The organism is Defluviimonas aquaemixtae (assembly GCF_900302475.1).
GTDB classification, from domain to species: domain Bacteria; phylum Pseudomonadota; class Alphaproteobacteria; order Rhodobacterales; family Rhodobacteraceae; genus Albidovulum; species Albidovulum aquaemixtae.
Genome location: NZ_OMOQ01000002.1, coordinates 562501 through 619323, shown reverse-complemented (window position 1 = coordinate 619323; position 56823 = coordinate 562501). Strand labels below are relative to the sequence as shown.

Sequence of the window (56823 nt, the reverse complement as noted above, 5' to 3'; positions counted from 1 at the left end):
CCGCCTGTGCTCCGTATCTGGACGGATTTCATCGGCCTGGCCGAGACGCTCGCGGGGGCCGAGTCTCCCCCGAGCGCGGCCGAGCTCGCCCCGATCCTGGCGCGCCACATCCACCCGCGAATCCCGGCCGAGACGCCCGAGGACCGGCTGCGCCTTGGCGTACTGCAACACGCCCTCGTGGTCTTCGAAGGATACCCACAGGGCTGAAGCCAGCACTTTTTTGACCCAACCCGGCAAACCGGACCGGTCACCGGCTGATCTCCAGGCACAGGGGACGCAATCCCCTGGCGTCCAGAACAGGAGATCGAAACGGACCACAGCCCCCGCCACACCCGCCGCGGCCCCAAGCCTGCCCATGCCCGCCGGTCACAGCCCGAGCGGCACACTATCGAAGCTTTGGTGGCCCTCGATCCCGGCAATCACCAGATCACCCGGATCACCGGGGTCCTGAAGACCCTGGCCCGGATCGATCGTCTGCCCTGCGACCCCTTCTAAGGGTCGCAAACTCCGGGCCAGCGCCTCACAGCCGGCCCGGTTTTTTCCCTTGTCCCTCAAAAAAACTTCACCCAGCCCGGCAAACCACCTGCTTGCCCGGCTGATCCCAAACTGCAGGGGCGATGGTCGCCCCGGCAAAGAAGACCTGAGGAGATCCAGCATGAAATCCAAGACACCGAAGTCCATCCCCGCCCGTAACGCCGCCTCGCTCCGCGCCCTCGACCTAGATCTGGTCCTGCGGTTCGGGGCCGAGATCGCCGACGGGCTGCACGTCATCACCGGTGAGACGGCCCGCCGGGAGGCCGCGCGGCTCAGGAAGGAGATCGCGGCTCTCGAGCGGCTTGCGAAGAGTTCCATCCCTGTTCGGGTCGACGACGCCGCGACAGAGCCCGCGATAGAACCATCGCCAAACTCCACGTCCAGGAACAATTCCCAAAGGGCCCAGCCAAGCAAGCTTGATCGTGCGACCCGTGTATCCCGGATCGAATCCAAGGTCGGGCTGGTCGAAGTCTGGCGGGAGACGGAGGCGCGTTTCTGCGTGGTGGTCGATGGCGAGAGCGTGGCGACCTGCGACACGATCTTCGGCGCCGAGGCCGCAGCGCTCGCTTGGTGTCGCGGCAAGCGCCTCCCGATCGCTGCGGAGTAATTCGTCCTAGGAAGGCACCAGACCCGGCTGGACCCCCACGGGCCCGGCCGGGGCCTCTGGCACGAGGCTCGAAACAGAGCGTCGACCATGCCCTCGGTCCATTCATACGAAAAAATCTCGCCCACAGCGGCAAACCGGTGAGCACGGCGGCTGATCCATCAATAGCGGTGCGTGTCGCGCCGTATCACCCCCGGGGCTGTGGCCCCACATTCCAAGAGAGAGGATCTCACATGAGAACCCAAGCGACGAGAAAGACCTCGGGCGTGGCCCCGATCACCGGCAGCGCCTTGCTGTTGGCAATGACCTTGGCCAGCACCCCGGCGGCCGTCATGGCGCAGCAGGACGACGTGGTGATCGACCCCGTCGAGGCACCGGCTGCGTCCGCAACCCCGACTTTGCTGGAAACCACTTCCCTGGTGAGCGGCATTTTCAGCGACCTCAATCGCCAGCTGCAGGGCGCCCTCGATGCTTTCGCCGAGTGCAGGGCGGCCGGGGTCATCGATGCCGGTCGGCCTGACGGCGACCTTCAGGAGCGCACGTGCCAGGTCCGCTTCTACGGGGCCCTGCAAGACGCCTACATGGCATCCCACGAAGGCTTCCGGCAGGCCGGACAGCATCTCTTCGTGCAGCGCGAGCTGCTGCAAAGGGACCAAGATGCACTCCAGCAAGCCATCGTTGCCCTGGAGAGCGATGTATCCGACGCCGAAGCGGGCATGGCGGTGGTCGCCGAAGAGATGAGGGCTTTCCTCGAAACGATGGGGGGCATCCCAACCGAGGATGACCGCGAGGCGCAGCTGCGCTTCAGGACCCTCGACGAACAGTACCGTCGGTCGGAGATCCTCGTCGCGCAGCTCAGCCGCGAGGTCAGTGCCAATCGCCGGGCGATCGCAGACATCGAGCAACAGCGTGAGCTCTTTGCCGAGTTCGGATACGGCTTCTACGAATGGTCCGAGACCCAGCACACGCAGTCGATGGAGGTCGGCTATCGCCTCGCTGCAGCAAGGGACGACATCGAGTGGATGCGCAATGGCGCCGGCGGTATCCCGCCCGGGATGATCGATGTGGCGGACAGCCTAGCCATGCTGCGGGACACGCTCGGCCGGGCAACCCTGCCGGCAGTTGCGCCCATCGATCCCGACGACGTGCCCGTGACGGAATTGCCCGATATCGGACCCGGTGCGGATGCCGCGGCGGCAGAGCGGTGGTCGACCATCCTTGGCAAGGACATCCAGGACCTCGCTGCGACCAACCCGAATACGGAGGCGACCCAATGAGCCCCGCAACCGCCCAGCGGCTGGGCACGGCCATCGTCGTGATCGCCGTGGTCGGCGTCAGCGCCATCATCTTCATGGACAGGCAATTGGCCCGTGAAGGTGCCCGGGAGGATGTCCTGGAGGAACATCCTGAGATCCAGGCGCAGTTGGAGCTTCTCGATGAACTCGAGCGCTACTTCGCGGGGGCGTCTCGCGCCTGTCAGCAAGCCGCAGATCCGAGCACCTGTGGCTTGCCCGCCCCAATCACCCGGGAAGGAGAAACGCCATGATCGGCATCGATACCTCCACTATGGCTGGCGCGCGACCCGCGGTTCGCTCGTTGGCCCTCGCCATGATCGTATGGCCGGTGTCCCCGGCCCTCGCCCAGGACGGGGTGCTCGACCTCGAGGCCCTGCAGCAGCGGCATGAGGCCCAGACAGCAATCACCTCACCTGCACCGCCCGCGCCGGTGGTCGTGGCGCCCCAGCCCACCGACAACGCCCCGGCGCCGGTCAGCGTGGCTGCTTCTATCGACGGGTTTGCCGCGGCGCACGCTTTTCCGGACGACCTAGACGGGCTCCTCGCCCTGGTCGAGATGGAGATCGCGGCGCGTCCGGCCGTGTCCAATGGTCTGGCGTCCTCCTGCGCGGTCGTCGCCGAGTTGGGAGGCTCTGGGCCGCTATGGCAGGAGCACTGCGGGCGCGGCGATGCTGCGGAAGAGGAGGCGGGCCAGTGATCGAGATCCTTGCCCCGCTCACCGCTTCCTGGCCGGGTCGTATATGCCTTTTGGTGATGGTCATGCTCGCCGCCGAGGCGACAGCGATCAGCATCACGGCGCTGCGGCATGTTCGGCGCCTGCGTCAGCTCCAACGCTGGGCTGCGCCCTCAGAGAGAGGAGCCCGGGTCATTCAGGCCCGGGATTCCGCCAAGATCGAGTTCTACCTCGAGCAGGACGTCGGGCGCACCGCCCATCAACTGCACCAGGTCGAGGTTCTCGGGCCGCGCCTTGGCGGGCTCTTTACCTTCATTGGGCTGGCCCTGGCCATCCCCGTGATGGCGGAGGCCTTGTCCCAGGATGTGGATGCGATCTTCGCCCCCTTCGCCACGGCCGTCGCCTCCTCGATCGCCGGCCTTGCGATCGCGGTGATGGCCGGTTTCCTGCTGCGTCAGCTCCACGCGGAGGCCGCGCGCCTGCAACGTCTGCTGCCCGTGAGCGGACTGGGCATAGGAGAGGGGACATGAAGCGTCTGACTTCTTCCTGGATGAATCGGTCGTGGGCGGATGAGATGCCGCCCACGGCGACCTCCTACATCGACATGACAACCTCGCTGGCGCTCTTCCTTCTCGTCACGATGATGGTCCTGTTTGTCCGGTTCCCGGAGACCATCCTCGCAGCCCTGGAGCAATCGGATCCCGAAGCCGCGGCGGAGGGCGACCCGGATCGCCCGGCACTTTGGGTGGAGATCCGGGAGACCGGCTTCCGGCTGTGGGCCGGACCCGGGGCGGAGGGCCAGACCCCGGACGAGATCGCGGGGGCCGACTTGCCGTCGGCCTTGTCGGCCTATGCCGAGACGACAGGCCCGATCGCCATCTGCGTCGCCCCGGGGGTGGAGCATGCCAAGATGCGCCCCCTGCACAGCGCCAATACCGCGGTGCTGGGCACGCGCCTTCTCATCGAAGATATAACCTGTGGAGACAGCCTGCAATGACTGACATGACGATCCCCCGCCTGACCGCCGACCGGCGGTATCCCCCCTTGCCGACCTCTGCGATCCCCAAGCCCTATCGCTTTGGCCGGGCTTCGCTCGCTGTCTCCGCCCTCGCGCTGGGGGTCTACCTGGCATCTATGGCTGTGCCCTCGGCGCCCCCCGCCGAGGTCGAAGACGCGGCGGCCGAGCAGGCTGCCGAAGAGCTGGCCGCCGCCGAGGAAGCCCCAGTCGCCACCGACACGGAACCGGCAGAGCAGGTTCAGTTCGCCTATGTCGTGGCTCCGGACCTGGTCGAGGCCGCGCAAGAAGCCGGCGCCACGGCCGAAGAGGCACGGGAGGAGCCGATCAACATGGATGCGCCACCTGCCGCAACAGACCCCGCAATTTCCGAGGCGGTACAGGAGATGATTGAGCAGGCCCTCCAGGAAGAAGCCCCGACCTTACAGGACCCGGTGCCCGGTGAAATAGCTGAGGCTTCTTCATTCGTTGACGAGTCCGTTCCAAGCGAGGGCGGCAGCGAGCGACCGGCCATCGGACTGCCCGATCTCGCGCGTCCCGGTGTTGCCGATGCCTGGCTGGCCAGGGGTGTCATTGTCCTGACGCTGGAGACCTCCCGCGGTGACTTCGTCGCAACCCGCCCTGCTGGTGACGGTGCCGTCGGATCGGCCTACACCGACTTGGTCATTCTCCGACCCGAGGACCTGTTGACGCGGCCTGACCTGGTTCAACGCAGCAACATGCGACTTCGCAGCACCCTGTCCGCCATTCCACTAGCCCGCCTGGAGACCGAACTGGCCCTCCAGCACGAGGCGCTCGACATTACGGCCCCCCCTGCCGTTCACTTCAGCGACAGGGCTGCCGATCAGATCATGGCGCTCATCCGCGACATCCAGGCAAGCCTGCCGATGACGACCGACGGTGGGCCCTCGCAACCTGGCGACATCCGCATTGACATCTGCTTCGGCGGCCTAACCCCGAGGGCGCAGAGAGTTGTGGACCGCGCCACGGGTCAGGCGATCTTGCAGAGTGAGGGGTGTGAGTGACCCGCGACAGCCAAGGCTGGTCGACTAAGACATTCGCATGGTCGACGTTCAACCCATCGGAGAAGGTGCTACCGTCGGCGAAGTCCGCCAGGCGGAGTTTATTCGATCCATACAGCTCGACCAGTATGTAGGCCACGGTGCCTGTTTGCTATGTCAAGCGACGCCTCGCGCGACGCTTTCGCCAAGTTGCGCCACGCAGCGCGATACTGCGCGATCCATATATAAACATATGCTACACACGAGGCCTTACAACTGATTGAAATAAAATCGAAATCTCCACCATCCATCACCAGACCGATGTCCATGCCGTTCAGCTGCGCCGGCTCTGTTCTGAAGGGAACCGGAACCTTGGATCATGGTCCTTGTTTCGCCACCTCGCGTTTCGGAAGCGATCGTCGCGCCTTCGCAAACCCGCGATCCGTCGCAACGAATCGTTCCAGCATGGGAACAATCAACTTCTTCGGTTCGATCGGCCCCTTTCCAGCTTCCCGGCCGAGGATGTCTCCATAGACGATCAGGTCGCGATGCAGTTCCGCGGGCAGTTCCACGGTGAGTTTCACAGGTTTGCCGTCCGGGATCGGTCCGAGTTTCAGCTTGGTCATGTCAGCCTCCGGACGGCGCAAAGACGAGATCGCGCGTGACGATCACACGGACGGGAAAGCCCGGGCGAATGGTGAGGGTCGGCGGGACCTCCAGCTGACGTTCAACGATGCGCTGACCGGCCTCGTTGATCGTGTCGAGGACTCCGTCGCGGAGGGCACGTGCGAGGCGGTCTTCCTCATCGAGGGAAAGCTCCGCGCCGACGGCGAGCAAGGTCGAAAGCCCTGCTGCACGCAGGATGCTGCCCCAGTGATTGTCGACACGGTCCTCGAGACCGGCATAGCCCTCCGCATCCGTGCCAGACTGCCGTTCGAGCACGAGAGATCGTCCATCGGGGAAGATCAGACGTGTCCAGACCAAGAGCACGCGGCGCTGGCCGACGGTCACGCTGTCGTCGTAGGCGCCGATCAGGCGGGTGCCCTGCGGGATCAGAAGCAGGCTGCCGGTGGGGCTGTCATAGACGTTCTGGGTGACCTGCGCGGTGATCTGACCTGGCAGGTCGGAGCGAATGCCGGTTATCAGCGCGGCCGGGATGACGGAACCTGCCTGCAGGAGGTAAGGAGACGCTGGCGGCTGGACGCGGTCGGGTGCGACCGTTCGGCGGTCGGTCGGCCCGGTCAGAAAGTCCTGGCGCGGATCGGTCTCCGGAGTGGCCGCCATCCCGCCTCCTGGCGCTGCAGGCGGCATCTGGAACCCTGTGGATGTCGGCGCATCGGGCCGCGTCTGGAAGAAGAGATCACTGACCCGGGCGGCCTCCAGTTCCGCAAGACGCTGCTGCTCCGCCGGGTCCATGGTCGGGGGCGCGAGACTTGGAGCCGCGATGGGCTGGCCCCGTTGCTGCGCGTCGAGGATACCGCCGCCCAGATCGCCCGGCAGCGGCGGTCCGAGCCGCGGGATCGCATCATAGCTGCCCGGCAGATCGCGGAGACCATCGGCAGGTTGGCGGCGGTCCGTGGTGATCAGTTCTTCCGGGGTCGCAGTCCGGTCCGGACGTTGCAGGCCGTAGATCAGTGCAGCACCGATGCCGAGGCCTGCGGCGACGCCAAGCCCAATGATCACCTTGCGGGATATTCGCGTCACTCGGGGCGGATCGGCGCGCAGGCGCATGGCGGCGGTGGTATCGGTCGATGCCTCACTCATGTCCCCCGCTCCGCGTCCTGCCGCACCACGGTTGCTTCGGTCTGGGGTTCGATCCGCAGGATCCGGACCACTTGCTGCCGGGGCCCGCGTCCGAGGCGCAGCTCGGCCGCGCCGAAAAGCCTGTCGACAATCAGCACGTTGCCCAGGATGCGAGAATTCACAATCTCCACCTCCCCATCGGAGCCGAGCACGAAGAGCGGCGGCATCTCCCCCTGGGCGATGCCGCGCGGGAAGACGACATAGACCCGACGCCCGTCATCGAAGACGGAAACCGGACGCCAGGGCGGGCTGTCGCCCTGCAGTCCGTAGCGGTGGTTGCGGGCATGCGCTGGCGGGACGCGCGGCGTGGCTTGCACGACGCGCGGGGCGTCGGGCGCGCGCGGATAGGCCCAGGAGATTGCTGGCATCCACGTTTCTTCGCTGGCGTTGAGCTCGATCAGGTAGATGCGCCGGTCGGTCGAGATCACGAGGTTGGTGCTGATGTCGGGCCGGGTGGGTTTGACGAGCACGAGGACGCGGGTGTCCCGGCCCGTGCCGCTTTCAGTGTCGCCGATGATCCAGCGCGCGGTGTCGCCCGCTGCAATGGGACCGGTCCCTGCCAGGCGTTCACCTGGTTCGAGGGCGATGGTCGTAATCTGGCCTGGTGCAGCGTAGACCTGATAGAGCGCACCGTCCGAAAAAGGGTATACTTGGATGGAATTGTGGTAGCCAGCACGGCGCGGCTCGACGCGGGCGGCTCGATTGGCATTGCCGACCTGGGCGACGGGTGTGGCGGCGGCCTCCCCACCCCGGCTCGGGGTCCAGGCGGGCGGGACATGGAGCGGGCGAGGACGGTCGTCGGGTGCCGTGGCGGGCGGTGACGGCAGAGGTGGCACCGCGTCGTCATAGGCGAGTGCGGGCGGACGGTCGCTGGCGCAGCCTGCAAGAAGCGTGGTTGCCAGGAGAACGGTGGGCAGGATCGGTCGGGTCATTGGCTCATCTCCCGCGACCAGTTGATCGCGTTCACATAGATTCCGAGGGGGTTGGCACGCAGGCGCTCCGCCGTGCGCGGCGGGTCGATCACGATGGTCAGGATCGCGGTCCAGCGTTCGGTGCGAGCGAGCTGGCCGTTCTCGTAGTGCCGCTCGGACCAGGCCACCCGGAAACTATCCGGCGACGCGCGGATGATGCTCGAGACCTCGACCGAGACCTGGTCCTCGCCCACCCGCGTGAAGGGATCGTTGGCCCGGGCATGGTCGTTCAGCGCCAGCGCGCCGCGGTCGGTGGTGAATTCATAGGCGCGGAGCCAGTTCTGCCGAATGACGATGGGATCGGCGGGCAGGCCCCGGACCTCCTCGATAAAACGGGCGAGATGCCAGGCGATCTGCGGATCGCTCGGGCGATACCCGGCGCTGGCCGCCTCGACGGCGCGCGCCTCGCCATGCCGGTCGATTTCGACGACGTAAGGCACGACGGTGCCGCGCGCCGATTGCCAGACCAGCGCGGTCGCGAAGCCGCCCGCGAGGAGCAGGCAGCTGAAGGCCATGAGGCGCCAGTTCTTCGCCTGCACCCGGGCGGAGCCGATGCGCTCGTCCCAGACCTGGGCGGCCTTCTGGTAGGGGGTCTCGGGTGCGGGGGTCTTGCCGTAATGCACGGCGGCGCGTTTGAAGAGGCTCATGATCGGTCGCTTTCAGAGAGGGAAACGGAGGCACCGGAGCCGGGGCTGTCTCCGGCGCGCAGCGCGTGGGTGGCGGCGGAAACACCATGGCTCATGGCCTGGCTGCGGCGCATCGAGCGCGCCCAGGCCGGTGGACTGCCTGCGGGGGCGGACATGGCGGTCGACGCGCCTGCCACGCTGCCGAGCGACGAGGTGCCGCCGGTGGCGGCGAAGCCCGAGCGGGCACCGTCGGCATGGCTTGCCTTGACGGCGTCGGAAGCCGAGGCGGCGGCGCGGCGCAGGGGCGATGCAGCTGCGGAGCCTGCGGCACTTGCCACGCCGCCGAGGCCGGAGGCCACACCGGCGGCCCCGGTCTGGCCCATCGATCCGAGACTGTAGGCGGTGGACGCGGCCCCGGTGGCGGAGGCAGCTCCGCGCGTGACGGCGGCCCCGCCCGAGGCGAGTGCCCCGGCCCCGCGGGCGCCGAGCAGGGCCCCGCCGCCCGCCGCGACCGCGGCACCGCCCACCGCCAGCCCGGTGCCGACGGCAGCGCCTGCGCCCAGTTGTGGGCCGCCGGAGACGAGGCCCGTGGCGATGCCCGGGCCGAAGATGCCGAGACCGAGGAGCGAGAGCGCGGCCAGCACGATCGCCATGGCCTCATCGATGGTTGGCGTCACGCCGCCGAAGCTGGCGGTGAACTGGCCGAAGAGCGTCGAGCCGATGCCGATGATCACCGCGAGCACCAGCACCTTGATGCCGGAGGAGACGATGTTGCCCAGCACCCGCTCGGCCATGAAGGCGGTCTTGCCGAAGAGACCGAAGGGGATCAGCACGAAGCCCGCGAGCGTCGTCAGCTTGAACTCGATCAGCGTCACGAAAAGCTGCACGGCAAGCAGGAAGAAGGCCAGGAGCACCAGCGCCCAGGCGAAGAGCAGGCAGGCGATCTGGATGAAGTTCTCGAAGAAGGCGACGAAGCCCATGAGATCGGCGGTGGATTCCAGAAGCGGTCGACCGGCATCGAGCCCGGTCTGCGCCACCCGTCCCGGGCGCAGGAGGTCGGCGGGCGAGAAGCCGGTGCCGGAGGCCAAGAGACCCAGCCCGGCGAAACTGTCGAAGACGATGGCGGCGAGGCTGTTCCAGTTGGAGATGAGCCAGGCGAAGACGCCGACGAAGAGGGTTTTTTTCACGAGGCGCGCGATGATGTCGTCATCGGCGCCCCAGGCCCAAAAGAGCGCGGCCAGAGTCACGTCGATCACGATCAGCGTGCTGGCTATGAAAGCGACCTCGCCGCCCAGCAGCCCGAAACCGCTGTCGATATAGGAGGTGAAGACCCCGAGGAAGGTGTCGATGACGCCGGTGCCGCCCATGGCTCATTCGCCCCCGGTCCGGTTGCGGCCGAGAAAGCGGTCGCGGGTTTCGGCCCAGACGGCGAGGCAGTCGGGATCGGAGGCCGCGGCCTCGCCCAATTCCTGGCAGCGCCGTTGTTCAGCCCGCAAGGGATCGGCCTCCGGCATGAGGGGAGCCGCCGGACGCACCGCCTGCCCTTCCTCGTCCCGGCCCATCTCCGCCACCGCCGCGGTGATCGCGATGGCGACGAAGACGATGGCGGCGATGCGCGCGAGGACCGATCCCTCCATGGGCCTGGCCCCTTCAGTTGTTGAACATCCGGGCATTGCCGGGCTGGTAGCCCGCGCCCGGGGTGAGGAAGCGCTCGCGCTGGACGCGGCCCTGTTCGGCGGCGGCAGACCGCTCGGCCTCGACGAGCGCCGAGGCGCGGCCATTGGCAGCGACGACGGCTATCAGGTCGGCGATCTGCTGGGACTGCAACGCGAGGAGCTGGTTACCGGCCTGGGTCGCCTGCAGGGCGCCGACGGCGGACTGGCTTTCACCGACAAGGGCGGAGAGCTCGGCGCGCTGGCCGTCGAGATTGCCGACGACGCCCGCCTGCACGCGCAGCGCGTCCTGCAACCCGCCGACGGTGTTTTCCCAGCGGGAACGCGCATCGGCCAGAAGCTGCGCCTCGGGCGCGGCCATGGGGATGTTGGCATAGTCCTGCTGGAAGATCTGGTCGATCTGGGCGACGTCGAAGGCGATGTTCTGCGCCTCGGACAGAAGCTGCCGGGTCCGGTCAACGTTCTGCTGCAGCGCCTGCAGCGAGGAATAGGGCAGGCTCGCGAGGTTGCGGGCCTGGTTCATCAGCATCTGCGCTTCGTTCTGCAGCTGGGTGATCTGGTTGTTGATCTGCTCGAGCGCCCGGGCGGCGGAGAGGATGTTCTCGGCGTGATTGCGCGGGTCGTAGACGATGCGCCCGCCCCCGCCGAAGAGGAAGGCCTGGGCGGGCGTCGCGAAGATCGGCGCGAGGCCGAGCGGCGCCGCAAGGGTCAGGGCGAGCGCGGAGGCGCTGGCGAGACGGGACAGGCGATGGGCGGCTTGGATCATGCGGTGGTCTCCTTTGCTGGTTCGGGGGCTTGGGGGATCGGGGCGTCTGGTGCCGCGGGCTCCGGCGCGAGATTGGTGAGCTCGGGAATCAGCTCGGCGGCCCAGCCGACGCCGCGGGCCTCGAGCCACGCCGCGAGGAAGCCCTCGTGCCCGTGCTCGGCGAGGATCTCCGAGATCAGGGTCTGATCGGACTTGGCGGAGGCGGCGCAAAGCGCGAGGCCCACCTCGGAGAGGCCCAGTTCGAAAAGCCGGTTCCCGTGCCGCGACTGGCAATAGTAGTCGCGCTTGGGCGTGGCCCGGGCGAGGATCTCGATCTGCCGGTCATTGAGGCCGAAGCGGCGATAGATCGCGGTGATCTGAGGCTCGATGGCTCGTTCGTTGGGCAGAAGCAGCCGGGTCGGGCAGCTCTCGATGATGGCGGGCGCGATGGTGGAGGCGTCGATATCCGAGAGCGACTGGGTCGCGAAGATCACCGAGGCGTTTTTCTTGCGCAGCGTCTTCAGCCATTCGCGGAGCTGGCCCGCGAAACCCTCGTCATCGAGCGCGAGCCAGCCCTCATCAATGATCAGGAGCGTCGGTCGCCCGTCGAGCCGGTCGCCGATGCGGTGGAAGAGATAGGAGAGGACCGCGGGCGCCGCGGCGGTGCCAACCAGCCCCTCGATCTCGAAGGCCTGGACCGAGGCCGCGCCGAGCGCTTCGCGCTCGGCATCGAGCAACCGCCCATGGGTGCCGCCCAGGCAATAGGGGCGCAGGGCCTGCTTCAGATCGGTGGATTGCAGCAGGACGGCGAGACCTGTGATCGTCCGTTCGCCCACCGGGGCCGAGGCCAGTGACGTGAGCGCGGACCAAAGATGCTCCTTCACCTCCGGCGTGATCGCGATGCCCTCGCGGGCGAGGATGGCACCGATCCAGCCCGCGGCCCAGCTTCGTTCGGCGGGATCGTCGATGCGGGCCAGCGGCTGGAGGAAAACCGTCGCTTCCTCCCCTTCGGTCAACTCGCCCCCCAGATCATGCCAGTCGCCGCCCATGGCGAGGGTCGCGGCGCGGATCGAGCCCCCGAAATCGAAGGCGAAGACCTTTGCGTTCGGGTAGCGGCGGAACTGCAGCGCCATGAGCGCCAGCAACACGGATTTGCCGGCCCCGGTCGGCCCGACGACCAGCGTATGACCGACATCCCCGACATGGAGCGAGAGCCGGAACGGCGTCGCGCCCTCGGTCTTGCCATAAAGCAAGGGCGGTCCATCGAAATGCGCATCCCGCTCCTCTCCCGCCCAGACGGCGGAGAGGGGGATCATATGGGCGAGGTTCAGGGTGGAGATCGGCGGCTGGCGGATATTGGCGTAGGCCTGCCCTGGCAGCGAGCCGAGCCAGGCGTCGACGGCATTGACTGTCTCGACCATGGCGGTGAAGTCCCGACCCTGCACAACCTTCTCGACGAGGCGCAGCTTCTCGTCGGCGCGGCGCGCGTCCTCGTCCCAGACGATGAGGGTTGCCGTGACATAGGCCTCGCCCGCGATATCGGCGCCGAGCTCCTGCAGGGCCATGTCGGCATCGGCGGCCTTGTTGGCGGCATCGGTGTCGACCAGCGCCGATTGCTCGTTTGTCATCACCTCCTTCAGGATCGCGGCGATGGATTTGCGCTTGGCGAACCATTGGCGGCGGATGCGGGCGACCATCCGCGCGGCCTCCGTCTTGTCCATCAGGATCGCGCGGGTCGCCCAGCGATAGGGAAAGGCCAGCCGGTTGAGATCATCGAGGATGCCGGGCGTGGTGGCGGTCGGAAACCCCGAGAGGGTCAACACGCGCAGATGGGCGTTCCCCAACCGCGGCTCGAGACCGCCGGTCAGCGGCTGGTCGGCGAGGAGCGCATCGAGATAGGCCGGGGTTTCCGGCACGCGGACCCGGTGGGCCTGCGTCGAGATGGTGGAGTGCAGATAGGTCAGCGTCTCGCTGTCACCCATCCAGCGGCATTCGGGCATGATGCCGTCGAAGAGCGCCAGCACCCGGTCGGTGCGGTCGATGAAGCCACGGAGCACCTCGCCCGCATCGATGCCGGTCTTGTCGCGGCCTTCGTAGAGCCAGGTCTCGGCCCGCGCAGCCTCCTCGGCGGGCGGCAGGTAGAGGAAGGTCAGAAGATAGTCCGACTGGAAATGCGCCCCCTGCTCGGCAAACCCCGCACGGCGCTCGGCATCGAGGAGCGCCGAGGCCGGATCGGGAAAGCGGCTGTCGGGATAGTCGGCCGCGACCACCCGCTGCGCCTCGACGAAGATCGCCCAGCCGGACCCGAGGCGGCGAAAGGCGTTGTTGATGCGCCCCGCCACGGCCACGAGTTCCGCCGCGACCGCGCTGTCGAGATCGGGGCCCCGGAACCGGGCCGAGCGCTGCAGGCTGCCATCCTTGTTCAGCACAATGCCGGGGGCCACCAGCGCGGCCCAGGGCAGGTAATCCGCCAGCCGCGTCCCTTTCCGGCGATATTCCGCCAGGTTCATCATGAGACTGCCTCAAACCTCCAGATGACCGGGAAGGCGCAGATGCCGACGCCCGACCTCGACGAAGAGCGGATCGCGCTGTGCGGCCCAGACCGCCACGACGTGGCCGAGGAGGCCGATGACGATCCCGGCGATCCAGAGCTGCAACCCGAGCCCGATGGCCCCGGCCAGCGTCCCGTTCAGGATCGCGAAGGCCCGCGGGGCGCCCGCCAGCAGAATCGGCTCGGTCAGCGCGCGGTGCACCGGGACGGTGAAGCCTGACACGTCCGCCAGCTGCTCGAATGTGCTGTCCATCAGATCAGCGCCCCGCCGCCGAAGCTGAAGAAGCTCAGGAAGAAGGAACTGGCCGCGAAGGCGATGGAGATGCCGAAGACGATCTGGATGAGGCGGCGGAAACCCCCGGAGGTGTCGCCGAAGGCCAGCGTCAGGCCGGTGACGATGATGATGATCACCGCGATGATCTTGGCGACCGGCCCCTCGATCGACTCGAGGATCGACTGCAGCGGCGCCTCCCAGGGCATGGAGGATCCCGCCGCGCGGGCGGGTCCGGCCAGCATCAGGGTGACGGTGGCGTAGGTGACGGCGAGGGCGGCCTGTGCGCGCAGCCGGTAAAGGCGTCGTATCATGAAGGGTCTCCTGTGTCGGTTTCCGTCCCGGTCGGCAGCGCCGCCGGGGTGATGCGGTAGTCACCGTCCAATCCCAGCCCGTCGACGCGGGCCAGCTCGGCGAGATGCCGGTTGGCGCCGCGCCCGGAGAGGACGGCGATGAGATCGATGGTCTCGGCGATGAGGGCGCGCGGCACGGTGACCACCGCCTCCTGGATGAGCTGCTCCATGCGGCGCAGGGCTCCCAAGGCCGAGCCCGCATGGATCGTGCCGATGCCGCCGGGATGGCCGGTGCCCCAGGCCTTCAACAGGTCCAGCGCCTCGGCCCCGCGCACCTCGCCGATGGGAATGCGGTCGGGGCGCAGACGAAGCGAGGAGCGGACAAGATCGGAGAGCGAGGCAACGCCGTCCTTGGTGCGCAAAGCGACCAGGTTTGGTGCTGTGCATTGAAGCTCGCGCGTGTCCTCGATGATGACCACGCGATCCGACGATCCGGCCACCTCGGCCAGAAGCGCATTGGTCAGGGTCGTCTTGCCGGTGGAGGTGCCGCCCGCGACGAGGATATTGGCCCGCGCGGCAACGCCTCCCCGCAAAAGGGCAGACTGGGTCTCGGTCATGATCCCGGCCGCGACGTAATCAGCGAGCGTGAAGACCGCGACGGCGGGTTTGCGGATCGCGAAACAGGGCGCGGTGACCACGGGCGGGAGGAGCCCTTCGAAGCGCTCGCCGGTCTCGGGCAGTTCGGCCGAGACGCGCGGCCGCGCGGCATGCACCTCGGCCCCGACGTGATGGGCGACGAGCCGCACGATCCGCTCGCCATCGGCGGCCGACAGCGTGGCGCCGGTATCGGAGAGCCCCTCGGAGAGCCGGTCGATCCAGAGCCGCCCGTCGGGATTGAGCAGGACCTCGACAATCATCGGGTCTTCCAGAAACCGGGCGATGGCGGGCCCAAGCGCCGTGCGCAGCATCCGCGCGCCGCGGGCCATCGCTTCCGGTTTCCGAGCTGCCTCTGCCATGCTGTCCCCGTTCCGTGAGTGGCCACCGACGGGCGGCCCTGGATCGGGTCCATCAAGAAAACCGGAAACCGGCTGGGCTCAACAGGTCTTCAAGGGGCGTAGGGCTGTGGGGTGCAAAGACAGGAAAAAGGCTGGAGGCGATCAAACCGGCACCGTATGACTCGTCTTGCCTTTTGGCACATATTTCCTATATTGATGCCAAAGGAGACAGCCATGCAGTTCGCCACGGTCCAGCCCGTCCTCGCCCGCACCGATCTTCCCGTCATCACCGACGAGGAGGCCGCGGCGCTGGCACGCACAACGGTCAACCTGTTTCGCGCGTGGGAGCTGACGGATGCCGAAGCCCGCACGTTGCTGGGCGACATGGCGCAGCGCACCTGGGCGCGGTGGAAGACCGGCGATATCGGCCGGATCGATCGCGACCTGCGCGCGCGCATGGCGATCCTGATGGGGATCCACAAGGCGCTGCGCTATCTCTTCACCGACCCTGCCCGGGGCTATGCCTGGATTCGCAAACCGAACGCCGCCTTCGCGGGCCGAAGCGCGCTCGACGTCATGCTCCGGGGGGAGATGACCGACCTGATCGATCTGCGCGCCTATCTCGACGCCGAACGGGGTGCCTGGTGAATGTGCCTGTCCGGCGCGTGACCTGGCCGCGGACGGTCCGCATCATCCGCTCGATCCACCGGCCGATCGACCTCTTCGAGGACATCGCCGATCCGGCCGACTGGGAGGCGCTGGCCTCGGCCGAGGCCAAGTTCAATCCGCGCATCCGCGAGAGCATCGGCGATCTCTCCAGGGTGCCAGTCGCCCGCCGCGTGACCGGCCCCGGTGCGAGCTGGGTCATGGCGCCCTTCGTGCATTGCTCGCCGCTCCGTCCGGGGCGGTTCTCGGACGGCAGCTTCGGCCTCTACTATGCGGGCGACCGCACCGAGGTGGCGATCGCCGAGACCATCCACCACCACGCCCGCTTCATGCGCGCCACGGAGGAGGCGCCGGGCTGGACCTCGCAATTCCGCGAGCTGATCGGATCGATCGACACCGATCTGGACGACGCCACGGGCCGCGCCGATCTGCTGGACACGGAGGACTACCACGCGTCCCAGGTCTTCGGGGCCGAGCGCCGTGCGGCCGGATCGAACGGCATCACCTGGCCCAGCGTGCGCTTTCCCGAGGGCCAGTGCATCGCCGTTTTCTGGCCCGACGTGATCCCGATCCCGACCCAAGGGGCTCATTTCGCGTATCACTGGGATGGGGAGCGAAGCGATTACGTCAAGCGTTTGGACGATGGGGAGGTGTGGCAGGTGTCGTAACGGACCGCTCAGAGTGCCGGAATAGGCAACTCGTTCAATTCAGTGCGCGCCTCGGACCAGCTCGGATAGTGCGTTGACAGGAGATCGAAGAACCTTGGGCTATGGGTCGGTGCGAGTATGTGGATCATCTCGTGAACCACGACGTACTCGAGCAAATCCCGGGGTTTCTTGACCAACTCCGTATTCAGACGAATGGTCCGCTGTTCCGCGTTGCAGCTTCCCCATTTGGTCTTCATGCGCTGCAGGAAATAGCCTTGGACTTCGACACCAATCCGGCTTTCCCACTTCTTGATCAAGGGGGGGACCGCGGCGTGAAGAAGCTTGAGGTGCCAATTGTGTATCACCTTCGCTCGGGTCTCCAGAGTGCTTCCAGGGCGCACTTGAAGATGAATCGTTCGATGATCCAGGCGCACTGCAGGCTTGCCCTCACATTCCGTCACCCGAAGAAGATGTCGGCGGCCCCATAGATAGTGAGTTTCGCGCCCGACAAATTGTCGTGGTGCCTCGCGAGCCTGCTGTGCGAGCTTTCCTTGCTGCTGACGAATCCAGCCGATCTTGGTGATCGCATAGGCGCGGGCGACGTCGATCCTGGTGGACGTCGGTGCAACGAGTGTAACTCGCCCATCGGGGGGATGGACCGACAGATGGACGTTCTTGACGTCCTTCCGGGTCACGTCGATGGCCAGATCGCCGATTTCGATCACTTCACCCATCAATACCCCGATTGGTTCTTGATGATTTCGAACATAGCGAGCGTCGCGTCGCGATCTCGATTGAAGATCGGGAAAAGAACGTTCTTAACCTCCCGTTCGCGGACTGGATCACCTTTCCAACCCGCAGGGGCGTGTTCTCGTACGGTGCGGTCGATTTCAAGCGCCAGATCCGCTCTTTGGTCGTCGTCCGCGGGGACAACGAAATCTGTAGCAGGTAGGTCTGGAAGGTTGTTGTAGATCACGACGGCTTCGCGATTGCCCGAAAGGCTTGCAGGCAGGTCAGGACCCGCATCCCGTGCCGCCATCTTGCGGACCAGTTCCTCGGCCTTCTTCAGGAAGTCCTCATAGGCCTTCGCACTGTCGCGGCTTTGCTGGATCAGATCCTCAAGGAGCTTGGACATCTCGTCATAGAAGCGAGGATCTGTCAGCTGATCACGAATGATGGTCTTCCGGATATTGTTGATGATGCCTTCGGCCACCGCGTTCTTCGACAGCTTCCCCTTTTCGTTCAGCTGCTTGGCGATCGCATCATGGATTCCGGTTTCGATGATGGCCTGGGTAAGCGACACGTTGGACAACGCACCCAGCGCTTGGGCAGGATCAGCCTGAATGTAGGTGTTCAGCAGGTGCCGCATGTCGGCTTCATAGGGCTTGATGTCGAGCTCTTCGCCCGAATGCTTTTTGATGGCGGCCCTGAGATCACTGTAGAAATCGACATCGCGCTGGATGTCGCTCTGTTCGGAGGGGGAATACCCTGCGTCGTCCAAGTTCTGGGCGATGGCGGCGTAGGCCCGAACGAACGACGCCACGGATTTGTAAAACGAGATCCTCAGCGCCTCGGTCTCGGTCAAGGCGTTCGGATCAGCGGCATCACCGCAGAAGTACCGCAAGAACTGCTCCACTTCTCTCGGCGGGGGCACCGGGGCGCAGAGATAGTGAAGCGCTTCGCGTGCCGCGTCGAGGCGCGCCTTCCCCTCTTCGATCCAGTTCTTGATCTCGACGTTGTTGTCGCCGCCGCTGCCCGCATCCAGATCGAGTTCATCCGAGCTGTAGACCGCGATCGCGTGCTGGACGTCGCCGAACAGCTCCTTGAAGTCGACGATGTGACCGTAATCCTTGTCATCGCCGTCGATCCGGTTGGTCCGGCAGATCGCCTGGAACAGCGTGTGGTCCCGCAGCTTGTCGTCGAGATAGATGTAGCTGCAGCTCGGTGCATCGAAGCCGGTGAGCAGCTTGGACACCACGATCAGCAGCTTCATGTTCGCCGGCTCTTCGATGAAGCGCCGCTTGACCTCGGTCTCATAGGCTGTCGTGCTTTGGCCGGCTTTCAGCACGAAATTCGTGTAGGTGTCGTACTTGTAGCGTTCGTCGCTGTTGGCGGGCTCCCGCGAGATCGCATTGTGGTTCGGCTCGAAGGACGTGACGATACCCACATGCGGCCCGAGTCTGGTGCTCTGGAACTCGCGGTAGAACTCGCAGGCGTCGCGGATCGAGGCCGCGACAAGGATCGCGGTCCCTCTGTCGTCGCTCAGCCGCGGCTTCAGATCGAAGTCCTGCACGATCTCGGCGACGATCCGGCGTTTCCGTTCGGTCGCGCTGAGCAGCTCCTCCATGTTGGCCCACCGCTTCCGCAGAACAGCCTTCTGGAAATTGTTGAGGTTCTTCGTCTTCTTTTCGAACCATGCGTCAATTGCGGCCGGGCTCGTCATGCGCTGCGGCACGTCGCGCGCCTCGTATTTCAGGTCGAGCACGACCTTGTCCCGGACCGCCTCCTGGAACTTGTAGGTGTGAATGTAGGTGCCGAAGACTTCACGCGTGGTCTGCCGGTCCTTCCGCAGCAACGGAGTTCCGGTGAAGCCGACGAAGATGGCACCCTCGAGCCAGCGCTTCATCTGCTTGTTCATGTCGCCGCCCTGGGTGCGGTGGCACTCGTCCACGAACACGTAGAACCGGCCGGTGACGTTCGGGGGCGGCCCGGACAGATCGGTCGTGTCGAACTTGTGGATCAGCGCGCAGATCAGGCGAGGCGACGGCGCGCCCAGCCAGCTCACGAACTCGTCGCGGCGCGTCACCCGGGGCGATGGCGCATCGGCAGCGACCACGCCCGCATTCCGCATCACGCCCTCGATCTGTTTGTCGAGCTCGTCGCGGTCCGTGATGACCAGCACGCGGGCATCCGGCTCGCGTTCGAGGATCCACTTGGCCAGCAGCACCATCAGGATGCTCTTGCCGGACCCTTGGGTGTGCCAGATGACACCGCCCTCGCGCTTGGCCAGCCGCTCCTGCGCAAGCTTCACGCCGACGAACTGGTGTTGCCGGGGAACCTTCTTGATGCCTGCGTCGAAGATCACGAAGTTCCGGATCAGGTCAAGCAGCCGGTCCTTGCGCAGCATCTGCCCGACCGGACGGTCGAGATGTGCACCGGCGGCCAGGTCTCCGACGGGCGGGTCTTCATCCCGCCAGTCGACGAACAGCGTTTCGGGCGTTCCGACCGTGCCATAGCGCAGGCCCTGCGCATCGCTGCCCGCCAGCAGAAGCTGCGCAGTGGCGAAGAACGGCGCGTTAAAGATCTCGTCCTGATTGGAAATCAGCTGCCGGATGCCGTCGCCGATCTCGACCGAGGAGCGTTTCAGCTCGATCACCGCGACGGCAAGGCCGTTGAGGTAGACGACCAGATCGGGGCGCCGTTCGTGGCCGCCCTTCAGGGTCACCTCCTCGGCATGGGCGAAGTCGTTGGCGGCGGGGTCGTCCCAGTCGATCAGGTGCACCGTCTTGTGCGGGGCGGCGACCGAGATCTGCACGTCAACGCCGTAGCGCAGCAGCGTGTAGGTGCGGAGGTTTGCCTGATAGAGCGTGGTGCCGGTCACCTCGATCGCCTGCATCAGGCGCGTCAGGGCAGCGTTGATCTCGTCGTCGGAATAGCCACGGGCGGAAAGGTTGGCGCGCAGCAGATCGGGCTCGACGCACCGGTTGTTCGGGCGGCCCGACCAGTCGCCGAGGTTCCGGTAGCCGAGGCCGCCCTTGTCCTCCGGCGTGGTGATATGGGCCGCGAGGCGATCCTGCGTGACGCGCTCGCTGCGGGGACGTTCAGGCATGCGACACCTCCAACGGGTCCAACGCCTCGGCTTGCACCGGCAGGCGCACGCGGCCGGTCAGCAAGGTCTGCATCATCCCCTGCTTGAGCGCCCGGGTTTTTTCGAGACGGGCCTCCAGTGCAGTGATCTCAGCATCCATGTCAGACAGAACGTCTGCAATATCATGCTGCTCCTGCTTATTGCGGGAGAGCGGAATCCGGAAGGAATTCAAGCTCTTATTTGTGATCTGATTTATCGTTGCCCCTAGGTGTTCTTTGATCTGTTTTTTCATGGAGCTAGATTGAAAGTGGTAGTTTATTAGGCGCCCGATCTCGCTTCGATATACAGCCATGAAGGCCCCAAATGTCATTCCGACCGTGCGCTCGTCCAAGAGCGCAGACTTTCCAATCAGGTCAACGCTTCCATTTCTTACACAAATTAGGACGTCGCCGGGACGAACCATTATTTTCTGCGGGATCAACTTTTCAACAAAAACGTTGTTGGCGAACGCGAGGGTATCATTCTGAATATTCGAAGATCGCAGAACTAGGGTGCCATTGCTGCGGACATCTGTGGGCGCATAGGTCAAGCCGATTAGGCTTTCGCCAATCGACCCAAGATTTACTAGGTCCCAATCTGTCGGAATATTTCCAATCTCCGTTTGTTTGTATCCGATACTCGCTTTAGAGTAAGCTGCCAATCGCGTCCTTCCAGAAAGAAGCTGTTGCATTGCAGCAGTGCGGAGATCGCGCTTTTTAGAAATCAATTCTGAACTCTGATTGATCGCTGCATCTATGTTCGACAGCGCCTCTGCGATAGCTTTCTGCTCGGAAATGGGTGGGAAAGCCACCTGCAAACGAAGTATCTTTTGAACAGAAAGGCCGGGCTGCGCAGAGGACTCAGAGTATTGATTCAGCTCCATGCGCTTCAGAACACGCGTCAGCCAAGCAATGGAAGTGCCATTTTGCGGAGTAACGACTACAGCGTGTTCGGAAGCGAAAAACCTACCTGAAACACCGTAGACATTACCGCATAGCGCACCTTGACGACCGACAAGCGCGAAGTCACCGTCGTGTGTAAAGCGGGTCGTGAATCCGCGCAGCCCGTTTCCACCAAAAACTGGAAAGGGCCCGAAGTCGCGGATTGAAGCGCTCGTGATTCCTTCTCCACTCTTCATTGCGCAGATGGCGCCCAAGGGTGCCACATCCCAGTCCTCCGGAATCGACCCAATCTCGGTCTGTTTGTAACCGGGCCTCAGGTCCATGCGGCCCCCATCGCCTTCAGATGGGTTGCGACACGGGCGGCAAGCACATCGACCTCTTCCTCCAGCTTGGGCAGCGGCACGGCATAGCGCTCGGCCAGGCCCTTGACCCGGGTGGAGAGAGCTTGCGCCACATGCGCGACCTCATCGGTCACGCGGGCCTCGATGGTGTCGAGCCACTTGTCCGCGACCACCAGCGTCTTGGCCTCGTCCTCGGTCAGCGTGCCATAGCGGTCGTGCGCCTTCTTCCACAGGGCATCGTCCGCCGCCTTGCGCTTCTTCTTCGTGGCGTCGAGCGTGGTCATCCCCTTCTGGTAGGCTTCGAGCGCCTGCCGCTCGTCTGCCATGTCGGGATCGCGGCCGATTTCCTTCAGCCGGGCCTTCAGCGCCTTCGCGGTGATCTTCTGCTTGTCGCCTTCGCCCTCGATCACCTCGACCAGCAGCCCGTCCTCGCCCGCGCCCTCTTCGAGCTTTTCGGCGAGGTCCTGCTCCAGTTCCGCGATCCGCACGTCGAAGGCATCGATCTCGGCCTGCTCGGCCGCGAAGTACCGCGCGACGATCAGGCGTGACGGGATCAGGTCCGAGGTGAACCGACGACGGCCGAGCATGTAGTCGCCCGGCTCCGGCCATTCCAGCTTGCCGCTCTTGCCCTTGCGCTTGACGATCTCGCGCGGCTGCGAGCCTGCCACCCAACCGGTCGCTGCGATGACATAGGAATCGTCCTGCAGCGCCTCGGCCCAGTAGTCCATCAGGTGCTGGTACACATCGTAGGGATCGACGAGCGGGACGGATTGGAAGGCGGCCAGCAGGTCCTCCGAGATCGCCTCGATCAGTTCCTTCGGCTGGTCCCCCGGCGCGAAGGCGCGGCAGGCCGCATCCGCCCGGCCCCGCCACTCCGTGAAAGTCGCGGCGGCAGAGGCGGTGAAGGTGCGAAATTCCGCATGTTCCTCGATAGCCGATTTCACCTCGGCGATCGGGCGCGTCAGCGACAGGTAGCCCGGTCGGAGGTCTTCAAAGAGCTCGCCCCGCAGCGACGGCATGACCTTCCACCAGCTGTCCAGCGCGTCGATGTCCCGTTTCGGGATACCGCCCTGCAGGTGCGCTTCGATGTCGTGGATGTCCTCAGCTTCCGAGGTGTCGATGTAGCGGGCCAGGTTCAGGTTGAAGGCGTTGCGCGGGTCGGCGATTTCGTCGAACGGCACCATGCGGGCATAGCCCGGCACATCGGCGCCCTTGCGGAAGGTGTCGACGATGCGGTGGATGTCCTGCTCGCGCAGACGGTTCTTGGCACCATCCTTGCGGAAACCTTTGGACGCGTCGATCATGAAGATGCCGCGCCTGGCCGTGGCGTTCTCCTTGTCGAGGACGACGATACAGGCCGGAATGCCGGTGCCGTAAAAGAGGTTCGGCGGCAGGCCGATGATCCCCTTGAGATAGCCCGACCTGATCAATGCCTCCCGCAGATCGGCCTCAGCATTGCCGCGGAACAGGACGCCATGGGGAAGGATGCAGGCGGCCTTGCCCGCGCTTTTCATGGTGCGGATGATGTGCAGCAGATAGGCATAATCGCCCTGCTTCTTGGGCGGCGCGCCCCATTCGAACCGGTTGTGCTTGTCCGAAATCGCGCCCTTGTCGTCATAGCTGAAGCCGGTGCTCCACGCCTTGTCCGAGAACGGCGGATTGGCGACGACGTAGTCATAGGTGCGAAGGCGCTCCCCCTCGAGGAATTTGGGGGTTGTCAGAGTGTTGCCCGCGACGATCTTTGCCGTCGGGAAGTCGTGCAGGATCATGTTCATGCGGGCGAGACCGGCGGTGGTCACGTCCTTCTCCTGGCCTTCGAGGGTGATCCGTTTCCCGGCCTCGGCCGCGACTTTGAGCAGCAGCGAGCCCGATCCGCATGTCGGGTCGTAGGCGGTGGTTCCGGCAACGGTATTCTTGGGTGAGATACCGATCACCTTGGCGATGATCCGGCTGACCTCCGACGGGGTGTAGAACTGTCCCTTGCTCTTGCCGCTTTCGGTCGCGAAATGGCGCATCAGATATTCATAGGCGTCGCCCAGAATATCATCATGGTCCGCGCGGTTCTTCGCGAAATTCAGATCCGGGCTTGAGAAGATGGCAATCAGACGACCTAACCGGTCAACGCGGTCATTGCCTTCGCCAAGTTTATTCGGATCGTTGAAGTCGGGGAAATCCGTTCGCGCCAGCATCTCATTGGTATCAACAAGCGGCTGAATGACCTGCGTATTGATTAGATCGCCAATATTCGGATTTCCTGTAAGGGCGGCCAAATCTTTGAAGCTCGCGCCTTTCGGAATGATGATTGGCGGCTCGAGGTCATCGCTGTCCCCATATTTGTCGGACACGTATTTAATGAACAGCATGAATAGGACGTAGTCTTTGTATTGACTGGCATCCATTCCTCCACGCAGCTCGTCACACGAGGCCCAAAGGGATGAATAAAGGTCGGATTTCTTTACTGCCATTTTGTCCGCTTCTTTTTTGTACCGCTGAATCGGGGACGGTTCGGGTGCCCGAGTTGGACTTACACTAGTCAAGAGCGCGTCGTGCTGCCAGCCCGCTTGGATGACTTCAGGAAGATGCGCGCTCGGTTTGCCGGGGATCGCACGTTTGGATCATCTCCCGCGCAGTGATCGCCGTAGGAACAGTGATCCCGTTGCGCAGGCCATCTCACTGGTCCTTGCTGAAGTCCTGTGAAGTTTCGGGTCCAGTGTCACCCACCACCTCGTCTGCAAACCACCGCCCCTTCTGTACCCGCTTGCCCAGCGTCTCGATGAATCCATCAAACCGTTCGCGGCCTTTGGCCTGCGCTGCCGCCTGTTGCTCCGGCGCAATCGGTGTTGTGATGGTGAGCCAGAAGCGTACGAATAGCGCGAGGGTCTCCGTTGTGATGCGCTGGTCGCGTTCGAGGCGGGCAACCTGGCGAGAGAGGCGGTCGAGGCGGCGCATCAGCGCGGCCTCCTGCATGTCGGCATGATCTGGAGAGAGGAAAGACTCGACCGCGGCCTCGACGACTGCCGAGCGGGTCACGCGTTTCCGGTCGGCGATGTCGTTGATCCGCCCGATCAACTCAGCTGGCAGGGACAGGTTGAGACGGTCGCGCATGGATTTGCCCTCAGAGATCGATGCCGTCATTGCGGTCGAGCGAAGCCTGCCGGGCCACCTGCCTCATCTGCTTCTGAAGGGCCTGCCGTTGCTGTGCAGCATCCTCAGGTTCATCATCGAGCATCATCTCGAATTCACGTGCCGGTTCGGCGGTCTTTTCTGTGGCTGCGGCCACATGCTCGGGCAAGTCTGGTTCCCGACGCAGGCCTGCGTTCGCCTCATCCGCAAGGGTCGACGGCGCCGACGCGCGCGAATGTGTAGCGGCTGCGATGGTCGGAAGAGATGACCATGGATCATCCTGCAGCATCGGCGTGGCTTGCTTCGGATCTGGTGGCGGCACTACGCGATCGACGAACCGCCTGTCCTCAAAATACCGCGCCTTCTTCGCCCGGATCGGCGGGGAGCCTGCGACCATGACGATCTCGTCGTCGGGCGGCAGCTGCATGATCTCGCCGGGCGTCAGGAGTTGGCGCGCAGTTTCAGAGCGCGAAACCATGAGGTGACCCAGCCAGGGCGCCAGCCGGTGCCCGGCGTAGTTCCTCATCGCCTTCATCTCGGTCGCCGTACCGAGGGCATCCGACACGCGCTTGGCGGTGCGTTCGTCATTGGTGGCAAAGCTCACCCGGACATGGCAGTTGTCGAGAATGGCATTGTTCTGGCCATAGGCCTTCTCGATCTGATTGAGCGACTGGGCGATCAGGAAGCTCTTAATCCCGTAGCCCGCCATGAAGGCCAGTGCGCTTTCGAAGAAATCGAGCCGTCCGAGCGCCGGGAATTCGTCCAGCATCATGAGCACGCGATGGCGGCGGCGCGTGTCCTTCAGGTCCTCCGTCAATCGGCGGCCGATCTGGTTCAGCACAAGCCGGATCAACGGCTTGGTGCGCGAGATGTCCGAGGGCGGCACGACGAGGTAGAGGGTCGTCGGCTGGTCCGCGGCGATGAGATCGTCGATCCGCCAGTCGCAGCGCCGGGTCACATGGGCGACGACGGGATCGCGGTAGAGGCCAAGGAAGGACATCGCCGTCGACAGAACGCCCGAGCGTTCGTTGTCGGACTTGTTCAGAAGCTCCCGCGCGGTCGAGGCAATGACCGGATGCGGGTCGGCCTCTCCCAGATGACGCGCCGCCATCATCGCTTCGAGGGTCTGCTCGATCGGACGGTGCGGGTCGGAAAGGAAAGCGGCAACGCCGGCCAGTGTCTTGTCACGCTCGGCATAGAGGACATGCAGGATTGCGCCGACCAGCAGCGAGTGCGAAGTCTTTTCCCAATGATTCCGCTTCTCCAGCGAGCCTTCGGGATCGACCAGCACGTCTGCCACGTTCTGAACATCGCGCACCTCCCACTCGCCCCTGCGCACTTCGAGCAACGGGTTGTATGCGGCCGAGGTCATGCTTGTCGGATCGAAACGCAGCACCCGGCCATGGCGCGCGCGGAACCCAGCCGTCAGGTCCCAGTTCTCGCCCTTGATGTCATGGACAATGGCGGAGCCCGGCCAGGTCAGCAGCGACGGGACCACGAGACCCACACCCTTGCCCGAACGGGTCGGCGCAAAGCAGAGCACGTGCTCTGGCCCGTCATGCCGCAGGTAGTCCTGATCCAGCTTGCCCAGCACGACACCATCGGATCCCAGCAACCCGGCGGCCTCGACCTCGGCCCTGTTCGCCCAGCGGGCCGAGCCATAGGTATCGACGTCTGCGGCCTCGCGCGCCCGGATCACGGACATGGCGATGGCCACGGCGATGGAGATGAAGCCGCCCGAGGCCGCGATCGCCCCGCCCTCCCAGAACACCGTGCGCGCATAGGCGTCGTAGAAGTACCACCACCAGAAGAAGGCGGGCGGCGGGTAGATCGGCATGCCGAAGGCCTCGAACCACGGGCTGCCCAGCTGCGCCTGAAACCCCAGCCGCCAGGCCACCCATTGCGTTGCGCCCCAGGTCGTCGTGAGCACGATCAGGAAGACGGCGAGGATCTGGCCCCAGAGGATTTTCGTGGCGGTCATGGTCAGGGTCCTTTCGTCAGATGCCGAGCCCGCGCTTGCGCCCGAGGCTCCAGTCGATCCCACCGCCGCCGCGCACGATCCCGGTGATGTGCTGGCCAAGGCGGGGCTCGATCTCGCGGGACCAGGGGACGAGCTGGAAACTGCGACCGCCGTCGGGGCCGATACCCTCGATCATCGCGTAGCGGCCGGAGGTCAGACGGAGCTGCCGCGTGTAGGTGCCGGACACATGCTCGCCGGGTTTCGCGGGTTGATGCTGGAGACCGGTCTCGGCCTCGAGCGTCCAGCCCGTGGCGTCGAGCTCGCGCTGCCGCAGGGTCGCGAGGAGATTCCGCTGAAAGATGATCCGCTGTCCCTGCCTTTGGGCCAGCCCTTCATCCACCAAATGTTCGGCACGGGCATCGAGGGCGTCCCGGACCTCCGCCCCGAACCCGCCCATCGCAAGCGGCATGCGGGAACGTTGGACCAGACGGTGATCGAGCCAGGTCGCGCCGGGCGCGGTGATCTGGCCTTGCAGGTCGAGATCGGACCGGTTGGCCAGGACAAGCGTCGGACGCGGATCGTCCGCGCCGCTGAAGCGGCGGACCTCGACGATGCCGCCAGACGCGGGCGTGTGCTCGAAGGCGTCCAGACCGCGGAAGCGGACATGATGCGCGCGCCCATCTGTCCCGTCGATCACGGCATAGGCGGTGCCAGTCTGTTCGTCATACAAGCCGGTCTCGACAAGCCGCCCGATGATCGGGTCCCCTGGCCTGCCCGCGTCGATGGCGAAGTCGGAGAAGCCGCGGTCCTGCCCCCGCTCGGCGAAGGCGCGGTGCATCGTCTTGATGATGTCGCCGCGCTCGCTCAGGTCGCGGAGCGTGCGTTCGGCCTCGAGCCCGAGCATCCATTCGCCGGGGCGGCCGTCCGACGCGAGACCGAGTCTCCAAAGGTACTGAAGGCGGCCGATCATCAACCGGCGGATTTGCGGGTCCGCGGGTCCGGGTGCTGAGGGGCGCAGGTCGAGCAGACCGAGATCATCGGCCTGATAGCGCAGCTCCCGATCGAGGCGCGTCCAGCGTTCCGCCGTGACCTCCCTTTCGAGCGCATGCCGGATTTCGTGCTCCGGTTTCGGACCGAGCTCCAGCGCGACCAGATCCTCGGCGCGGGACCGCAGCCCGCTGCTGATGTAGTCGCGCGCGATCACGAGATCGCCGCCACGATCATCCACGCCGCGGACGATCAGATGCACATGGGGGTTGTCGGTATTCCAGTGATCCACGGCGATCCAGTCCAGCCGCGTGCCGAGATCGGCCTCCATCCGGCGCGCAAGGTCGCGGGTGAAGCCGCGCAGGTCCTCCATCTCGGCGGCGTCCTCGGGCGAGATGATGAAGCGGAAATGGTGCCGGTCATCCTCGCATCGTGCTGCGAAGTCGGAACAGTACAGACCGTCGGTCTTGGCATCGAAGAGCAGGCCATTCGCCCCATCCTTGCTGACGCCGTCGCGGCGCAGATAGGTGAGATGGGTCGAGAGCGGAGCCGCGCGATAGGCCCGGCCCTTGTGACGGGCGATACGGGCTTTGACGACAACGCGGCGCGCGGGCGAGAACAGTCGGCTGCGCCCAAACCGGCCATGGCCACGCCCGAAAGTCGAGCGCCCTCGCCGACCCGGACTGCGCGATGGCCCGGTATGCCCGGCTTTCTGTGCCGCGTGCAGCACCTGGTTCACGAAGCTCTTGGAACGCGGCGTTCGGGTGCTACGGGTTTTGCCCGGTCGGATCCGGAAGTCGTGCTCGGTGTCGGTCATGCGCAGCCCCATCCGAGGCCTGAAACGCACCTGTGCATGCCGAAGCATTGAAAAAGCAGGACAAATTGCCGAAGCCTGCACACGACCGAAAGCCATGCACACGAAAACGCCAGTCCCGTCAGGGACTTGCGGCATTCGTGGCAGGCGCTTTTATCTCGCCCTTTTTCCTTCCCGCCCGTTGTCCGAGCGCGCCCTTCCGCCGCGTTTGCGACACGGCGCTCCAGAGCCCAAGAAACCGCGATCACTTTCATGGCCGTGTCTCCGCGCCGGGCCGGGCAACGAAAATGCCGGGATTGGGGGCGGCTGGACCCGTTTCGTGGGCCGGTCGACGTGCATCCGGGCTGCTGCCATTTTGCAGTGGATGAGCCGCCGAACTGTCGGCGAAGAGTCCAGCCTCGCGCCAATCGGCGACGGTTGCGCGGCTCGGAAGGGGCGCCGAGCCGTCCAAGCGGGGAGCCAGCATCGCGACATAGGCGCGGGTCTCGGCGGGAAGCCGACGCGCCTCCGAGAGGTATGCGTCATACCGGCCTGGCCCCGCATTGTAAGCGGCGAGCATGCCGCCGACGGTGCCATAGCGATCGAGCATGGCGCGCAGATAGGCCGTGCCGGCGATGATGTTGTCGCGCGGATCGAACGGGTCGGTTCCGAGACCGTGGTCCTGCCGCAAGACGGTCCATGTGCCGGGCATGACCTGCATCAGTCCCATGGCCCCGGCATGGCTGACCGCACGCGGGTCGCCTTCGCTTTCTGCCTGCATCACGGCACGGATCCAGTGTTCCGGGATCACGAAGCGAGCAGAGGCTTCGGCGATAGCGGCTGCATGAGGATCGCGCATCGGATCCATTTGGATGGTCGGTGCTTCGGCGAAAGCCGGGGGGCTGACTGGCCCCGTCACGGCAAGGCCGGAAAGAAGGAATGTGGCGCAGACTTGGGTAATGCGGGGTCGATCGACCGTTGTCCGGCGACTGCGTTTCGTGCTGATCAGCGCCATCGCTCACGCCGCCCCGTTGCGCCTCGGCGGACGGGTCCATTGCAGCGACCAGACCGAGCTTTCACCGTTGCAGAACAGGTTGGCACGGATGGGCTGCGCCAGCATCGGATCGTCGATCAGCACCGAGAAATACTCACCGGCCTTCTCCCCGGTGCGCGCCCAGGCCGCCCCTATTTCACGGGCGAGGTCACCGTCTCCGTGAAAGAGGCGGTAGTCGGGTGCGTTCTCGGCCTCGGTCGCCTCGGCCTTGTCGAGGGAGATCTCAAGGTCCAGTGTCAGCGTTCGGACATACCCGGCAAAGCCGGATTTCGTGCGAGTGAACTCACCGATCTGGGGCATGGCGTGCCTCCTTTCTGTTGTGGTGCGGTGTGAAATCCGGATGCACCGCTTCTCCGGTGCTCCCGCCGGAAACGGTCCAAAGCGGTGTCAGCCGGGCGGTGATCGAGGTTCGCGGCAAGAGGCCGAAATACCGCCCGTCCAGGCTGTCGGGCGCTTCCGGGTTCATGAGAAAGACTTCGCCAGCGCCGAGCCGATGACAGCCCTGCCAGATGGGCAACGCGCGGCCGACGCGGTCCTGCGCATGGGCGTCGCCAAGAGGGCGGTCGTCGACGGTGATCCTGTCGCCCGAGCGGCAGACCAACGCTCCTTCGAGCGCCACGACATGCTTGAGCAGCGGTACGCCGCGCGGCAGATATCCGCGGGAAGCAAGGAAATCCGAAAGCGCCGGAAGTGGTGCAACCGCCACCAGATCCCCGATGGCCAGCCGCTCGACAGGGTGCAGCCGATAGAGCCCGACGGGAACGCTCGCGCTGACATTCCACAGAACGCGCGGCGACCAGGTGGCAATAACGGGCAGGACGATCAGGCTAACCGACAGCGCTGTCGCCCCGATGATTCCCCACCGCGAGATCATAACCCGAGGCTCCGCCGCTTGAGCCAGGCCCGGTGCTGCAGGCGCGTATAGGGATGGGCCGGTTGCGCTGTGGCCAGGCGATTGTGCAGGTGTCGCCAGTAGTCCGGCGAGGCATCCGCCGGATCGATTCCGAGCGCCTCGATGGCGTCGATCGCCTGTAACACGCGTTCGACCTTGGGCCAGCCGTGGGTGGAGAGCAGCAAGGTCCCTCCGGGCCGCAGATAAGGCAGCGTTTGCATGGGGCTTCCAGGCCTTGCAGTTCGCAAGATGTCGAAGCGCGAGAGGACCGTGCCATAGGCGTTGGCCGCCCAGCGATTGACCCCGAATACGGCTCCTGGCGCGAAGCCGAAGCGGCGCCGGTGATGATCAATGCGCTCTTCGCAGACCGGATGGCCGAACCGGACCCACTGTTCGATCTGTCCCTCTTTCCAGGTCAGGTCGACGAAGGTCAGATTGCCTTCTCTGCCAATGGTCTGTGCATCAACCTCGTGCGGTTCGGAGCGGATCGGACTCATGTCGTCGCTCTCTTCGACGTGCCGAGAGGTCGCTCGGGCCTGTCATTCTGAGAGCCCGTTTCGAGGGATAGAGCGCGTCCGCGTGCGGGCTTGTCCCCAGCGGGAGCAGCGCAACAAGAGTTAGATTCCGAGTTAGAGTCTAAGTTACGGCCCCGAATTCTGTCGTCTTTTGAAATGGATGGACCCGAACCGGGTTCCTGATAGCACGAGGGTCCGGTTCCCGATGGCACGACATTCGGGGTTCCTGATGGCACGAGCCCGTCCACAGCCTGTCCACAGGGCTCGAAAGCGAGCAGTCGTCGCCCCCGCGTCTCGATCTCTAGCGCCAGGCGATAGCCCGGCAATGGCTGTCGACGGATGATGTCCCGCAACTCGAAGGCAAACCGCCTGAAGGGCGAGAGGCTGCCGGATTTGACGTGGAGATGTTGGAACTCGAACCGCCACCCTGCCTTTTGGCGGCCACCATGCTTGCGCACCAGTCGATAGAGCCAGCGATCGAGGCCACCCGTCAGATCGAAATAGGCGCGGTCGATGGTCAGGATCAGCGCGTCATCGAGGACCGCCCGGTAGAACCAGTCGGGCACAATCAACTCGATCCCGTCGGGGCGGCCACTAACATCGGTCCGCTCCGTCCACTCGTTGATCCAGGAAAAACGGTGCCGACGTCCTTCGGTCGGCTGGCGGATCGAGGTGCAGACCGTCGTCGACTGCAACCTGTCCAGTGCCGCCTTCAACCGATGATAGTCGCGGGCGGAGGTGCCCCGCCCGATGAAGGTGAGGATCTGGTACGGCGTCGCCACCATGAGCCGCGACGTGCGCAACCCGGAATCGCGCGCCTCAACGATCTGACTGGCCGCCCAGATCAGGATATCGGCATCCCAGACCGTGGCCATGCCGTGATCCGCGACGGCCTCGACACGGATTTCGACACTACCTGCCGCGAACTCGATGGGCCGCGTGCGATGGCTCTTGGACAAGGAAAAGAAGGGATAGGACATGAGATCCTGCGCGTCCCGCGCCGCGAACTCGCCGGGGAGAGCGTGGAACAGATCGAGCTGGCCGCGTTCGGATGCGTTGCGGGACATTGGAGCTGCCTCAACCGGATCAGCGGAAAGCACGGCCCGCGGGCGGGGTCGCGGTCAGCACATGGCGCTTCGCGGGTAGTACTCGGCCACCGCGCGGATCGGACGTCGAGGTCACGGCACCGCGCTGGACCCAGGCATCGAGATCCTCGATCGAATAGACGACCCGCCCACCCAGCTTGTGATAGGCCGGGCCGGTGCCATAGGTGCGGTGCTTCTCGAGGGTGCGCGCGGATAGGCTGAGGAACTGCGCGGCCTCCTTGGTCCGCAGATAGCGTGGCGGCAGGGGAGCGTGATCGGGTCGCATGGAAAGCCTCCGTGGGGTCCGTGAGGCCGCCGGACAACGGCGGCTGGTTGCGGCCACGATGTCGAAGTGCGACAGGCGGGATGGAGTGCGAAGATGGGGGTACGGAAATCGCACACCACGAGCTATGCTTGAGGCGATTGCCGATTTCCTGGAGCGCGACGCTGCATGAGACTTCAACCGTGACAGGCCTCGTGCAGTCCTTCCTCAAATGCTTTTGATGTCGGTTCGCTGACGCGCGAAATATGCAAGCAGGGCGGAGAGTGGCCGTTCTCATTATTGTAGGAGGAATTTTTTGAACCGCTAATTGCATATTTGCGCCGGGCACGCATTCCTCGATTGGTCGAGTTCGCGTACAACTCGGGCGCAAAAACGGCCTTCTAAGCACACAAATGACGCTTCGCTTCTTGGAATGCATTGCCATAGTGTGTTCATGTTCTCGAATACGAATTGTGAAAGACAGATGAGCCAATGATCGTCGCAGACAATGAGACTGCGGTAGACCTTTTGTACTACGAGGCGATCGCCAAGACGGTGGTCCGTCTGGTGGGCGAGAAGTCGGACGAACCCCTGAGTGTCGGCGTCCACGGCGACTGGGGCGCCGGCAAATCCAGCGTCCTCATGATGGTGGAGGAGGCGTTCTCCAACGACGACCGCGTGCTCTGTGTACGGTTCAACGGCTGGCTGTTCCAGGGCTTTGAAGACGCGAAGGCGGTCCTGATCGAAACGATCGTCGAGGAACTGCGCCGCAAGCGCCCCACGTCGCAGAAAGTCGCCGAACAGGCGAAGAGGGTGTTGAAACGGGTCGACTGGATGAAGCTCGCGCGCAAGGCGGGAGCGTATGGCCTGACGTTGGCTACCGGGATTCCCCATCCCGACACGATTAAGGAACTTGGTGAAGCCGCGCGAAGTCTCCTCGGGAAGGGTGCCGAAGACGTGTCGCCGGAGAATCTGGCTGCGCTCGTCAAGGGGTCTGACGAGTACTTGCGCGAAGTCGCTGAAGACAGCGCGCCTGAACAGATGCACGCTTTCCGGGAGGAGTTTGCCAAACTCCTACAGGACGCCGAGATTGATCGCCTGGTGGTCCTTGTCGATGACCTCGACCGATGCCTTCCGAATATTGCGATCGAAACGCTGGAGGCGATCAGGTTGTTTTTGTTCGTACCACGAGCGGCCTTTGTCATCGGAGCGGACGAGGGGATGATCGAGTACGCCGTGCGGCAACATTTCCCGGACCTGCCTGTGGCTACCGGTCCAGCCTCGTATGCTCGCAACTACCTAGAGAAGCTGATCCAGGTCCCCTTCCGTCTTCCCTCGCTCGGATATGCCGAGACGCGGATTTATATAACGTTGCTCTTGGTGCTGAACGTCTTCAGCGAGGAATCCGACGAGTTCCAGAAATTGACCGCGCTGGCTCGCGAGGTATTGCGCCGCCCATGGAAAGGCCCTGGCCTCGACCGGAAGGCGGTCGAGCAGGCCTTGGGCGGCGTGCCAGTCGAGGTAGAGCGAGCGATGGAGTTGGCCGGGCGGATCGCTCCGATCCTGGCGGATGGCGCGCGGGGTAACCCGAGACAGATAAAACGCTTCATCAACACGATGATGCTTCGTCTGGCTATCGCGGAGGAGCGCGGCTTCCGCGATGAACTGAACATCTCGGTACTCGCCAAGATCATGCTAGCGGAACGCTTCGCCCCTGAACTCTATGACGCAATGGCGCGCGGTTCCGCGAGCACCGGGGCGTCGGAGGAACTCGCGGTGCTCGAAGCCGTGGTCGCGGCCCCTACGTCCGGCCTGGAGACGAAGTCGGCGGACGGGAAAACGACTGGTCCGTCCACGGAGACTTCGTTGCCCGATTGGCCAAACATCGAATGGGCGAAGCAGTGGGCAGCCATTGATCCGCCGCTCGCCGAGAACGATCTCAGACCATACGTCTTCGTCACCCGAGACAGGCGAAGCGTTTTTGGCGCGGTCACATCCCTGGGCGAACTGGACGAACTCATCGCCAAGCTTCAGGGCTCGCCGCTACAGGTGAAGCAGGCTGCGGCAGAAGTTGCTCGGCTTCAGTCAATTGAAGCCGAACAGGTCTTCGATGCGCTGCGCGCCAAAGTGCGAGATGCTGAGGACCTAGCCCAAGAGCCCGTGGGCGTAAAGGGGCTGGCCGAGATGGCGCGTCAGCATCCCTTCCTGCAGAGGCCGTTGCTCTCTTTCGTGCAGGATCTTCCGGTCTCCAAACTCGGCCCTTGGGCGGTCAGCGGCTGGGCGTCAGTCTTCAGCGAAACCGACGTAGGTTCGGACTTCGCGACGACGCTCAAGGGATGGGCCGATCAGGATGATAACAAGCCACTAAAGGCGGCGGCGAGCGCGGCGATGAAACTCTCCAGCAAGCGGAAGCGTAGCTGATGGGGACGTCCGGAACATTCGGCGGCTCCAAAAACGGGCTGGTTCCAAGCTGGGTCGACGAGCCCGCGTCGCCGCCCGCGGTCGCACCCGACAATGCCGAGCCGGACTCCACAGACGGTGACGGGAACGGTGGACCGGATCAAAACGGGGGGGCGCCGGCTGGGCCGGCGCCCGCTCAGGCATACCCGCCGATACCTGCCGTTCCAGCGAGTTCGGGTCTCGGTGGCGCTCGCGGGAACATCACGAGGGGTGCGCGAGCATCCGACGAGCGAGCCATGCGGCGAGGCGCAGGCCGATATGTAAGTGCGAGCGGTGGAGGACGCGCCGCGGCGAGCCGTATGCCAAACTCACGCGCCGTGGCCGGCGGCGTGGCTGGCCTCGCGAGGAACTTCGTCAATCAGGGTCCGGCAGAGGCGCTGAGGCGGTTCAATCTTGAGGGCATGGCAGGGGCTCCCGCCGAGGACGTGTTCGTCGCTTTGACGGATATGCTGTGTCCTGCAGGCGGCACAATTGACGAAGCGATCGCGAGGGACGCGATGCTTGAGACAGTCGCCGATCTAGCCGCCGCTGGTGTCGGGAACTTCGATGAGCTCTCCGCAGACGATTTGCGCGAGTTCTTCATCGGGGTCGTAAGCCGTTCGATTGAAGGTAAAATTCTCAATGAGGTAGGGACCAACGCCATCGCGGCGCCCTCTGACATCGGCGGGGTCGAACGAGCGCAAGCCATGTTGCATGACTTCGTCGAAGGTTGTGTGCGTGATGAGTTCGACGCGCGCGGAACCGATCTGAGCGACCTGGATGCGGCGGCCATCGATAGCTTCGTCGACGACCTCTACGGCGCAGCACTCGATCTGGTCGAGGCCTTGGGAGACGACGGATGAGAAGGTTCAGTCTGATCGGCCGGCTCGGTCCCGACGACAAGAGTAAGATCAAATTGGTCCAGTCCGACTCCGACGTATTCGAGATCGATTTCCTGGACGGTGACCTGCGCATGGGCTTCGGCATCGGTCACGCGTTGGACCAACTCGCTTCCCTCGGGATGCGACCATCGGAGAAGGGAATTGACCTCGTCGTCCTCGCCGCGCTCGTCAACGCCGGGGACACGAGAGTCTCCCGAAGGCTGAACGCTCAAGACGGCTGGACCCGCGAGATCGATCTCTACGTCCCGGTTTCTGCTGCCGCGGCCTGGACGACGAGCACTGGATCGATCGAGTCGATGTTGCGCTTCCTCTCCGGGGATCGGTGGCGTGTCTTCTTCCGCGACCGGCCGAAGAGAACCAGAACTCTCGCTGTCGCTCCGAAACGCCTGGCGATCGACGGACTGACAAAGGTGAGCCTCCTGTCCGGTGGTTTGGACAGTCTCATCGGCGCAGTCGATCTCCTGAGCGGGAGTGAACGTCCGCTGTTCGTCAGTCACTACTGGGACAGCGAGACTGCCAAAGCCCAAGCCTATATCCTCGACCGGTTGGAAAACCGGTTCTCCAAAGAGGCCTTCAAGAGCCTCCGGGTGCGGCTGGGGTTCGACAAGCACCATCTCACCACCGGGGAGACGGAGAACACCCAACGGGGACGATCCTTCCTCTTCTACTCACTGGCGACACTGGCAGCGTCGGCGATAGAAGGACGGAGCACGGTCGACATACCGGAGAACGGCCTAATCGCGCTCAACGTGCCCCTCGATCCCTTGCGATTCGGGGCGCTGAGCACGCGGACGGCGCATCCGCACTTCATCGCTAGCATGCAGAGGCTGATCGATGCTCTCTCCCTCGATGTCGAACTAGACAACCCATACAGGCACATGACGAAGGGCGAGATGGTAGCGAACTGCGCCGACAAACCTTTCCTTGAGAAGATCGTGGAAAACTCCATGTCTTGCTCGTCGCCGGCGAAGGCGCGTTACAAGAAGCTCTCCCCCCGACACTGCGGGTACTGCGTTCCGTGCCTGATCCGTAGAGCTTCGCTCGAAGTCGGTCTCGATGGAGACGATGAGACGGTCTACACGATTGAGGATTTGAAGGGGCATATCCTGGCCTCCGACCAACCCGAAGGAGAGCACGTCCGGTCCTTCCAGTTGATGGCCAAGCGGATCAGGGCGAAGCCGGATCTTGCGAAGATACTGGTTCACAAGCCCGGTCCGCTCCATGACAAGCCGGATGAGATACCGGACTATGCCGACGTGTTTCGACGTGGCGTCCTTGAAGTCGCCGAGCTCCTGAAAGGTGTTCGTGCACGACCGGGCGGGTGACCATGCGGCCTCACTACGTGGATTTCCATACGCATCTCGACCTCTATCCCGATCTCGCGAGAGCAATTGCGGCCTGCGATCGCAAGCGCGTAGCGACCTTGGCGGTCACGACGACCCCAAAGGCGTTTGAAAGGAATGTCAAACTTTCTGCGAACAGCGACTTCGTAAGAATTGGGCTCGGTCTTCATCCGCAGCTCGTCGCTGATCGGCATCTTGAGATTGAACTGTTCGAGAAGCTCCTGCCGCAGACGCGTTACGTAGGTGAGATCGGGCTTGATCGCGGGCCCGCTCATTATCGCTCTTTCGAGCTACAACAGTCAGTCTTTGGCAGAATTCTTCGAGCCTGCGCTCAGCAAGGCGACAAGATTATGAGTTTGCACAGCGTCCGAGCGGCGAAACCAGTTCTGGATATGCTCGATGAATACTTGTCGCCGGACCGAGCGCGAGTTGTATTACACTGGTTCAATGGCAGCCACTCGGACGTCCGACGGGCAGTCGATAGAGGATGCTACTTCTCGATAAATGAGCGCATGCTCAATTCCAAAAGCGGCAAGCGCCTACTGTGCGACATTCCAAACGATCGGATACTGACGGAAACCGACGGACCATTCGTGCTCCGCGGCGACGAGCCGATTGCGCCAGGCGACGTCCAGAGAGCCGTTGAGATGATGGCAACAATCCTAGGAACTCAAACCGAGGAAATTCGTCGCCAGATCCTTTCAAATCTACGTATCTTAACGGCAGAACGATAGTTCCTCGACGCTGCTTGACCCAACGATTCCTGGTCCGGATGTCATCGTCGCACGCTCCTCGAACGCAGCAGCGCATGATACCCGCCGTCAACCATCTTTCGCGCGTCGCGCAGCAAGGCCATGACCGCGAAGCGCTCCGGCGCGCTTTGCCACTCGTCCCGGCTGACCCGGGATAGCCGAAAGACAACTTCGGCTATCTCGCGCTGCGACGCTCGGGCCACGCGCCCGTCATATGCCTGCAACATGCGTTTGGCACGCATTCGCTTCTGGTGGGTGAGGCGCTTGTCGGCAGGAATCTTTCTGCCGTGAAGCTGTGCGAGCAACCTGTAGATAGCATTGAGTCGGGCGAAGCCGTCTTGATTGAGCGGGACGAGCGCCACAAGCGCATTGCTGTCCGGATCTTCTTGCAGAAGCTGCAGGCGAACCTGCCGCCCCGGACCAAAAAGATGGTGGAGGCCGTCCTGGGCGCATCTGGTTGTCCCTTCAGGCAGGATCGTCGGTTCCGCCCCGCCGCTCAAGACCTCCGGAACCTTCTGCAGCACGACCACCGAGGGATCGATCCGGGGGTCCCAGAGCGCGCAGGCCTTTGGAGCCGGGAGGTTGGGATCGACCGCGAAATCGCAACCCCCATTTGTCGAGAAGCGCATCTTTCAGAGACGCGTCGTCCGGTGCGGCCTTGGAGAGGGCCGCGTAATCCTGTGCATAGCGCTTGTTGCGGCGCAGCCATTCCCAGGCAAGATCGGACGCGCTCAGGTCTTCGACGTAGTCGTACTCTGCCGAGGAACGCCAGCCGGACGATTCCGACGGCATCAGAAGTTCCTTTCCACAGCCTCTGCTGCAACGCAGCATTATACACGCGCAGATTGATTTCCAGGAGTCTAACCCAATTGGCATGGGCGGGATTCGGCGTAACTCAGCCGCTTGGGCGGTCGCCGCCGCGCTGGAGTAGCTCGCGATAGCCGTGCTCGGTCATCCAGCGGACCCGTTCCAGGTGACTATCGTAGACGTCCCGGCAGCGCTCGGGGTCCGACTTCGGATCGAGGCCGAACAGGATCTCGACCACTTCTCGCCAATCGGCGCCTTCCTCGGCAGCGTCGAACAAGCGGAGGTAGAGAACCATGTGCGATCGATCATACTCGGTCAGCGTATTGCTGTCCGGCGGAGCATCCAGGAATGTCGTCTCGCCCTGTGCCATGTGCCTACAGGATCGCAGAAACGACCCCCCTCCCGAAGTTGCCCTTTCGTACAGGCGCGTCACCGATACCCGCGTCAACCAACTACAATCACGTGGCCTTTTTCGCCTTGGTCAAGTCAAGCAAGACGCCTTCACCCTTGTCCACATGCAGAAAGGTGATCCCGGCATCCTCGAAAACCCGGCGCACCTGATCTTCTGTCGACTCGTAGACGCGAAGGTCCTTCTCGGATTCGAGCCGCTTGAGTGCGGTCAGTGATACCAGGGCCCTATCGGCTAGCGTCTGCTGCGTCCATCCCAGCAATGCGCGCGCGGCCCGCGATTGTCGGGCGGTGATCATGATGATCACCTCCCACCCGGCCATTCACACATGCCAGAACTACGACTATTTTAGTCGCATTTCCGGGGGCTTGCCAGTGATCATCGCGGTCAGCGGCCGTTTCGGGCACTGGATCGCCTAGGAGCCGGCGAAGGCGCGATTCACTGCTAATTCGGCGGCTGCGCGCGGCGGGATGTCGCCGAGTGATACGAATTGTGAACAGTGTCGGACATTGCCAGCGGAGAAGCCCGGCGGCTCGCACCACCGGGCTTCGTTGCCGGGTCAGGACTGGTCGTCCTCATCGTCGATGAATGAGGGATCCTCGTCCTCGGCCTGCTTGGCCTTGGTCAGGAAGTCGACCGTCTCGGCGATGATCTCGCAGCCGTAGCGATCGACGCCCGCGGCGTCGGTCCACTTGGTGTAGTGGATGCGGCCACGGACTAGGAGCTTCATCCCCTTCTCGCAATACTGCTGGACCGTCTTGCCGAGGCCGTTGAAGCAGGTGATGCGGTGCCATTCGGTGTCCTGGACGCGGTAGCCGTTCTCGTCGCGGACGACCCGGCCTTCGGAATAGCGCGGGCGAGAGGTGGCAAGGGTGAAGTTGGTGATCGAGGTGCCGCCCTGGGTGGTGCGGGTCTCGGGGGTCTGGCCGATGTTGCCGGCGAGGATGACGATGTTCTGCATGGTATGTCTCCGTTGCTTCATCCGGAGGGACCGTCCCTCCGATGAGGCCCGTCAAAGACCGCTGGACGTGGCCTGCACGGACGCTCCCGGCGTCCGCTCGACCCCCAAGGCGGGACGTGGCGCGGGCAGGCGTGGAACACGCCAACACGGGTCCCGCCGCGCGGGGTTGCTGGCCTCGGACGGACGGGCTTAGGGGATCAATCAGGAGGAGGCACAGGTCTTCTCGGGGGAGCGGCAACGGAGACGCAGTACCGAACCATCTTCCTCGCGAAGGGCAACTTGGCCCCCAGATCACGCGCCCATCGGCAATCGGCCTCACGCACCCACCTTCGCGTGCCACAGCTGCGCCGTGTCCGATGGCCAGAAACCGCAGGCAGAACCGAGCACGTCAGGCATCGTTCACCGTACTCACAGGCATCGGCCCGGTTGGTCCATGGTCATGCGAGAAGAGAGGGATGATTCGGGCTTTGGCCTGCGATCAGCCAAGAACCGTCGATGCGCAGATTTCCACCGCGCCTGCGATCAATTGACGAGGGACGGCCGCAACCAAGGGCTACGGGTCGAGCAGCCCCTCGCCCAAGGTATTGAGGTTGATCATCGCCGCAACGGCGACGACCGCGCCGCATCCGCCGCAGAGAAGCGTCAGCATAAAGCCCGGGTCGAGCGCATGTTTCGCGACGCCATGGGCCAGCGCGTAACCCGCCACGGCGGCGGGCACCGCGAAGAGGCCGAGCGCCCCGAGGCGGAGGAGCGGGTTCCGAGCAAAGCCGAGAATGGCAATGACGAGCGCGACGGAGAGCGCCGCCCCCGCCAGTCCGGCAAGGAAGGACAGGCCGAAACCGGCCCCACCTCCATGAACCTGCAGGAACGCGGCGATCCCGGCCATGACCGGCAATGCGAAGACCGCGAAGCGGAAGGCAAGCAGGCTAAGGGCGATGGACAGAGAGATGGCAAGAAGAACAAGCGACATGGACGCCTCCATGGGTTGGTGACTGTGAGGATCACGACAGGCTACCCACGTGTGCGCACCGCCTGCGACTATGCTGCTTCGCCGGTTCTACTGAGTGGATAATAACCGAAGGTTCTGTGTTTCCCAAGCCTACAAGAAATGGCCATCGATGATTCGAGCTGCGTCGGCGCTCAGAGTGGGCCCCTCAAAAGTCTCAAGAAGCTTTCCATTGAAGTGCTTTGCATACCAAGTCTTTTTCTTGTCCCGGTGCTTTGCGTATATTTCCGATGACATCATTCCCCAGTGTTCCCAGTACCACGTCTCACCGTTCCAAGTCACCGAGAAGTCGGGAAGGAACATCGTACCGTCGGGCGCGATCAATGGCGTTTCATATTCAAAAGCGACACCACGCTCGTGAAGCAAGTTCGCAATGATCAATTCAGATTTCGAACGGACCATGTCGCCACTTAGGGCTTCGTGGATTTTTCCTTCCTCATACCAGTCTTTGCGGTGGACTAGCTCGTCGGGGACGGCGTGAAAGTATCCCTCGTAAAGGAAGGAGTTGATCAAAGCAGTCTGAGTGTTTTCTGGCCGCCTGGCCGATAGCAAAGTCGAGATATCGCCCTGAACGAGAAGGGTGCAGTGTCTAGTTGCGCGTGTGAGCGCCGTATAGATCAATTCAGATGAAAGCGAGCGCGCTTTCGATTTCGGCACCAAGACATAGGTATGTTGAAATTCGCTCCCTTGCGCTTTGTGTACTGAGATCGCATAGGCAAGCTCAAGGTTGCTTTCCACACTTTCCGATCCGCCATTTGGGAGATCGCGCCCATAGGCAAATCCAAGGTGATCCTTTCTTGCAAACTTGACCTGAAACCGCTTCATTCGAAACCGGTTCTTCTTCACGTCAAACCCATGCTTCTGCACGAAGCCGATCTCACCATTGAATATCTCTGAGCGTTCTGATTTCCGGGTGTTAAAGTTGTACGCCCAGATCGGGTTGGACTTGGGCCTGTTCCGATATTGGATTACCTTGTCAAAAAGCGTGATACCGTCCACAGCGCCAAACCAATTCATCGTCCCCCTTGCTACCCGCTGCTGCAGTGCTTCGTTCAGAGCTTCAACGCCATGAAGCTCTGCGCGGTGCGGCGTAAGGACTTGGTATTTTTCCGGCATCCACTCAAAAGCAGTTCGCCAGAGTTCGTAGGGCTTGTCCTCATTCAATGCCTGGCCGGTATGCGTAGACATATCTGTTTCGAGTTCTTTGATTAGTCGCTCTGCCAGCGTTGCAGGGTCGTCCCAGTAGATGACGCGAAGGTCTGTATCAACATTTCCGCCTTTGTGAACGGCGGATAGGAGGGCCTCAGCCTGCGGTGAGGTTGCGTCTCCATCCTCACGCGCCGACGCACCTACGAACAGGTCAGCAAGGTCGAGTATGGCGGTGCCTTGCCCCGAAATGGCATTCCCCATTTGCCGGAGGTTCTGATCGAGACGCGCAATACTTCCGTTGTCTTTTCGGTCGAGCCAGACAATCGTATCCGCGAATACCCGGCCTCTTCCGATAGGAGGAAGCTGATTGGGGTCACCAACGAGTATGAACCGGCGCACCTGTCGCCAATCTATTGCACGAACCAAGCTGGCCATAAGCCCAAGGTCAAGCATCGAGGCTTCGTCCACGATGATTGTGCCGCCGCCCTTACGCTTTACTCCGCTTCGCCTGAAGGTCAGGTTGTTGTTCAGCCAGCCGCCCTTGGCCAGAAACGAGTGGACGGTAGAGGTCTCGACGCGTTCAATTCCGCGTTCATGAAGCTTTGCGCGGACGCGGTCCGAGGCTTTGCCGGTTGGTGCCATGACAGTAACAGGCGCGCCGTCTCCTTCGGTCTGACGGACAGCCCGTATGATTGCGCAAATGACAGTCGTCTTTCCTGTGCCAGCAGCGCCGGTCACGACGGCCAGTGGGCGGCGGAAGATTAGTTCACAGGCTTCTGCCTGAGCCGCTACCGCCTGCGTATATAGCTCCCGTGCTTTGGCGAGAAGAGAGCTTTTCTTGTCGAGAATTTCATTCTGCCAATCGCTTTCGGAGAACGGGCGCTGCAACTGAACGTCAGCGCGCCCGGACAGATTTGTTAGTGCGTCTTCAATGTCTCTCTCATCGTCATAGACGTCCTGCAGATAGAGCCAAAGTCTGTTTTCTTCCTCACGCAACACCAGCGCTTCTTCAAGCGTTGCGCGATCGACCTCGAAATATCTTGCCGTGAAGTGTGCGGACTTCCATTCGGGAAGCTTCTGCAGGCGTGCATTCACTTCTGCAAGAATGCCGTCCGCAGCCCTGAAGGTCTGGTTCGGCTCTCTCTTCAACTGCTCCACGCAAAGCGCCCGAAAGCGCCTTGCATCGTCATACTCCATGTCCGCGAGAGGCTCGCCTCCCAGTTCCGGCGAAGGCAGCACCCCACGATCTATCGTCCCCCATGGGATGGTGTCGTCGGGGCTATCGCCGACATATCTCTCCGAGAGAACGTAGGGGTTTTCCGCAGGGGCACTGCAATCGCCTGTCAGCCCATGCTCTGCCCGCAAGCGTTCGTCTTCGCTGACAATCCTTTCGATCTGATCGAGAGTCAGATCGAGCCGTGGCAGCACGTCCCTGAGCAGGGTCCTAGCATCGTCCGGCTTGAGCAACCACTGCCTTGCCAGCTTGGACAGCGGCTTTCCCATGAGGCCATAGGGCGCCACCTCGACATTGTGATCCACAGCGTCAAAGAAGAGCTTGTGCGCTTCTTTTGACTTACCTTCTGCCATGAGACGACGAGCATGGTCGGTTGCCTGATCGGCTCGAAGAAACCGCATGACGTTGAGTAGACCGGGGTACAAACCGCGCTTATTCCAAAGCTCGGCAATGCAACCAAGAATCCAGCGCTCCCGCTCGTCCCAGTTCTCGCTTTCATCGCCGAGAGCCTTCAACTCTCGGATGGCGCCGAGAAATTGCTCAAGCAGTCCAATGGCGTCATCGTTGGTCAGAAGTCGAGCGCCATACTTGCAAGTCCGCGGATTGTCCGGATAGACCACAAATTTATTGAGCGCCTCGGGGTCATCTCGATAAAGATGATATGGGAGACGCAACCCTTCATCGGGGTATAGTGAGGTCACGTTGCGCCCCCAAATCATCCCTCCTGCAAATCTCGCGCTGATGTCATCGCTCACGTCGTCGTAAAGCAGGCGATCGGAGACGTTCTTGACCCGCGAAACCCCGACCAGCACATAGCGAGGATTTTCTTCCTCGCTGAAGGGGTTGGAATAGTTCGCATAGTAAAAGATCAAGCTGTTCGCAGCTTCAATACTTGCGAAGAATGCGTCGGCGTTCTCGGAGCGCCGGTTGTTGTCCAGCTTCCCGTTCTCGTAGACATCTTCGCTATACATAGCCTCGTATGGCCATACACATGTTGTTGCCGGAGCAATGTCCCATTCCGCACGGCTAGCGCCATCGAAAAAGAAGTCGGGTGGGTTTGAATATCCACGTATTGTGTCCGGCCCGAATGCGTTGGCACTATAGACGCAGGGCGGTAACTCAGAGCTTTTTAAATCTGAGATCGGCCTTCCGGCATTTGCCATTTCCTGATTTACTTGCCGCTCGCGGGCAATAACATCGCCAGGGTAGGACTGGCATCCTACACAGTAACTGTTCAGTTCTGGATGTTCGCAAATGCGGCCGTCCCAACCGTTGTCATGCCAAGCAATTCGCGCCGTCAAATGAACAGTCATGGCTTCTCTTTCGTCATGCAGAACAGGTTCTTCGCATTTTAACAAATCTTCGACCGAAGACACTTTGATAAATTTTCAGGATGTCTCCCGTTCACCGGCGAATCCGCGTGGCGTTTCCGGCGTGCTTTTTGTCGCCTTCTTCGCGATGGGAGTCGACTTACAATGTCCTTCATAGCTTCACGGAAGACTAGACGATGATCTCGGTCAAGCGTTCGTTCTTCGATGTTGCGGATCTGTTCGTGTTCCGACGCTGTGAGACAAGTGTCGCTTCAGAGAAAGGGCGGCGCTTACGCGCCGCTGTGATGCTTGAGGACCGGGATACCCAGCTTGCGGGCCTTGTCGGCAAGGTTCTCTTGGATCCCGGTGCCGGGGAAGACCAACACCCCGATCGGAAGAACGTCCAGCATCGCGTCGTTGCGTTTGAACGGGGCCGAGCGACCGTGCTTGGTCCAGTCGGGCCGGAACGCGACCTGAGGCACCATGCGGTGATCGGCCCAGCGGGAGGCGATGAGTTCCGCGCCCTTGGGTGAGCCGCCGTGGAGCAGCACCATGTCCGGGTGCTTGGCATGGACCCGGTCAAGCCGCGCCCAGATCAGGCGGTGATCGTTGAAATCCGCCCCGCCGGTCACGGCCACCTTGGGACCGTCGGGCAGAAGCAGCTGCGCCTCGGCCCGGCGGCGGGCTGTGAGGAAATCCCGGCTGTCGATCATCGCGGCGGTCAGGTTTCGATGGCTGACGCGCGAGCCGGTCCGGGGATGCCAGGGCTTGCCGAGGTGTTGCTCGAAGCCCTCCGCCGCGAGGTCGCGGAAGAGTTCCAGCGCGGTGCGCCGTTCGACCATGCTCTGCCCCTCAGCCAGAAGGCGTTCGAGTTCGAGGGATTTGACTTCGGAGCCGTCCTGTTCCCGCTGCAGGCGACGCTGTGCCTGTTCGTTGTCGTCGAGTTGCCGCTCGGCCCGGGCGAGCGCCCGGTGGAAGAGGTTGACCGCACCCCAGAGGAGTTCGTCTAGTTCGGGTTCGAGGCGTGTGTCACCGAGCGTCGCGACAAGGACGTCGAGGATATCGGCGACGGCACCGGCGATCTGGCAGCCCTCGGGCAAGGGGCGCGGATCGGGTTCATCCTCGTAGGGACGCCAGCCGTAGAGCTGGAGTTCGGTCAGGACATGGGCGGTCGAGGACGTGCTGTGATGCGGCTCATGGGCATCGGTTTCGGGATCGAGGGTCATCTGCGGGGTCCTTCCTCAGGGGAGCCGCGCGCCGCACGCGGCCTTCGTGGCAGGAACGCGCCCACGGGCGGGACGGCCGGGCAGCCCGAGCCCTTCGCGAGGGCCTTGATGGCCAAGCCCAGCTATTTTGGCTCGCGATGCAAAGCGCCCCGGCGGGGCGCGGCGGAAAATAGCCGGAGCGCGGCCATTGCCGGGCCGTGCCGCTTGTGGGCCCCCTGCCCTCTGAGAAGGCCGTGCGCGCCGGCCTTTCCCGTGGATGGGACCCACGCGGCCCCCCTCCGAAAACAATGCTGCGAGCCGTGCAGCGCCAGCCCGGTTGCCGCCCTGTCACACCGGCACGAACTGCGCGGCGTCGTCGGCGTGGAGATAAAGCCGCAAACGCGCTTGCAAGGCCGCCAGACCATAGCGCCGGAGATCGTCGTTGAAGTCGCCCAGTCGAGGCGTGAGGGTCATCGCCTCGATGCCAGTCTCGGCTGCGCGAGTGGCTAGCCGATCCCTTGCCGCCGCGCCCGCCGGATCACGGTCGCGCAACACGTAGAGCCGCCGCAGACCAGCGGGAAACCGGATGGCGGCCAGGTGTCCCGACGACAGCGCCGCGAGGGCGGGTATTTCGGGCAGAGCCGAGCGCACGGAAAGAACCGTCTCGATCCCCTCGCCCGCGATGAGCACGTCAGCGGGCACGCCGAACCGCACCCCGTTCCCGAGCAAAGCGCCCATCGCGCGCCGCGGTGTGTCGATATCGGCCTTGTCGTGCCCGTCCGGGCGCAGCCAGGTGCGATGGGTCCCGGTCTGGCGGCCCTCGAGATCGGTGATGGCGGCCAGCATGGCCGGAAGCCGCACGACCGGCCCGCCGCCTTCGGGCCGATAGAAACAGGCGGGATGGAACCGCAGGCTTGTCATTCGGTCGGCCGTTCCGATGCCGCGCCCGCGCAGATAGGTTTCCGCCGGAGTGCCACGGATCGGCACGGCCATTGCGAACAGGCGTCGCGCCGCTTCCTGAGATCCGGTGGCAGCTGGTGGCTGTGAATGTGGAGAATGCTGTCGGGGAGGATCAGGTAAGGGCAGGCTCAAGAAGCGTCGGGCCTCATCGGCAACGTCCTTGAAGTCGACCAAGCCGCAGGTTTCGCGGATGACATCGAGTAGATCGCCATGCTCCCCCGTGGCTGCATCGGTCCATTTTCCGGCGGCACGGATGCCGAACAGGGGCCCGGATAGCCGAACGAACATGGATCGGCCCGGTGTGTTCTGAACGTCGCCAACCAGCCAGTAGTGACCCTGCTTCCGGCCGTTCGATAGAAAGTGTCGGCACACCGCTTCCGCATTCTGGGAAAGCTGGCGCGAAAGCTCGGTGGCGGGGCTCGTCATGGCAGCCTCCAACAAGTTTGGACGAAAACAGGGGCCCGCCATGACTGACGGGCCCCTGACTTTGGACCTTGGGGGAAGGTCCCGACCTGCTCGAAGGTCACTCGGCGGCTGTCCTCGCGAAGGCGTCACCGGCGGTGGGATCATCTTCCCCCGAGGGGGCGGAATCTCCGATAGCCGGTTCGCCGCCGTCTTCCGCCGATTGCGCTTCGCCGCTGTCGGGATCGTCATTCGAAGCGTCATCGTCGGCGCGGTCCGCGTCGTCGACCAGCTCGATCTCCGGTGCGTCCTCTTCCGGCAGCGGCGGCGTGCGCAACGGGTGCGGCAGCCAGCCGGTGTCGGAGAGCAGGTCCTCTGCAGCGGTCACCATCTCGGCCTTCTTCAGCCCGGCGATCCGGTCAGCAGCGTCCTCACCCTTCGCTTCGCGCACGGCCTCGAGGATGCGGGCCTTGGTCACGCGGCCGAGGTAGCTGTCACCCGTCGGCGTCCAGCCCGCCTTGGCCATGTCAAGCCCGACGGTCCCGGCCAGCACATCCGCATGCGCGATGGCGCGCGGTCGGCGTTGGTAGGGGTCGTGGACGGCATTCACGCTCATCGCCACGCAATGGGCGAAGAGCGCCTCGCGGCTACAGCTGTCGAACTCGGTCAGCACCTCCCAGAGGTCCTCGGATGCCTTCGGCAGGTTCCGCGCCCAGGTCTCGTGGCGCTGGTCGATGGCTTGCGCGTAGGCCGTGTCGCCGAGGCCCGGCACCTGCGATCCGAAACCCGCGTTGCGCGGTTCGATCTCAACGCAGCTGTCGACGGCGTAGCGGTAGAAGAGCCGCAAGACCATCGCGTGCAGGGCCGCGAGGAAGGCCACCTGCGGGTCCTGGGCCAGCGCATTACGCAAGGCCAGGGTGCGATGGGCCGTCAGTTCCATGACGAGGCGGTCGGAGAGCGGCTTGAGGCCGTCATCCTCTTCCTCGTCCTCCGTGGTGGACATGACGGTGTCGTCGGTTTCCTCCTCGGGAGGCGCGTCCGACTGGACTTCGCTTATGTATTCCACCTCCTCGACCGGCTCATCTTCGGGCCGCACGTAGCCGCGCTCGACGCGCAGCCGCCCGGAGCTGTCGATGCTGACGAAGGCTCCGGCCAGCGCGAGGTCGTCGGCCTCGTACCGGATCGGGCGTGCTTCGAGTGCCTCCATCGCCTCCTCGATCTCGCCCAACCGGGCATCGACGTCGTCGGGCAATTCGTCGGCCTCAGCATGCTCGGCCTCGAGCGCGTCGTATTCGGCCGTCAGCGACTGGTAACTGGCAGCCTCCTCGTCGCTCATCGGCACCGCTTCGCCATTGATCCGGCGCATCCCGAAGGTGTGGCCATAGGGGAATTCGGTATCGACCTCGACCCATTTCCAGCCCTCGGCACGCACCCCTTCGGCCTCTTCGACCAGTTTCTCGCGCACCATGACGTCGAGAAGGGCGGCATCCTGCAGCCAGCCGCCGTCGTCCTGCTGGAACAGGTCGCGCAGGATCTCGCCCCCGGCCTCGACGTAGTCGTCGAGCCCCACGAACTGCGCCCGCTTGTCCGAGGCCCGCACCGCGCCCTCGGTCAGCATGCGGCGGACCTCATAGGGCTGCCGCGAAAAGTGCCGCTGCAGCGCCTCCCAGACCTGCTCCTGCCGCGCATGGTCGGGATTGACCGTGAAGGCCATGAGCTGGTCGAGGGTCATCTCCTCCTCGGCATAGGCGTCGAGCAGCGAGGGCGCGATGGCGGCGAGCTTCAGCCGCTGTTTGACCACGCTGGCCGAGACGAAGAAGGCCGCTGCGATCTCCTCCTCTGTGCGGCCCTTCTCGCGCATTGCCTGGAAGGCGCGGAACTGGTCGAGCGGATGTAGCGGCGCGCGCTGGACGTTCTCGGCGAGACTGTCCTCCTCGGCGAGCCCGTCGGTGCGTACGATGCAGGGGACCAGCGCGGTCTTGTTCATGCGCTTCTGTTTGACGAGCAGTTCGAGCGCCCGGAACCGCCGCCCGCCGGCGGGGATCGTGTACATGCCGGTCTCTGCGCCGCTCTCGTCCAGCACAGGCCGCACGGTGATGGAGCTGAGCAGCGTGCGCCGCGCGATGTCCTCGGCTAGTTCCTCGATCGAGACGCCTGCCTTAACGTGGCGCACATTCGACTGGCTGAGCATCAGCTTGTGGAAGGGGATGTCTCGCGAGGCGCTAAGGGTGATTTTCTGTTGCTTGGTCATCGGGATATCTCCGCGACGGGCCAGCCGGGAGCCTCTCTCCCGACCTCCAAACCCGTCACGGAAAACCCGGCACCCCTCTAACTCTGACGAGTGCGACGGAAAAAAAAATTCGCCGGAAGCGGCGGCACAGCGGTGCAGCACAAACTACAAGTCTAATGGTTCGTTCCAACCCTGGCGGACACAGCATCAATCCACGCTTTTTGCTTCAGGGACCGGTTTTGCATCACGCGAACATGCTTCAGGTGATCTTTCAGCAGCCCTGAAATCCTATCTTTCTCTCGCTTCACTTCCTTCGGCGATAACCATGGATTTAGATAGATCCGTTTGAGGCTGTTAGCGGAAAAAGAAAACTTATCGGCGTCTATTCCCGGATTTGTATGAATTCTAAGAACACGAAATTCGCATTCATCGCGGTACTGTTTTCTTTTGGCAAATGGGATCAAACGGAGCTCCAACTGACTCAGTTCTGCGGGTAGCCGATATCGAACTTTGTCAGCAAGAAGTGACCCGTCCTGTTTTATGTCATCGATAAGGCTGTCTCTTTCGAACCAAAGGCATACACCATTCTCACGTTCACCAAAAACATGCCAGAAATGAAACCTATCTGATGCTTCCGTAAGACAAGTTCCTCGGATTTCATGCTCGGGAAACCTCTCAGAATATATGCGGATACACTCGCTATCATTCTTGTCATCCCATTCCTTCGGGTCTCCCAGATGCAGTTGCAGCGCCCTAAACGTCGGCTCCAAGTGCTCCAATTTCGTGTATTTTTTCAGCCAGCGGTTCATTGGCATTAGCGAGCTCCAAGAACAAATATCGAGATTTGGAAATCGTATCCGTGGATTGCACACTCAAGGCAAGTACCGAAGAAACACGGCGAAGCCGTCTGTGTGGGCAAAGGTAACGATTTGGCTGTTCCTCCCCGTTTTCGGGTGGCGGACCTTGTCTTGGCCCGCCACCCGAAGATACCGCCTAAGTCACCCTTTCCAACAGCCCCTTCGCCTTCCCCTCCATAACCAGCCGCGCATCCTGCTGCGGCTTCGACCGGGCGACCGCCGTGATGCCCTGCACGAAGTCGAACACGCTTTCCGGCGGGCGGCCCTCCTCGGCCAGCACCGTCTCGACGATCCGCCCCGTTTCCGCCTTCGAGAACCCGCGCTTGCGGAGAAAGTCCTGACGGTCCTCGTCCGACCGCGCGACGATCTTCTCCCGCGCCGCGCGGATGCCGTCGATGAAGGGCGCGGGCGAGGACTCGGCGAAGCGGCTCAGCGCCGGAGCGGCCTCGTGGGCGAAGCGCGAGGCGGCGTATTTCGAGTGCCGGATCGTAATCTCCTGGAAGTCTTCGACGCCCCAAAGGTTGCGGTTCTGGCAGACCGCGCGCAGGTAGAAGCTGGCGATGCCAAGCGTTTTGGCGCCAACCTCGGAGTTCCAGCAATAAAACCCCCGGAAATAGAGGTCGGGCGATCCGTCGGGCAGCAGCCCCGCCTCGATGGGGTTCAGGTCATCGACGAGGAACAGGAACACGTCGCGGTCCGAGGCGTAGAGCGTCGTCGTCTCCTTCGTCACGTCCACGCGCGGGTTGTAGATGCCCGTCGACCAGTCGAGCACGCCCGGCACCTTCCAGCGCGTGTCGCCCGTGCCGTTGCCCGCGATGCGCTGCACGGCGGAGACCAGTTCGTGGTCGTAGATGCGGCCGTAGTCGGGTCCGGTCACGGCGCGCAGTTCGGTGCGGCCATCCGCAACTTCCATGGTCTTGATCTGCTCGGCCCGGTGATTGGTCAGGCTGTATTGCAGGTTGATGCCCGCCAGCGGCGCGGGAAGTTGCCGCAAATAGGCCGCGGGTGCGCCGACCAGGCTCGAGAGCTGACCGAAGGACCAATGCGTCGGCGCGATGGGTTCATCCGCACCGGGCAGGACCAGCCCCAGCTTCTCCGGGTTGTCGCGATGCGCCTCGACCCGGATCGCAGCACTTTCCACCGTGCGCGTCCGGCTCCGCTCCGCCCGGCCTTTGACGGATGCGAAGAGATCGTCGAGCGACAGATACCGCTCGTCGTCGGGCCGCGAGAACCACTCCGACGACACACGGTCCACGTTCGTGCCGCGCGACATATCCACCCTGTAGCCGCCGCTCATGTCACGCCCGGCATCGATGATTTCGCTGTTCATTGGGAATCCTCCGCGACGGCCGCCGGAGGCCTCTCCTCCAGCCTTCAACCCGTCACGGCACCCCTCCCAGTCTCTTGCTCTCTCGCTTGGCCAGTGGCGGCTTCCCGCGCCTTAGTGACACCTACGTTGCGCGATTCGTGCGGCCTATGGCAGACTTCGTTCAGGCAACGGTCTTCGGGCCCTGCCACAGCTTAGGGCCCCTAAATGGTGGGAATTCGCATAGAACAGCGCAGTATCTCCGGCTTTCGGGCCGCCGATTTGCGCGACGCTAGAGCAGCCATCTATACGCCAAGCTACGAAAATGTGCGCTCACCTCACCTTCAATCCGCTATTATACATAGGCTTTTTACTTCGTACGTGCGCCAGCCTCTGGCAGGCTGGCGCTCATGGAAAGGGACCAGGAAAGCAGGCCGGTGGCTAACGCCTCAAGAGGCGCCCAGGACTCGTTTCGGGGTAGCGGAACGACCGCGAACACCATCGCGCGCCTCACTTCGGCTGGCGATGATCCGCGGCTGGTCAACCTTGTTCGCTTGTTGGCGCGGCAGGCGGCGAGAGATTTCATTGAGACTGAGAACAGGCGGCATGCACGGGCTCGCCTCCGCGATTAAGGGGGCTATCGCATGAAGGCAGCGCTTTACGCTCGGTATTCATCTGACAACCAACGTGATGCGTCGATCGAGGACCAGCTGCGCATCTGCCGTGCACGCGCGGAGCGGGAAGGCTGGACGATCATCGACAGCTACACGGATCGCGCGATTTCCGGGGCGTCCCTGCTTCGGCCCGGCGTTCAGGAACTGATCTCGGATGCGCTGAAGGGGCGTTTCGACGTGATCCTCGCGGAGTCGCTGGATCGTCTCTCTCGGGACCAGGAGGACATCGCCGGGCTCTACAAGCGGATGCGCTTTGCAGGTGTGAGTATCGTGACGCTGTCCGAAGGTGAGGTCAGCGAATTGCACATCGGTCTCAAGGGAACGATGGGCGCACTCTTCCTTAAGGATTTGGCTGACAAGACCAGGCGCGGTCTTCGCGGGCGCGTCGAGAAGGGTCGCTCTGGTGGTGGGCTTTGTTTTGGGTATGACGTCGTTCGCACGGCGGATCCGGACGATCGGGGCGAGCGGGAGATCAACCCAGCCGAAGCAAACGTCGTTCGGCGCATCTTCCGGGAATACTTGTCCGGACAATCATCGCGGACGATAGCGATGACCTTGAACCGGGAGGGCATTTCCGGACCACAGGGCAAGGAGTGGGGGCCCTCCACGATTCACGGCAACCCGAAACGAGGGACAGGGATTCTCAACAATGAGCTCTACATCGGTAGGCTCGTCTGGAACCGTCTGCGATACATGAAGGATCCAGACACCGGTAAGCGCGTCTCCCGCCCGAACCCGGAAAGTGAGTGGGTTGTCCAGGAGGTCCCGGACCTTCGGATTGTGGACCAAGATCTCTGGGACGCGGTGAAGAAAAGGCAAAAGAGCCTTTCGTTTGATACGTCACCGACAGGCAGTAATCCGATGAACGATAGACGGCGGCCGAAGCACCTTTTCGCCGGCCTTATCAAGTGCGGTTGCTGTGGTGGTGGGTACTCCCTGATCTCGAAAGACCTGCTTGGCTGCGCAGCGTCGCGGAACAAGGGCACATGCGATAACCGTCTGAACATCCGTCGGGATGCCTTGGAGGCGTCGATCTTGAATGGCCTTCGGAAGCATCTCATGTCGCCAGAACTCTTCAATGAGTTCTGCGCGGAGTTCACCCGGGAAGTAAATCGGCTCCGGGTCGAGCGCGGGGCGGACCTGGCCGGCTGGAGAAGCGAACTCGAGAAGGTTGACCGAGAGCTCGACAAGATGGTCGACGCCATTCTTCAGGGCTTCCCGCCTGCAAAGCTCAAAGACAAGGCCGAGAAGCTGGAGGCGAGGAAGTCGCAGTTGAGCGAGCTTCTGGACAATGCCGATGAGCCGCCGCCATTGCTGCACCCGAACATGGCACGGATGTATCAGGATCGCATCGCGAAGCTCTGCGAGAACCTGCAATCCGAGGAAAATCGTGGCGCCGCCGTCGACGTGCTTCGGTCACTGGTCGATGAGATCACCCTCGTGCCCGAGGACGGCGAACTCTCCATCGTCCTTCGCGGCGACCTGGGGGCGATTCTCCGCTTTGCAGCAGGAAAGCAAAACCCCGACTTCCTTTCGGAGGCCGAGGCTTTGGACAACCTGCTTTCGCAGAAATCGTTGGTTGCGGGAGGGCGCAGCAGACGATCGCGGCGGGCGGCAGTCCCAAAAGCAAAAACCTCCGCGGCAGGACCGGCGGAGGCATCGCAAGTATCGTTGGTTGCGGGGGTAGGATTTGAACCTACGACCTTCAGGTTATGAGCCTGACGAGCTACCGAACTGCTCCACCCCGCGCCAAGGTCGGCCCGGAACAAACGAGATTGTGTGGGGCCGCATCGTCGAGAGATACATGTGCTTCTTACTAGGTTTGGCGGTGACCTACTCTCCCACGTCTTAAGACGCAGTACCATCGGCGCAACGGCACTTAACGGCCGAGTTCGGGATGGGATCGGGTGTTTTGCTCGTGCTATGACCACCAAACCGAGAAAGAAGCACAACAATCAACGCCGAACCCCTGAGGGGCTCGGAACAGTCCAAGTCGGCTTTCGACCAGAGAAGTCTGACTTCTGCTGGATCAAATCAAGCCTATCGAGCAATTAGTACCGGTCAACTGAACGCATTGCTGCGCTTACATCTCCGGCCTATCGACGTGGTCGTCTTCCACGGCTCTCAAGGGATACCTGGTTTTGAGGGGGGCTTCCCGCTTAGATGCCTTCAGCGGTTATCCTGTCCGTTCATAGCTACCCAGCACTGCCGTTGGCACGACAACTGGTCCACCAGTGGAACGTTCACCCCGGTCCTCTCGTACTAGGGGCAACTCCTCTCAAGTATCCTACACCCACGGCAGATAGGGACCGAACTGTCTCACGACGTTCTAAACCCAGCTCACGTACCTCTTTAAATGGCGAACAGCCATACCCTTGGGACCTGCTCCAGCCCCAGGATGAGATGAGCCGACATCGAGGTGCCAAACGGTGCCGTCGATATGGACTCTTGGGCACCATCAGCCTGTTATCCCCAGCGTACCTTTTATCCGTTGAGCGATGGCCCTTCCACTCGGGACCACCGGATCACTATGGCCGTCTTTCGACTCTGCTCGACCTGTCAGTCTCGCAGTCAGGCTGGCTTCTGCCATTGCACTCAACGAGCGATTTCCGACCGCTCTGAGCCAACCTTCGCGCGCCTCCGTTACTCTTTGGGAGGCGACCGCCCCAGTCAAACTACCCACCACGCAGGGTCCCGGACCCGGATAACGGGCCGCGGTTAGACATCAAGAGTGCGAAGGGTGGTATCTCAAGGGAGGCTCCACGGAAACTGGCGTTCCCGCTTCAAAGCCTACCACCTATCCTGCACATCACAATCCTGATGCCAGTGCGAAGCTATAGTAAAGGTGCATGGGGTCTTTCCGTCTAACCGCGGGAAGTGTGCATCTTGACACACAGTTCAATTTCGCTGAGTCCACATTTGAGACAGCGGGGAGATCGTTACGCCATTCGTGCAGGTCGGAACTTACCCGACAAGGAATTTCGCTACCTTAGGACCGTTATAGTTACGGCCGCCGTTTACTGGGGCTTCAATTCGGAGCTTGCACTCCTCCTTTTAACCTTCCAGCACCGGGCAGGCGTCAGACTGTATACGTCGCCTTGCGGCTTCGCACAGCCCTGTGTTTTAAGTAAACAGTCGCCACCCCCTGGTTTGTGCCCCCCGCCCATAGTTGCCTACAGACGGGGCTCCCTTCTCGCGAACTTACGGGAGCATTTTGCCGAGTTCCTTAAATGTGGTTCTCTCAAGCGCCTTGGTATTCTCTACCAGTCCACCTGTGTCGGTTTAGGGTACGATCTAATGGAGGGCTATTTCCAGGAACCTCTAAGCAGCCTCTTCAATCCGATAAGAAGAAACTACCCTCGAGATCCGTCACATCCTCCTGGCCCAGGAATATTAACCTGGTTCCCATCGACTACGCCTTTCGGCCTCGCCTTAGGGGTCGGCTTACCCTGCTCAGATTAGCTTTAAGCAGGAACCCTTGGACTTTCGGCGACAGGGTCTCTCACCCTGTTTGTCGCTACTCATGTCAACATTCTCGCTTCTGATCACTCCACCGGATGCCTTACGGCCCGGCTTCACAGTAAGCACCTTTCCGACCGGAACCTTCTGAACAGAAGGTTAAAATCGGATGGTGCTGTATCACAGAACGCTCCGCTACCACGCACATTGCTGTGCATCCTAAGCTTCGGCTCGTGGCTTGAGCCCCGTTACATCTTCGCCGCAGGATCTCTTATTTAGACCAGTGAGCTGTTACGCTATCTTTAAAGGATGGCTGCTTCTAAGCCAACCTCCTGGTTGTTTTGGAAATCCCACATGCTTTCCCACTTAGCCACGAATTGGGGGCCTTAGCTGTAGGTCAGGGTTGTTTCCCTCTCCACGACGGACGTTAGCACCCGCCGTGTGTCTCCCGGATAGTACTTCTCGGTATTCGGAGTTTGCTTAGGCTCAGTAAGTCTGTGGGACCCCATCACCCATGCAGTGCTCTACCCCCGAGAGTATTCGTCCGAGGCGCTACCTAAATAGCTTTCGCGGAGAACCAGCTATCTCCAGATTTGATTGGCCTTTCACCCCTAGGCACAAGTCATCCGGACCCTTTTCAACGGGTGTCGGTTCGGACCTCCAGTAAGTGTTACCTTACCTTCATCCTGCTCATGCCTAGATCATCTGGTTTCGGGTCTGATCCCACGAACTCATTCGCCCATTTAAGACTCGCTTTCGCTACGCCTACACCTACCGGCTTAAGCTTGCTCGTGAGACCAAGTCGTTGACCCATTATACAAAAGGTACGCCGTCAGGGCTCAAGGCCCCTCCGACTGCTTGTAGGCGTCCGGTTTCAGAAACTGTTTCACTCCCCTCGTCGGGGTGCTTTTCACCTTTCCCTCACGGTACTGGTTCGCTATCGGTCAGTAAGGAGTACTTAGCCTTCGGGGGTGGTCCCCCGATCTTCAGACAGGATTTCACGTGTCCCGCCCTACTTAATACGTCCAATTGAGCTTCCTATACGGGGCTGTCACCCGCTGTGGCTGATCTTTCCAGATCATTCTAGTCACTCTCATGGCTCGGCTGGTCCGCGTTCGCTCGCCACTACTAGCGGAGTCTCTATTGATTTCCTTTCCTCCGGGTACTTAGATGTTTCAGTTCCCCGGGTTCGCTCTTAAAACCCTATGTATTCAGGTCATAAGTACCTGTTTCAGCCCATTATTGAGTACTTGCGTAACAATAACGAACTGTCAGGTGGGTTTCCCCATTCGGA

At 63.0% G+C, this 56823-nt stretch carries 51 protein-coding genes, 1 tRNA gene and 2 rRNA genes (2 of these 54 cut by a window edge); 15 read left to right on the top strand and 39 right to left on the bottom strand.

The features are described from left to right. The 8 genes from DEA8626_RS20855 to DEA8626_RS14755 form a co-directional block, all read left to right on the top strand. Positions 1–207: the 3' portion of a hypothetical protein gene (locus DEA8626_RS20855; protein WP_146188875.1), read on the top strand. The gene continues 1365 nt to the left of window position 1, outside the view; only the last 207 of its 1572 coding nucleotides appear in the window; its start codon lies beyond the left edge, outside the window; it ends in the stop codon at positions 205–207. Positions 208–655: 448 nt separating this feature from the next. Continuing rightward, positions 656–1141 carry a hypothetical protein gene (locus DEA8626_RS14785; RefSeq protein ID WP_108853983.1) on the top strand — a complete coding sequence of 162 codons (486 nt, stop codon included), beginning with the start codon at positions 656–658 and terminating at the stop codon, positions 1139–1141. 230 nt (positions 1142–1371) lie between these two features. After that, positions 1372–2415: a hypothetical protein gene (locus DEA8626_RS14780; protein WP_146188874.1), complete on the top strand. Its 1044-nt coding sequence runs from the start codon at positions 1372–1374 to the stop codon at positions 2413–2415. Continuing rightward, positions 2412–2684 carry a hypothetical protein gene (locus tag DEA8626_RS14775; RefSeq protein WP_108853981.1) on the top strand — a complete coding sequence of 91 codons (273 nt, stop codon included), beginning with the start codon at positions 2412–2414 and terminating at the stop codon, positions 2682–2684. The genes DEA8626_RS14780 and DEA8626_RS14775 overlap by 4 nt, the downstream gene beginning before the upstream one ends. Next, on the top strand, positions 2681–3130 hold the full coding sequence (locus DEA8626_RS14770) for a hypothetical protein (RefSeq protein ID WP_108853980.1): 450 nt from the start codon (positions 2681–2683) through the stop codon (positions 3128–3130). The genes DEA8626_RS14775 and DEA8626_RS14770 overlap by 4 nt, the downstream gene beginning before the upstream one ends. Continuing rightward, entirely contained in the window at positions 3127–3636 is a 510-nt protein-coding gene (locus DEA8626_RS14765) for a hypothetical protein (protein ID WP_108853979.1), read from the top strand. The genes DEA8626_RS14770 and DEA8626_RS14765 overlap by 4 nt, the downstream gene beginning before the upstream one ends. Then, positions 3633–4103, top strand: a complete 471-nt coding sequence (locus DEA8626_RS14760) for a hypothetical protein (RefSeq protein WP_108853978.1) — start codon at positions 3633–3635, stop codon at positions 4101–4103. Before DEA8626_RS14765 ends, DEA8626_RS14760 begins: the two co-directional genes overlap by 4 nt. Next, complete coding sequence (locus tag DEA8626_RS14755; protein WP_108853977.1) at positions 4100–5146, top strand: hypothetical protein; 1047 nt, start codon at positions 4100–4102, stop codon at positions 5144–5146. The genes DEA8626_RS14760 and DEA8626_RS14755 overlap by 4 nt, the downstream gene beginning before the upstream one ends. A 353-nt stretch (positions 5147–5499) precedes the next feature. Here the strand turns inward: DEA8626_RS14755 and DEA8626_RS14750 are convergent, their stop codons facing one another. From DEA8626_RS14750 to trbB, 11 genes are read right to left on the bottom strand one after another with little or no spacing between them, the layout of a single operon-like run. Then, positions 5500–5748: a DUF2274 domain-containing protein gene (locus DEA8626_RS14750; RefSeq protein WP_108853976.1), complete on the bottom strand. Its 249-nt coding sequence runs from the start codon at positions 5746–5748 to the stop codon at positions 5500–5502. 1 nt (position 5749) lies between these two features. Next, entirely contained in the window at positions 5750–6886 is a 1137-nt protein-coding gene (locus tag DEA8626_RS14745) for a TraB/TrbI/VirB10 family type IV secretion system protein (RefSeq protein ID WP_108853975.1), read from the bottom strand. After that, on the bottom strand, positions 6883–7857 hold the full coding sequence (gene trbG, locus DEA8626_RS14740; RefSeq protein WP_108853974.1) for a P-type conjugative transfer protein TrbG: 975 nt from the start codon (positions 7855–7857) through the stop codon (positions 6883–6885). Before trbG ends, DEA8626_RS14745 begins: the two co-directional genes overlap by 4 nt. Continuing rightward, a complete protein-coding gene (trbF, locus tag DEA8626_RS14735; protein ID WP_108853973.1) occupies positions 7854–8543 on the bottom strand; it encodes a conjugal transfer protein TrbF in 690 nt (229 codons plus the stop codon). The genes trbG and trbF overlap by 4 nt, the downstream gene beginning before the upstream one ends. After that, positions 8540–9889 (bottom strand): P-type conjugative transfer protein TrbL, encoded by a 1350-nt coding sequence (gene trbL / locus DEA8626_RS14730; protein WP_108853972.1) that lies wholly within the window; start codon positions 9887–9889, stop codon positions 8540–8542. Before trbL ends, trbF begins: the two co-directional genes overlap by 4 nt. 3 nt (positions 9890–9892) lie before the next feature. Beyond that, the gene (gene trbK-alt, locus DEA8626_RS14725) at positions 9893–10159 is read right to left on the bottom strand and encodes a putative entry exclusion protein TrbK-alt (protein ID WP_108853971.1); all 267 of its coding nucleotides are present in this window, start codon (positions 10157–10159) and stop codon (positions 9893–9895) included. 13 nt (positions 10160–10172) lie between these two features. Beyond that, positions 10173–10961 carry a P-type conjugative transfer protein TrbJ gene (gene trbJ / locus DEA8626_RS14720; RefSeq protein ID WP_108853970.1) on the bottom strand — a complete coding sequence of 263 codons (789 nt, stop codon included), beginning with the start codon at positions 10959–10961 and terminating at the stop codon, positions 10173–10175. After that, positions 10958–13453 (bottom strand): conjugal transfer protein TrbE, encoded by a 2496-nt coding sequence (gene trbE / locus DEA8626_RS14715; protein WP_108853969.1) that lies wholly within the window; start codon positions 13451–13453, stop codon positions 10958–10960. The genes trbJ and trbE overlap by 4 nt, the downstream gene beginning before the upstream one ends. 9 nt (positions 13454–13462) lie before the next feature. Further along, a complete protein-coding gene (locus DEA8626_RS14710; RefSeq protein WP_108853968.1) occupies positions 13463–13744 on the bottom strand; it encodes a VirB3 family type IV secretion system protein in 282 nt (93 codons plus the stop codon). After that, on the bottom strand, positions 13744–14076 hold the full coding sequence (locus tag DEA8626_RS14705; RefSeq protein WP_108853967.1) for a TrbC/VirB2 family type IV secretion system protein: 333 nt from the start codon (positions 14074–14076) through the stop codon (positions 13744–13746). Before DEA8626_RS14705 ends, DEA8626_RS14710 begins: the two co-directional genes overlap by 1 nt. Continuing rightward, on the bottom strand, positions 14073–15023 hold the full coding sequence (gene trbB / locus DEA8626_RS14700) for a P-type conjugative transfer ATPase TrbB (protein WP_438502439.1): 951 nt from the start codon (positions 15021–15023) through the stop codon (positions 14073–14075). Before trbB ends, DEA8626_RS14705 begins: the two co-directional genes overlap by 4 nt. 261 nt (positions 15024–15284) lie before the next feature. Here trbB and DEA8626_RS14695 point away from each other — a divergent pair, with 261 nt between their 5' ends. Together DEA8626_RS14695 and DEA8626_RS14690 are read left to right on the top strand one after the other, a co-directional pair. Continuing rightward, positions 15285–15698: an MbcA/ParS/Xre antitoxin family protein gene (locus DEA8626_RS14695; RefSeq protein ID WP_108854076.1), complete on the top strand. Its 414-nt coding sequence runs from the start codon at positions 15285–15287 to the stop codon at positions 15696–15698. After that, entirely contained in the window at positions 15695–16384 is a 690-nt protein-coding gene (locus tag DEA8626_RS14690; protein ID WP_438502438.1) for an RES family NAD+ phosphorylase, read from the top strand. The genes DEA8626_RS14695 and DEA8626_RS14690 overlap by 4 nt, the downstream gene beginning before the upstream one ends. Positions 16385–16392: 8 nt before the next feature. Here the strand turns inward: DEA8626_RS14690 and DEA8626_RS14685 are convergent, their stop codons facing one another. The 13 genes from DEA8626_RS14685 to DEA8626_RS14625 all read right to left on the bottom strand — a co-directional run bounded on the left by DEA8626_RS14685 (position 16393) and on the right by DEA8626_RS14625 (position 32148). Further along, a complete protein-coding gene (locus DEA8626_RS14685; RefSeq protein WP_108853965.1) occupies positions 16393–17097 on the bottom strand; it encodes a M48 family metallopeptidase in 705 nt (234 codons plus the stop codon). Further along, positions 17097–20192 carry a type I restriction endonuclease subunit R gene (locus DEA8626_RS14680; RefSeq protein WP_108853964.1) on the bottom strand — a complete coding sequence of 1032 codons (3096 nt, stop codon included), beginning with the start codon at positions 20190–20192 and terminating at the stop codon, positions 17097–17099. Before DEA8626_RS14680 ends, DEA8626_RS14685 begins: the two co-directional genes overlap by 1 nt. Next, positions 20185–21435, bottom strand: a complete 1251-nt coding sequence (locus tag DEA8626_RS14675) for a restriction endonuclease subunit S (protein ID WP_108853963.1) — start codon at positions 21433–21435, stop codon at positions 20185–20187. Before DEA8626_RS14675 ends, DEA8626_RS14680 begins: the two co-directional genes overlap by 8 nt. After that, positions 21426–23918, bottom strand: coding sequence for a type I restriction-modification system subunit M (locus tag DEA8626_RS14670; protein WP_108853962.1), 2493 nt, complete (start codon positions 23916–23918; stop codon positions 21426–21428). Before DEA8626_RS14670 ends, DEA8626_RS14675 begins: the two co-directional genes overlap by 10 nt. Before the next feature lie 205 nt (positions 23919–24123). Then, positions 24124–24558 (bottom strand): ribbon-helix-helix domain-containing protein, encoded by a 435-nt coding sequence (locus DEA8626_RS14665; RefSeq protein ID WP_108853961.1) that lies wholly within the window; start codon positions 24556–24558, stop codon positions 24124–24126. Between the two features lie 10 nt (positions 24559–24568). Then, on the bottom strand, positions 24569–26557 hold the full coding sequence (locus tag DEA8626_RS14660; RefSeq protein ID WP_108853960.1) for a conjugal transfer protein TraG: 1989 nt from the start codon (positions 26555–26557) through the stop codon (positions 24569–24571). Positions 26558–26573: 16 nt separating this feature from the next. Then, positions 26574–28340 carry a relaxase/mobilization nuclease domain-containing protein gene (locus DEA8626_RS14655; RefSeq protein ID WP_108853959.1) on the bottom strand — a complete coding sequence of 589 codons (1767 nt, stop codon included), beginning with the start codon at positions 28338–28340 and terminating at the stop codon, positions 26574–26576. A gap of 247 nt (positions 28341–28587) precedes the next feature. Continuing rightward, positions 28588–29331: a lytic transglycosylase domain-containing protein gene (locus DEA8626_RS14650; protein WP_108853958.1), complete on the bottom strand. Its 744-nt coding sequence runs from the start codon at positions 29329–29331 to the stop codon at positions 28588–28590. Positions 29332–29334: 3 nt separating this feature from the next. After that, entirely contained in the window at positions 29335–29670 is a 336-nt protein-coding gene (locus tag DEA8626_RS14645; RefSeq protein ID WP_108853957.1) for a DUF736 domain-containing protein, read from the bottom strand. Then, complete coding sequence (locus DEA8626_RS14640; protein ID WP_219929201.1) at positions 29654–30244, bottom strand: S26 family signal peptidase; 591 nt, start codon at positions 30242–30244, stop codon at positions 29654–29656. Before DEA8626_RS14640 ends, DEA8626_RS14645 begins: the two co-directional genes overlap by 17 nt. Then, positions 30241–30759: a DUF2840 domain-containing protein gene (locus DEA8626_RS14635; RefSeq protein WP_108853956.1), complete on the bottom strand. Its 519-nt coding sequence runs from the start codon at positions 30757–30759 to the stop codon at positions 30241–30243. The genes DEA8626_RS14640 and DEA8626_RS14635 overlap by 4 nt, the downstream gene beginning before the upstream one ends. Continuing rightward, entirely contained in the window at positions 30756–31844 is a 1089-nt protein-coding gene (locus DEA8626_RS14630) for a replication initiator protein A (protein ID WP_108853955.1), read from the bottom strand. Before DEA8626_RS14630 ends, DEA8626_RS14635 begins: the two co-directional genes overlap by 4 nt. A 19-nt stretch (positions 31845–31863) precedes the next feature. Further along, the gene (locus DEA8626_RS14625; RefSeq protein WP_108853954.1) at positions 31864–32148 is read right to left on the bottom strand and encodes a helix-turn-helix transcriptional regulator; all 285 of its coding nucleotides are present in this window, start codon (positions 32146–32148) and stop codon (positions 31864–31866) included. Between the two features lie 468 nt (positions 32149–32616). Here DEA8626_RS14625 and qatA point away from each other — a divergent pair, with 468 nt between their 5' ends. The 4 genes from qatA to qatD are packed head-to-tail and all read left to right on the top strand — an operon-like array spanning position 32617 to position 37542. Beyond that, the gene (qatA, locus tag DEA8626_RS14620; protein WP_108853953.1) at positions 32617–34545 is read left to right on the top strand and encodes a Qat anti-phage system ATPase QatA; all 1929 of its coding nucleotides are present in this window, start codon (positions 32617–32619) and stop codon (positions 34543–34545) included. Next, entirely contained in the window at positions 34545–35426 is an 882-nt protein-coding gene (qatB, locus tag DEA8626_RS21705; protein ID WP_306418112.1) for a Qat anti-phage system associated protein QatB, read from the top strand. Before qatA ends, qatB begins: the two co-directional genes overlap by 1 nt. After that, positions 35423–36790 carry a Qat anti-phage system QueC-like protein QatC gene (qatC, locus tag DEA8626_RS14610; RefSeq protein WP_108853951.1) on the top strand — a complete coding sequence of 456 codons (1368 nt, stop codon included), beginning with the start codon at positions 35423–35425 and terminating at the stop codon, positions 36788–36790. Before qatB ends, qatC begins: the two co-directional genes overlap by 4 nt. A gap of 2 nt (positions 36791–36792) precedes the next feature. Continuing rightward, positions 36793–37542, top strand: a complete 750-nt coding sequence (qatD, locus tag DEA8626_RS14605) for a Qat anti-phage system TatD family nuclease QatD (RefSeq protein WP_108853950.1) — start codon at positions 36793–36795, stop codon at positions 37540–37542. Positions 37543–37583: 41 nt separating this feature from the next. On the opposite strand, the gene DEA8626_RS14600 is transcribed toward qatD, so the two are convergent. From DEA8626_RS14600 to DEA8626_RS14550, 12 genes are all read right to left on the bottom strand, one after another. After that, on the bottom strand, positions 37584–38090 hold the full coding sequence (locus DEA8626_RS14600; RefSeq protein ID WP_181366455.1) for a DUF2285 domain-containing protein: 507 nt from the start codon (positions 38088–38090) through the stop codon (positions 37584–37586). Beyond that, entirely contained in the window at positions 38026–38352 is a 327-nt protein-coding gene (locus DEA8626_RS21365) for a transcriptional regulator domain-containing protein (protein ID WP_181366454.1), read from the bottom strand. Before DEA8626_RS21365 ends, DEA8626_RS14600 begins: the two co-directional genes overlap by 65 nt. A 103-nt stretch (positions 38353–38455) precedes the next feature. Further along, a complete protein-coding gene (locus DEA8626_RS14590; RefSeq protein ID WP_108853948.1) occupies positions 38456–38737 on the bottom strand; it encodes a DNA -binding domain-containing protein in 282 nt (93 codons plus the stop codon). 88 nt (positions 38738–38825) lie between these two features. Then, entirely contained in the window at positions 38826–39074 is a 249-nt protein-coding gene (locus DEA8626_RS14585; RefSeq protein ID WP_108854074.1) for a helix-turn-helix domain-containing protein, read from the bottom strand. 261 nt (positions 39075–39335) lie between these two features. Next, positions 39336–39737 (bottom strand): single-stranded DNA-binding protein, encoded by a 402-nt coding sequence (locus DEA8626_RS14580; protein ID WP_108853947.1) that lies wholly within the window; start codon positions 39735–39737, stop codon positions 39336–39338. 553 nt (positions 39738–40290) lie between these two features. After that, positions 40291–40707 (bottom strand): hypothetical protein, encoded by a 417-nt coding sequence (locus DEA8626_RS14575; RefSeq protein WP_108853946.1) that lies wholly within the window; start codon positions 40705–40707, stop codon positions 40291–40293. Between the two features lie 129 nt (positions 40708–40836). Continuing rightward, on the bottom strand, positions 40837–44439 hold the full coding sequence (locus DEA8626_RS14570) for an AAA family ATPase (protein WP_108853945.1): 3603 nt from the start codon (positions 44437–44439) through the stop codon (positions 40837–40839). A gap of 287 nt (positions 44440–44726) precedes the next feature. Beyond that, complete coding sequence (locus DEA8626_RS14565) at positions 44727–45662, bottom strand: DUF2493 domain-containing protein (RefSeq protein WP_108853944.1); 936 nt, start codon at positions 45660–45662, stop codon at positions 44727–44729. A 327-nt stretch (positions 45663–45989) separates the two neighbouring features. Then, positions 45990–47027 carry a DUF7146 domain-containing protein gene (locus tag DEA8626_RS14560; RefSeq protein ID WP_108853943.1) on the bottom strand — a complete coding sequence of 346 codons (1038 nt, stop codon included), beginning with the start codon at positions 47025–47027 and terminating at the stop codon, positions 45990–45992. 97 nt (positions 47028–47124) lie between these two features. Continuing rightward, a complete protein-coding gene (locus DEA8626_RS14555; protein WP_108853942.1) occupies positions 47125–49254 on the bottom strand; it encodes a ParB/RepB/Spo0J family partition protein in 2130 nt (709 codons plus the stop codon). Between the two features lie 152 nt (positions 49255–49406). Further along, positions 49407–50048, bottom strand: coding sequence for a hypothetical protein (locus DEA8626_RS20850; protein WP_146188872.1), 642 nt, complete (start codon positions 50046–50048; stop codon positions 49407–49409). 178 nt (positions 50049–50226) lie between these two features. Next, positions 50227–51420: a DUF932 domain-containing protein gene (locus tag DEA8626_RS14550; protein WP_108853941.1), complete on the bottom strand. Its 1194-nt coding sequence runs from the start codon at positions 51418–51420 to the stop codon at positions 50227–50229. A 620-nt stretch (positions 51421–52040) separates the two neighbouring features. Between DEA8626_RS14550 and DEA8626_RS14540 the strand changes: the two genes are divergently transcribed. Then, positions 52041–53786: a recombinase family protein gene (locus DEA8626_RS14540; protein WP_108854073.1), complete on the top strand. Its 1746-nt coding sequence runs from the start codon at positions 52041–52043 to the stop codon at positions 53784–53786. On the opposite strand, the gene DEA8626_RS14535 is transcribed toward DEA8626_RS14540, so the two are convergent. From DEA8626_RS14535 to DEA8626_RS14525, 3 genes are all read right to left on the bottom strand, one after another. Then, positions 53743–53819 (bottom strand) — tRNA-Met (locus DEA8626_RS14535). The two genes, DEA8626_RS14540 and DEA8626_RS14535, sit on opposite strands and share 44 nt — an antisense overlap. 71 nt (positions 53820–53890) lie before the next feature. Beyond that, positions 53891–54005, bottom strand: a 5S ribosomal RNA gene (gene rrf, locus DEA8626_RS14530). Positions 54006–54100: 95 nt separating this feature from the next. Then, positions 54101–56823, bottom strand: a 23S ribosomal RNA gene (locus DEA8626_RS14525); it runs 113 nt beyond the window's last position.

What these genes read in the sequence shown, in the direction of transcription:
- DEA8626_RS14785 (WP_108853983.1), top strand. Translation starts at nt 656, where the DNA reads ATGAAATCCAAGACACCGAAGTCCATCCCCGCCCGTAACGCCGCCTCG.
- DEA8626_RS14780 (WP_146188874.1), top strand. Translation starts at nt 1,372, where the DNA reads ATGAGAACCCAAGCGACGAGAAAGACCTCGGGCGTGGCCCCGATCACC.
- DEA8626_RS14775 (WP_108853981.1), top strand. Translation starts at nt 2,412, where the DNA reads ATGAGCCCCGCAACCGCCCAGCGGCTGGGCACGGCCATCGTCGTGATC.
- DEA8626_RS14770 (WP_108853980.1), top strand. Translation starts at nt 2,681, where the DNA reads ATGATCGGCATCGATACCTCCACTATGGCTGGCGCGCGACCCGCGGTT.
- DEA8626_RS14760 (WP_108853978.1), top strand. Translation starts at nt 3,633, where the DNA reads ATGAAGCGTCTGACTTCTTCCTGGATGAATCGGTCGTGGGCGGATGAG.
- DEA8626_RS14755 (WP_108853977.1), top strand. Translation starts at nt 4,100, where the DNA reads ATGACTGACATGACGATCCCCCGCCTGACCGCCGACCGGCGGTATCCC.
- DEA8626_RS14750 (WP_108853976.1), bottom strand. Translation starts at nt 5,748, where the DNA reads ATGACCAAGCTGAAACTCGGACCGATCCCGGACGGCAAACCTGTGAAA.
- DEA8626_RS14745 (WP_108853975.1), bottom strand. Translation starts at nt 6,886, where the DNA reads ATGAGTGAGGCATCGACCGATACCACCGCCGCCATGCGCCTGCGCGCC.
- trbG (WP_108853974.1), bottom strand. Translation starts at nt 7,857, where the DNA reads ATGACCCGACCGATCCTGCCCACCGTTCTCCTGGCAACCACGCTTCTT.
- trbF (WP_108853973.1), bottom strand. Translation starts at nt 8,543, where the DNA reads ATGAGCCTCTTCAAACGCGCCGCCGTGCATTACGGCAAGACCCCCGCA.
- trbL (WP_108853972.1), bottom strand. Translation starts at nt 9,889, where the DNA reads ATGGGCGGCACCGGCGTCATCGACACCTTCCTCGGGGTCTTCACCTCC.
- trbK-alt (WP_108853971.1), bottom strand. Translation starts at nt 10,159, where the DNA reads ATGGAGGGATCGGTCCTCGCGCGCATCGCCGCCATCGTCTTCGTCGCC.
- trbJ (WP_108853970.1), bottom strand. Translation starts at nt 10,961, where the DNA reads ATGATCCAAGCCGCCCATCGCCTGTCCCGTCTCGCCAGCGCCTCCGCG.
- trbE (WP_108853969.1), bottom strand. Translation starts at nt 13,453, where the DNA reads ATGATGAACCTGGCGGAATATCGCCGGAAAGGGACGCGGCTGGCGGAT.
- DEA8626_RS14710 (WP_108853968.1), bottom strand. Translation starts at nt 13,744, where the DNA reads ATGGACAGCACATTCGAGCAGCTGGCGGACGTGTCAGGCTTCACCGTC.
- DEA8626_RS14705 (WP_108853967.1), bottom strand. Translation starts at nt 14,076, where the DNA reads ATGATACGACGCCTTTACCGGCTGCGCGCACAGGCCGCCCTCGCCGTC.
- trbB (WP_438502439.1), bottom strand. Translation starts at nt 15,023, where the DNA reads ATGCTGCGCACGGCGCTTGGGCCCGCCATCGCCCGGTTTCTGGAAGAC.
- DEA8626_RS14695 (WP_108854076.1), top strand. Translation starts at nt 15,285, where the DNA reads ATGCAGTTCGCCACGGTCCAGCCCGTCCTCGCCCGCACCGATCTTCCC.
- DEA8626_RS14685 (WP_108853965.1), bottom strand. Translation starts at nt 17,097, where the DNA reads ATGGGTGAAGTGATCGAAATCGGCGATCTGGCCATCGACGTGACCCGG.
- DEA8626_RS14680 (WP_108853964.1), bottom strand. Translation starts at nt 20,192, where the DNA reads ATGCCTGAACGTCCCCGCAGCGAGCGCGTCACGCAGGATCGCCTCGCG.
- DEA8626_RS14675 (WP_108853963.1), bottom strand. Translation starts at nt 21,435, where the DNA reads ATGGACCTGAGGCCCGGTTACAAACAGACCGAGATTGGGTCGATTCCG.
- DEA8626_RS14670 (WP_108853962.1), bottom strand. Translation starts at nt 23,918, where the DNA reads ATGGCAGTAAAGAAATCCGACCTTTATTCATCCCTTTGGGCCTCGTGT.
- DEA8626_RS14665 (WP_108853961.1), bottom strand. Translation starts at nt 24,558, where the DNA reads ATGCGCGACCGTCTCAACCTGTCCCTGCCAGCTGAGTTGATCGGGCGG.
- DEA8626_RS14660 (WP_108853960.1), bottom strand. Translation starts at nt 26,557, where the DNA reads ATGACCGCCACGAAAATCCTCTGGGGCCAGATCCTCGCCGTCTTCCTG.
- DEA8626_RS14655 (WP_108853959.1), bottom strand. Translation starts at nt 28,340, where the DNA reads ATGACCGACACCGAGCACGACTTCCGGATCCGACCGGGCAAAACCCGT.
- DEA8626_RS14650 (WP_108853958.1), bottom strand. Translation starts at nt 29,331, where the DNA reads ATGGCGCTGATCAGCACGAAACGCAGTCGCCGGACAACGGTCGATCGA.
- DEA8626_RS14645 (WP_108853957.1), bottom strand. Translation starts at nt 29,670, where the DNA reads ATGCCCCAGATCGGTGAGTTCACTCGCACGAAATCCGGCTTTGCCGGG.
- DEA8626_RS14640 (WP_219929201.1), bottom strand. Translation starts at nt 30,244, where the DNA reads ATGATCTCGCGGTGGGGAATCATCGGGGCGACAGCGCTGTCGGTTAGC.
- DEA8626_RS14635 (WP_108853956.1), bottom strand. Translation starts at nt 30,759, where the DNA reads ATGAGTCCGATCCGCTCCGAACCGCACGAGGTTGATGCACAGACCATT.
- DEA8626_RS14630 (WP_108853955.1), bottom strand. Translation starts at nt 31,844, where the DNA reads ATGTCCCGCAACGCATCCGAACGCGGCCAGCTCGATCTGTTCCACGCT.
- DEA8626_RS14625 (WP_108853954.1), bottom strand. Translation starts at nt 32,148, where the DNA reads ATGCGACCCGATCACGCTCCCCTGCCGCCACGCTATCTGCGGACCAAG.
- qatA (WP_108853953.1), top strand. Translation starts at nt 32,617, where the DNA reads ATGATCGTCGCAGACAATGAGACTGCGGTAGACCTTTTGTACTACGAG.
- qatB (WP_306418112.1), top strand. Translation starts at nt 34,545, where the DNA reads ATGGGGACGTCCGGAACATTCGGCGGCTCCAAAAACGGGCTGGTTCCA.
- qatC (WP_108853951.1), top strand. Translation starts at nt 35,423, where the DNA reads ATGAGAAGGTTCAGTCTGATCGGCCGGCTCGGTCCCGACGACAAGAGT.
- qatD (WP_108853950.1), top strand. Translation starts at nt 36,793, where the DNA reads ATGCGGCCTCACTACGTGGATTTCCATACGCATCTCGACCTCTATCCC.
- DEA8626_RS21365 (WP_181366454.1), bottom strand. Translation starts at nt 38,352, where the DNA reads ATGCCGTCGGAATCGTCCGGCTGGCGTTCCTCGGCAGAGTACGACTAC.
- DEA8626_RS14590 (WP_108853948.1), bottom strand. Translation starts at nt 38,737, where the DNA reads ATGGCACAGGGCGAGACGACATTCCTGGATGCTCCGCCGGACAGCAAT.
- DEA8626_RS14585 (WP_108854074.1), bottom strand. Translation starts at nt 39,074, where the DNA reads ATGATCACCGCCCGACAATCGCGGGCCGCGCGCGCATTGCTGGGATGG.
- DEA8626_RS14580 (WP_108853947.1), bottom strand. Translation starts at nt 39,737, where the DNA reads ATGCAGAACATCGTCATCCTCGCCGGCAACATCGGCCAGACCCCCGAG.
- DEA8626_RS14575 (WP_108853946.1), bottom strand. Translation starts at nt 40,707, where the DNA reads ATGTCGCTTGTTCTTCTTGCCATCTCTCTGTCCATCGCCCTTAGCCTG.
- DEA8626_RS14570 (WP_108853945.1), bottom strand. Translation starts at nt 44,439, where the DNA reads ATGACTGTTCATTTGACGGCGCGAATTGCTTGGCATGACAACGGTTGG.
- DEA8626_RS14565 (WP_108853944.1), bottom strand. Translation starts at nt 45,662, where the DNA reads ATGACCCTCGATCCCGAAACCGATGCCCATGAGCCGCATCACAGCACG.
- DEA8626_RS14560 (WP_108853943.1), bottom strand. Translation starts at nt 47,027, where the DNA reads ATGACGAGCCCCGCCACCGAGCTTTCGCGCCAGCTTTCCCAGAATGCG.
- DEA8626_RS14555 (WP_108853942.1), bottom strand. Translation starts at nt 49,254, where the DNA reads ATGACCAAGCAACAGAAAATCACCCTTAGCGCCTCGCGAGACATCCCC.
- DEA8626_RS20850 (WP_146188872.1), bottom strand. Translation starts at nt 50,048, where the DNA reads ATGCCAATGAACCGCTGGCTGAAAAAATACACGAAATTGGAGCACTTG.
- DEA8626_RS14550 (WP_108853941.1), bottom strand. Translation starts at nt 51,420, where the DNA reads ATGAACAGCGAAATCATCGATGCCGGGCGTGACATGAGCGGCGGCTAC.
- DEA8626_RS14540 (WP_108854073.1), top strand. Translation starts at nt 52,041, where the DNA reads ATGAAGGCAGCGCTTTACGCTCGGTATTCATCTGACAACCAACGTGAT.